At 67.8% G+C, this 57,671-nt stretch carries 43 protein-coding genes and 6 pseudogenes (1 of these 49 cut by a window edge); 19 read left to right on the top strand and 30 right to left on the bottom strand.

Going from position 1 to position 57,671, the window contains the following annotated elements; translation table 11 throughout:
* Positions 1–263 precede the first annotated feature (263 nt).
* Positions 264–668: pseudogene (locus DWB77_RS39185) on the bottom strand (hypothetical protein); the annotation flags it as partial.
* 64 nt (positions 669–732) lie between these two features.
* Positions 733–918: a hypothetical protein gene (locus DWB77_RS38215; protein WP_162952732.1), complete on the bottom strand. Its 186-nt coding sequence runs from the start codon at positions 916–918 to the stop codon at positions 733–735.
* Positions 919–1,681: 763 nt separating this feature from the next.
* On the opposite strand from DWB77_RS38215, the gene DWB77_RS37370 reads away from it, so the two are divergent.
* Complete coding sequence (locus DWB77_RS37370) at positions 1,682–1,879, top strand: hypothetical protein (protein WP_120719349.1); 198 nt, start codon at positions 1,682–1,684, stop codon at positions 1,877–1,879.
* A 157-nt stretch (positions 1,880–2,036) separates the two neighbouring features.
* Here the strand turns inward: DWB77_RS37370 and DWB77_RS38210 are convergent, their stop codons facing one another.
* Together DWB77_RS38210 and DWB77_RS37365 are read right to left on the bottom strand one after the other, a co-directional pair.
* Entirely contained in the window at positions 2,037–2,435 is a 399-nt protein-coding gene (locus DWB77_RS38210; RefSeq protein WP_162952290.1) for a DUF6415 family natural product biosynthesis protein, read from the bottom strand.
* 77 nt (positions 2,436–2,512) lie between these two features.
* Positions 2,513–2,725, bottom strand: a complete 213-nt coding sequence (locus tag DWB77_RS37365; protein ID WP_120727166.1) for a hypothetical protein — start codon at positions 2,723–2,725, stop codon at positions 2,513–2,515.
* Between the two features lie 171 nt (positions 2,726–2,896).
* Between DWB77_RS37365 and DWB77_RS37360 the strand changes: the two are divergent.
* Positions 2,897–3,666: pseudogene (locus tag DWB77_RS37360) on the top strand (GntR family transcriptional regulator).
* A gap of 147 nt (positions 3,667–3,813) precedes the next feature.
* Here DWB77_RS37360 and DWB77_RS37355 read toward each other — a convergent pair.
* From DWB77_RS37355 to DWB77_RS39175, 3 genes are all read right to left on the bottom strand, one after another.
* Positions 3,814–4,383 carry a Uma2 family endonuclease gene (locus tag DWB77_RS37355; RefSeq protein ID WP_120719351.1) on the bottom strand — a complete coding sequence of 190 codons (570 nt, stop codon included), beginning with the start codon at positions 4,381–4,383 and terminating at the stop codon, positions 3,814–3,816.
* Between the two features lie 98 nt (positions 4,384–4,481).
* A complete protein-coding gene (locus DWB77_RS39180; RefSeq protein ID WP_246033964.1) occupies positions 4,482–4,739 on the bottom strand; it encodes a DUF4357 domain-containing protein in 258 nt (85 codons plus the stop codon).
* A complete protein-coding gene (locus DWB77_RS39175) occupies positions 4,736–4,897 on the bottom strand; it encodes a hypothetical protein (RefSeq protein ID WP_246033793.1) in 162 nt (53 codons plus the stop codon). Before DWB77_RS39175 ends, DWB77_RS39180 begins: the two co-directional genes overlap by 4 nt.
* 296 nt (positions 4,898–5,193) lie before the next feature.
* On the opposite strand from DWB77_RS39175, the gene DWB77_RS37345 reads away from it, so the two are divergent.
* On the top strand, positions 5,194–6,999 hold the full coding sequence (locus tag DWB77_RS37345; protein ID WP_162952292.1) for a zeta toxin family protein: 1,806 nt from the start codon (positions 5,194–5,196) through the stop codon (positions 6,997–6,999).
* A 297-nt stretch (positions 7,000–7,296) separates the two neighbouring features.
* Here DWB77_RS37345 and DWB77_RS37340 read toward each other — a convergent pair whose 3' ends face one another.
* Entirely contained in the window at positions 7,297–7,503 is a 207-nt protein-coding gene (locus DWB77_RS37340) for a hypothetical protein (protein WP_120727164.1), read from the bottom strand.
* 1,138 nt (positions 7,504–8,641) lie between these two features.
* Here DWB77_RS37340 and DWB77_RS37335 point away from each other — a divergent pair.
* Positions 8,642–10,477: a hypothetical protein gene (locus DWB77_RS37335; protein ID WP_342777895.1), complete on the top strand. Its 1,836-nt coding sequence runs from the start codon at positions 8,642–8,644 to the stop codon at positions 10,475–10,477.
* Between the two features lie 283 nt (positions 10,478–10,760).
* Positions 10,761–11,498 (top strand): hypothetical protein, encoded by a 738-nt coding sequence (locus tag DWB77_RS37330; RefSeq protein ID WP_120727162.1) that lies wholly within the window; start codon positions 10,761–10,763, stop codon positions 11,496–11,498.
* A 601-nt stretch (positions 11,499–12,099) separates the two neighbouring features.
* On the opposite strand, the gene DWB77_RS37325 is transcribed toward DWB77_RS37330, so the two are convergent.
* The 4 genes from DWB77_RS37325 to DWB77_RS37310 form a co-directional block, all read right to left on the bottom strand.
* A complete protein-coding gene (locus DWB77_RS37325; RefSeq protein ID WP_120719356.1) occupies positions 12,100–13,242 on the bottom strand; it encodes a Fic family protein in 1,143 nt (380 codons plus the stop codon).
* 382 nt (positions 13,243–13,624) lie between these two features.
* Complete coding sequence (locus DWB77_RS37320; RefSeq protein ID WP_120719357.1) at positions 13,625–14,440, bottom strand: hypothetical protein; 816 nt, start codon at positions 14,438–14,440, stop codon at positions 13,625–13,627.
* A gap of 151 nt (positions 14,441–14,591) precedes the next feature.
* Positions 14,592–15,665, bottom strand: coding sequence for a hypothetical protein (locus tag DWB77_RS37315; RefSeq protein ID WP_120719358.1), 1,074 nt, complete (start codon positions 15,663–15,665; stop codon positions 14,592–14,594).
* A gap of 43 nt (positions 15,666–15,708) precedes the next feature.
* The gene (locus DWB77_RS37310) at positions 15,709–16,797 is read right to left on the bottom strand and encodes a hypothetical protein (protein ID WP_120719359.1); all 1,089 of its coding nucleotides are present in this window, start codon (positions 16,795–16,797) and stop codon (positions 15,709–15,711) included.
* Positions 16,798–17,807: 1,010 nt separating this feature from the next.
* Between DWB77_RS37310 and DWB77_RS37305 the strand changes: the two are divergent.
* Together DWB77_RS37305 and DWB77_RS38205 are read left to right on the top strand one after the other, a co-directional pair.
* Positions 17,808–19,282 (top strand): annotated as a pseudogene (locus tag DWB77_RS37305) (NF041680 family putative transposase).
* A 245-nt stretch (positions 19,283–19,527) separates the two neighbouring features.
* Positions 19,528–19,707, top strand: a complete 180-nt coding sequence (locus DWB77_RS38205) for a hypothetical protein (RefSeq protein WP_008742117.1) — start codon at positions 19,528–19,530, stop codon at positions 19,705–19,707.
* 356 nt (positions 19,708–20,063) lie between these two features.
* On the opposite strand, the gene DWB77_RS38200 is transcribed toward DWB77_RS38205, so the two are convergent.
* The 3 genes and pseudogenes from DWB77_RS38200 to DWB77_RS37295 form a co-directional block, all read right to left on the bottom strand.
* The gene (locus DWB77_RS38200; protein WP_162952731.1) at positions 20,064–20,588 is read right to left on the bottom strand and encodes an SMI1/KNR4 family protein; all 525 of its coding nucleotides are present in this window, start codon (positions 20,586–20,588) and stop codon (positions 20,064–20,066) included.
* On the bottom strand, positions 20,585–31,147 hold the full coding sequence (locus DWB77_RS37300; protein ID WP_246033792.1) for a LamG-like jellyroll fold domain-containing protein: 10,563 nt from the start codon (positions 31,145–31,147) through the stop codon (positions 20,585–20,587). Before DWB77_RS37300 ends, DWB77_RS38200 begins: the two co-directional genes overlap by 4 nt.
* Positions 31,148–32,239: 1,092 nt before the next feature.
* A pseudogene (locus DWB77_RS37295) lies at positions 32,240–32,891 on the bottom strand (CatB-related O-acetyltransferase).
* A 567-nt stretch (positions 32,892–33,458) separates the two neighbouring features.
* Between DWB77_RS37295 and DWB77_RS37290 the strand changes: the two are divergent.
* From DWB77_RS37290 to DWB77_RS37280, 3 genes are all read left to right on the top strand, one after another.
* Complete coding sequence (locus tag DWB77_RS37290) at positions 33,459–34,586, top strand: DUF6192 family protein (RefSeq protein WP_246033791.1); 1,128 nt, start codon at positions 33,459–33,461, stop codon at positions 34,584–34,586.
* Complete coding sequence (locus DWB77_RS37285) at positions 34,586–35,002, top strand: RacP protein (protein WP_120727156.1); 417 nt, start codon at positions 34,586–34,588, stop codon at positions 35,000–35,002. The genes DWB77_RS37290 and DWB77_RS37285 overlap by 1 nt, the downstream gene beginning before the upstream one ends.
* Before the next feature lie 94 nt (positions 35,003–35,096).
* On the top strand, positions 35,097–35,948 hold the full coding sequence (locus tag DWB77_RS37280) for an IS5 family transposase (RefSeq protein ID WP_120727154.1): 852 nt from the start codon (positions 35,097–35,099) through the stop codon (positions 35,946–35,948).
* 89 nt (positions 35,949–36,037) lie between these two features.
* On the opposite strand, the gene DWB77_RS37275 is transcribed toward DWB77_RS37280, so the two are convergent.
* Positions 36,038–37,555, bottom strand: coding sequence for an MFS transporter (locus DWB77_RS37275; protein ID WP_120727152.1), 1,518 nt, complete (start codon positions 37,553–37,555; stop codon positions 36,038–36,040).
* 164 nt (positions 37,556–37,719) lie between these two features.
* Here DWB77_RS37275 and DWB77_RS37270 point away from each other — a divergent pair, with 164 nt between their 5' ends.
* Positions 37,720–38,286 (top strand): TetR/AcrR family transcriptional regulator, encoded by a 567-nt coding sequence (locus DWB77_RS37270; RefSeq protein ID WP_120727150.1) that lies wholly within the window; start codon positions 37,720–37,722, stop codon positions 38,284–38,286.
* Between the two features lie 144 nt (positions 38,287–38,430).
* Here the strand turns inward: DWB77_RS37270 and DWB77_RS37265 are convergent, their stop codons facing one another.
* The gene (locus DWB77_RS37265; RefSeq protein WP_246033790.1) at positions 38,431–38,982 is read right to left on the bottom strand and encodes a hypothetical protein; all 552 of its coding nucleotides are present in this window, start codon (positions 38,980–38,982) and stop codon (positions 38,431–38,433) included.
* A 121-nt stretch (positions 38,983–39,103) separates the two neighbouring features.
* On the opposite strand from DWB77_RS37265, the gene DWB77_RS37260 reads away from it, so the two are divergent.
* Together DWB77_RS37260 and DWB77_RS37255 are read left to right on the top strand one after the other, a co-directional pair.
* Complete coding sequence (locus tag DWB77_RS37260) at positions 39,104–40,228, top strand: hypothetical protein (RefSeq protein ID WP_162952730.1); 1,125 nt, start codon at positions 39,104–39,106, stop codon at positions 40,226–40,228.
* A 507-nt stretch (positions 40,229–40,735) separates the two neighbouring features.
* Positions 40,736–41,539 carry a hypothetical protein gene (locus tag DWB77_RS37255; protein ID WP_246033789.1) on the top strand — a complete coding sequence of 268 codons (804 nt, stop codon included), beginning with the start codon at positions 40,736–40,738 and terminating at the stop codon, positions 41,537–41,539.
* A gap of 476 nt (positions 41,540–42,015) precedes the next feature.
* On the opposite strand, the gene DWB77_RS37250 is transcribed toward DWB77_RS37255, so the two are convergent.
* Positions 42,016–42,885 carry an alpha/beta fold hydrolase gene (locus DWB77_RS37250; RefSeq protein ID WP_120727146.1) on the bottom strand — a complete coding sequence of 290 codons (870 nt, stop codon included), beginning with the start codon at positions 42,883–42,885 and terminating at the stop codon, positions 42,016–42,018.
* A 105-nt stretch (positions 42,886–42,990) separates the two neighbouring features.
* Between DWB77_RS37250 and DWB77_RS37245 the strand changes: the two genes are divergently transcribed.
* On the top strand, positions 42,991–43,470 hold the full coding sequence (locus DWB77_RS37245) for a CGNR zinc finger domain-containing protein (protein WP_120727143.1): 480 nt from the start codon (positions 42,991–42,993) through the stop codon (positions 43,468–43,470).
* Positions 43,471–44,440: 970 nt separating this feature from the next.
* On the opposite strand, the pseudogene DWB77_RS37240 reads toward DWB77_RS37245, so the two are convergent.
* Positions 44,441–45,159, bottom strand: a pseudogene (locus DWB77_RS37240) (IS5 family transposase); the annotation flags it as partial.
* A gap of 50 nt (positions 45,160–45,209) precedes the next feature.
* The gene (locus tag DWB77_RS37235) at positions 45,210–46,061 is read right to left on the bottom strand and encodes a methyltransferase domain-containing protein (RefSeq protein ID WP_174248671.1); all 852 of its coding nucleotides are present in this window, start codon (positions 46,059–46,061) and stop codon (positions 45,210–45,212) included.
* Positions 46,062–46,338: 277 nt separating this feature from the next.
* On the opposite strand from DWB77_RS37235, the pseudogene DWB77_RS37230 reads away from it, so the two are divergent.
* The 4 genes and pseudogenes from DWB77_RS37230 to istB all read left to right on the top strand — a co-directional run.
* Positions 46,339–46,476: pseudogene (locus DWB77_RS37230) on the top strand (IS5/IS1182 family transposase); the annotation flags it as partial.
* A 91-nt stretch (positions 46,477–46,567) separates the two neighbouring features.
* The gene (locus tag DWB77_RS37225) at positions 46,568–47,038 is read left to right on the top strand and encodes a GNAT family N-acetyltransferase (RefSeq protein WP_120727142.1); all 471 of its coding nucleotides are present in this window, start codon (positions 46,568–46,570) and stop codon (positions 47,036–47,038) included.
* Between the two features lie 378 nt (positions 47,039–47,416).
* Positions 47,417–49,045: an IS21 family transposase gene (istA, locus tag DWB77_RS37220; RefSeq protein ID WP_162952735.1), complete on the top strand. Its 1,629-nt coding sequence runs from the start codon at positions 47,417–47,419 to the stop codon at positions 49,043–49,045.
* Positions 49,042–49,833: an IS21-like element helper ATPase IstB gene (gene istB, locus DWB77_RS37215; RefSeq protein ID WP_120719387.1), complete on the top strand. Its 792-nt coding sequence runs from the start codon at positions 49,042–49,044 to the stop codon at positions 49,831–49,833. Before istA ends, istB begins: the two co-directional genes overlap by 4 nt.
* On the opposite strand, the gene DWB77_RS37210 is transcribed toward istB, so the two are convergent.
* From DWB77_RS37210 to DWB77_RS37200, 3 genes are all read right to left on the bottom strand, one after another.
* On the bottom strand, positions 49,830–50,279 hold the full coding sequence (locus DWB77_RS37210) for a hypothetical protein (RefSeq protein ID WP_246033323.1): 450 nt from the start codon (positions 50,277–50,279) through the stop codon (positions 49,830–49,832). The genes istB and DWB77_RS37210 overlap by 4 nt on opposite strands.
* Positions 50,280–50,435: 156 nt before the next feature.
* Positions 50,436–51,482 carry a hypothetical protein gene (locus DWB77_RS37205; RefSeq protein WP_120727140.1) on the bottom strand — a complete coding sequence of 349 codons (1,047 nt, stop codon included), beginning with the start codon at positions 51,480–51,482 and terminating at the stop codon, positions 50,436–50,438.
* A gap of 233 nt (positions 51,483–51,715) precedes the next feature.
* A protein-coding gene (locus tag DWB77_RS37200) for an IS5 family transposase (protein ID WP_246033784.1) occupies positions 51,716–52,524 on the bottom strand; the annotation gives its coding sequence in 2 pieces (ribosomal slippage) (positions 51,716–52,176 and positions 52,176–52,524; 810 coding nt in all).
* Positions 52,525–52,550: 26 nt separating this feature from the next.
* Here DWB77_RS37200 and DWB77_RS37195 point away from each other — a divergent pair.
* Positions 52,551–52,880 (top strand): DUF3592 domain-containing protein, encoded by a 330-nt coding sequence (locus DWB77_RS37195; RefSeq protein WP_162952729.1) that lies wholly within the window; start codon positions 52,551–52,553, stop codon positions 52,878–52,880.
* Between the two features lie 134 nt (positions 52,881–53,014).
* Here the strand turns inward: DWB77_RS37195 and DWB77_RS37190 are convergent, their stop codons facing one another.
* The 7 genes from DWB77_RS37190 to DWB77_RS38190 form a co-directional block, all read right to left on the bottom strand.
* Positions 53,015–53,203, bottom strand: coding sequence for a hypothetical protein (locus DWB77_RS37190; RefSeq protein WP_120727134.1), 189 nt, complete (start codon positions 53,201–53,203; stop codon positions 53,015–53,017).
* A gap of 518 nt (positions 53,204–53,721) precedes the next feature.
* Positions 53,722–53,871, bottom strand: a complete 150-nt coding sequence (locus DWB77_RS38195; protein ID WP_162952728.1) for a hypothetical protein — start codon at positions 53,869–53,871, stop codon at positions 53,722–53,724.
* A 675-nt stretch (positions 53,872–54,546) separates the two neighbouring features.
* Positions 54,547–55,365 (bottom strand): serine hydrolase domain-containing protein, encoded by an 819-nt coding sequence (locus DWB77_RS37180; RefSeq protein ID WP_120728673.1) that lies wholly within the window; start codon positions 55,363–55,365, stop codon positions 54,547–54,549.
* A gap of 29 nt (positions 55,366–55,394) precedes the next feature.
* Entirely contained in the window at positions 55,395–55,763 is a 369-nt protein-coding gene (locus tag DWB77_RS37175; protein ID WP_246033963.1) for a thiol-disulfide oxidoreductase DCC family protein, read from the bottom strand.
* Positions 55,764–55,950: 187 nt separating this feature from the next.
* Positions 55,951–56,298, bottom strand: coding sequence for a hypothetical protein (locus DWB77_RS37170; RefSeq protein ID WP_246033788.1), 348 nt, complete (start codon positions 56,296–56,298; stop codon positions 55,951–55,953).
* A 656-nt stretch (positions 56,299–56,954) separates the two neighbouring features.
* Positions 56,955–57,374 (bottom strand): hypothetical protein, encoded by a 420-nt coding sequence (locus tag DWB77_RS37165; protein WP_246033787.1) that lies wholly within the window; start codon positions 57,372–57,374, stop codon positions 56,955–56,957.
* 239 nt (positions 57,375–57,613) lie between these two features.
* A protein-coding gene (locus DWB77_RS38190) for a hypothetical protein (RefSeq protein ID WP_162952727.1) crosses the window boundary here: on the bottom strand, positions 57,614–57,671 show its 3' portion. It continues 95 nt past the right edge of the window; only the last 58 of its 153 coding nucleotides appear in the window; its start codon lies beyond the right edge, outside the window — the gene reads right to left on this strand; it ends in the stop codon at positions 57,614–57,616.

Genomic DNA, 57,671 nt, shown 5'->3' with positions numbered 1-57,671 from the left:
GCAGCCCTGAGCGGTGCGTACGCCGTGAGCCCGTTCGTACGCTGCCGTGCTGGGCCGGGAGGGCCCGCACGTCTGCCATTGTCCCAGAGGTCCCCGGGCCAGCTTGCGGTGTCGTCAGTGGGCGATGCCGTCGATGATCTCGCGGGCGCCTTGCCGGAGCAGAGAGACTGCGACGGCTGTGCCGAGGGTCGCAGGATCGAGGCCGTCATCACGGGCTGGAGCGTGAGGGAGTCGGCGCCCTCGCCGATCCAGCGGGCGGCCTGCACCAGGACGTCACGGTCCGCACGGCCGGGTTCGAGCTGGAGACCGCGCCGGTGACCGGCCCGCGGATCGGTCGCCATAAGAGCTTTGAACGGGTCGTACAGGCTGGTGTGTACGGCCACGTTCGGGTTCACGGCGACGTCGCGGTGCCCGGCTTCGTCCAACGCGGTGCGGACCGCACGGATGGAGCCGTCGAGCATGGCGGTCGGCGAGACGGCGTCCGCCCCGGCGTCCGCGTGCTGCACCGCCATCGCGGCCATCAGCCCGTACGTCGCAGGCAGGTCGAAGTCCCCGTCGGCGGTGCGCAGCACGCATTCGCCGTGGTCGGTCCACGAGCAGCCACAAACCTTCGTGGTGACGGCGAGGCCGGGAGCGGTCGCCTTCACGAACCCGATCGCCCGGACCATGCGGTTCCCGGGCGCGAGGGCGCCCGTGGCGTGGCATCGCGGTCGTGGCCGTAGGCGAACACCTTCACGCCGACGATGCGAGGGCGGCCCAGCGCGCGACGGTCTCCGGGATCTCACCGGCAGGGGACGCGCCGGGAAGATCGGTGGTGACGGGGTGATCGTCGGGAAGTGCGAGGAGCGGCGCGCTGAGGTCGGCCGCCGTGAGGACGGGGCCGCGGTACAGACTGCGGATGGCGCTGCGCGCCCGCACCGGGTTGATCCGGCAGGGCAGCGGTGTCCCTGAGCGGTGAGCGTCATGGGGTCGAGTAGATACCGACAGGGCGTCGGAAAGCAGGGCGCACGGGCTCGCCACCGGCGCATAGAACCCGGCGAGTGCTCCGTACTGAGCGCCTCACCTGTTCGCAGCCGGGCTACGGTCCCGGTCGGGTCAGCGGAGAGCTTCCGGGTTGTCGACGCCTTTGATCGTGGTGCCGAGTTCCTACTCGATCTTGTTCAGCGCGGCCAGTTCGCCGTCGACCGAGTACGCGGCGCCGGACAGGAAGCCTCGGCGGTCCAAGTCATCCCTCCAGATCGGCATCAGGGCGTCCAGCGGGTCGTCGCCGATGGACAGTCCGATGCTGTCATTCTCCCAGTCGGCCGTCCGCGACGATGACCTGCCGTACGCGACCCGAACCGTCGCGGCGGTACCAAACCTGACCCAGGATTAGATGGCCAGACAGCCACAGTGGGTAAAGCCTCGGTGCCGGGTCAGTACGCGCCGCAGACGACCGTCAGGCTGATCCCCATCCGGCTTCTTCTGCCAGGGTGGGCCACCCCATATACACGGCATGGCCGGGGGTCAGCGGTGCCGTCGCCGATCGTTCGGGATTGGGCAAGCCGCAGAGTCGCATGCGTAGGTTGGTTCGGATTCTCTCTGCCTCCCATGTACCGATCCCCTCCGCGAAGGCCTTGAAGGTCTGGCCGCAGGCCAGGGACCACAGCAGAGCCATGCTCTCGTCCGGGAGGTGGCCGGGATGCTGGGGACGTGGGTGGTCTACCAGGCGATGGCGCAGCGCGAGGGCGACCAGGCCGGCGCGGGTGGTCCGATGGCCGACACGTTTGATCAGTTTCCGGACGCACCACGACACTTGGTCAGGACTGACGGCGAGTGCTTCTGCGATGGCCCTGTCCGTGCTGCCGATGACGAGGAGTTCCAGGATCTTTCGTTCTAGCGTGCCGAGGTCCTCGAGCCCCGCAGGGCAGATGCCGTCGAGGACTCCGGGGGGTTTTGCCCGGCAAAGGCGTGCGTGGACGTAATGATCAGAGGCGCCGACGGACCATCGTGGGTTCTCTCCGCGCGGAGCGGAACTGTGCGGTCTGTCTGGCTGCTCATGACAACCCTCGCGGGAGCGTTCGGTTCGCTGGTATCAGTCGCGCTCTTTCCGCGGGTTGCTCCTGCCGCTGGACTGTCGGGTCCTCGGTAGTCAGGCGCAGGAGTGCGCGGCAGTGGCGTGCGAGGTCGCGTACAGCGTCGTGAGCGAGTTCCGGGTCGCTGGGCAGGCTGGCCGTGGCCTTGTCCTGGATGAACAGAAGGGCGAGTGCGAGTAGTTCAGCGGATGGGTTGCCCTCGCGGAGTTCGACGGAGATACGTTCGGCCATGGTGGAGGCCAGGGGGCGCAGGTACTCGCGCAGACGTTTCTGCCGGCGAGCACTCGTTTCTGGCGAAGGCACGGTCGAGCAGCGGTCGAGGATGCTGTCGATCGTCTCGGTGATGTCGTCGGCGTCCAACGGCCTCGGTGTCCCGGGCGCGATGCCATCCGCAGGCCAGCCGAGCTGCGGGCTGTGTGCGGGAGAGCTCGAGAGGGTCACGGCTCCCTCCGATCGAGTTCTACCCAGAAGACCGACTTCTTGTTGCCTCCGGTCAGGTCGTGTCCGAAGCGGACATCTGCGCTGGTGAGGGCGGCGAGGAGTCTGGTGTGGGCTGTCTCGCTCAGGTCGTCGGGCACGTCGGCCTCTATACGGATCAGGCCGGGGGTCTCGTCGGTGCGGGGGGTCGTGCCGAGTTCGGCTTTCAGCATCGAAGCGACCGCTGTGGCCGCAGCTGCCCCCGACGACTCCACAGTCCCCCGGCACACCATCAATTACCTAACGTAGTGCTGATGCATTAGTTTGTTCCTAATGCATTAACTTGTCAATCGGAGGCCAGCAGCCGTCCCACCACTGTCGTCCGAGCACTACGGAGATCCCGGATGGTCCCCGACGAGCCGCCGCCCTATCTGAAGGTCGCCGACGATCTACGCCGCAGGCTCACAGGTGGGGAATGGACCGTCGGCGATAAGCTGCCCTCCCGCGCCCAGCTCGCCGCCCACTACCAGGTCGGCCCCAACGTCCTTCAGAAGGCGCAGGAGCGCCTGATCGTCGAAGGGCTGCTTGAAGGCCGGTCGGGTTCTGGCACTTACGTGCGGGCGCCCCGAGAGCGGCGGCGCCTGGTCCGCTCCCGTCACCGGGAGCAGCGTGGGACCAGCCCGTTCAAGGCCGCCATGGACGAGTTGGGCGTCAGCGGAAGTTGGGATGCCCACTCACAGGCCCGTACGCCAGCCCCGGACGGCATCGCGCAGCGGCTCGGCATCGCCCCAGGGGACCTCTGTGTGCGCACCGCGTACGAGTTCCTCGCTGACGGCCAGCCGTGCAGACCTCCGTCAGCTGGGAACCCATGGCGATCACCGGCGATACTCCGGTGCTGCTGCCGGAGATGGGGCCGATGGCCGGCAAGGGAGTGGTCGAGCGGATGCGGTCCATCGGGATCGACGTCGATGAAGCGGTTGAGGTCCCCCGGCCTGCCCGCGCCACTCAGGCGCAGGCCAACCTGCTCGGCATCAGCCTCGGCGACCTCGTCCTGGTCATTGAGCGCACCTTCTACGACTCTGATGGCCGCCCTGTGGAAACCGCCGACATCGTGGTTCCCGACGTCCGGTGGGAAGTCGCCTACGAGTACGGCGTCCTGCCTCGTACCGAGTAGTTCCGCTCGGCGGGTGGCCTGCGCGATGTGACCGTCACCCGTGTCAGCGGCTCCTGCCGAGAGGTGTCGCAACCAGGGCGTTCGACTGGCGGTCCGAGCCCACGGATCGGGGGAAGTGCCCGCCTGTGTGCCTTGCAGCCGTTCGTGCTATTGCCGGGCGAGCCCGGCGGGGTCGATCTCGAAGGGGAACGGGGTCTCGATCCGGGTGGCGGTCCCGGGGAGCGCGATAGCGGTTTCCGTGTACCGGCCGCTGTCCAGTTCGCTGATGATCAGGCGGGGGGCCGGGTCGAATTCCAGACGCCAGTAGTGGGGGATCGCGGCTTCGGCATACAGCAGGGGCTTGAGTTTGCGGTCCATGGTCTTGTTGCCGGGCGAGACCAGCTCGATGACCAGCTGGACCGCGTCGGCATCGATACTGGCCTGGTCCTCTGCGGTCGCGCCCGCGTCGGCGACGACGATGTCCGGCACGACCAGACCGGAGGGCAACGTGACGTTGATGGCTTCGAGTACCTCGACCGGGGTCCCAGCGGCCCGTGCTGCGGCGTCGAGGGCGACATGGAGGCGGAAGCTGGCGCGCTGATGGCGCAGCCCAGGGGCGGGAGACATCACGAGTGACTCCCCGAGCAGTTCGTAGCGAACGGTCCGGTCTTCGGGCAGAGACAGGACGTCGGGGACGGTCCAGGGCCCGTTGTGGTGCGTGAAGCTGGCAACGCTCATTCCTTCCACCTCCTCATCGCGTAGCACTGACCAGTGTGGCCTGCCAGGCGGCTGGTGTCGTGGGCGATTCCGCAGTCGGCCGGGTGACGGTGTCCGGTTCAGCCGCCGTGGCGGCCCTGGGCCAGGTCGCGCCGCAGGTCGTCCAAGGTACGGCCGTCCGGCAACTGCCACAGGGTCCAGCCGTTGATGACGTTGCCGGTGATGGCCTCGGCGGCCTTGGACGGGGAGGGGAAGACGGCGGCCTGGCCATCCACGATGAGTTGGCCATCACTGGTAACCACGGCTCGCCCCTGGCGGCCTGCCCGTCGCTGATGGAACGCGAGGATGGTGCCCTCTGCGAGCAGCCCCGCCTTCATGAGCTCGGCGAGCGGTCCGTGGGGAACCACGGGCGCCACAGGAGAGCTGTTTTGCTCCCTCCGCCCAGGGAGAGCGTGACGTGGACGGTGTCGTCTCCGCCGGCCTTGGCGAGGTGAGCGAACACGGCGGGATCGAAGTGGATGCTGAGTGTGGGCATGTGCGGACCTCCCGGGTTCGACGCGGAGCCGTCGGCCGGCCCCCTCCTCCTGCTGTTCGCTTCTGACACCAGGCAGCAAGAGCTTACATCTACTTCAGCATGCAGCGGTAGAGCAGTGCAGGCGGCGCCGGTTTACGGGTCCATTGCGGCGACCAGCCCCCATCTCCCCTATTTAGCACGGGCATTGCATGGCCCATGGGGCCGAGCGAGTCGACCGCGCGGGAATACCGCGGACGTGATGTAAGTTCTCCTCAGGTGCTTACGTTGGAAGATGTTTCGAGTGGTTGGGGGACTTGGTGAGAGACAGCGACGTCGCGCCGGTGCTGCTCGGCGAGGGCGAGCACCGAGCCATCCTGAACAACCTGATCCTGCCGGACTGGACGCGCGGCGCGGTCCGCCAGGAGCAGCCGGTCCTGATCGTTGTCGCCGGGCCTCCGGGCAGCAGCAAGACGGCCGTCGCGGACGTGATCCACGCCGGACTGGGCCAGCGTGGCGGCGCGGTACGGATCGGCTCCGACCTCTACAAGCACCGTCACCCCCACTACAGCGCGCTGGTCGCGGAGAACGACCGGACCGCGGGGGTCCGGGTGCGGCCCGACACCCGCCGGTGGCAGGCTGAAGTCGAGGAGTACGTACGGCGCCATGGGTTCGACGCCGTGGTGGAGAGCGCCGCGGCCGATCCCGGTCAGTTCCGTGCCGACGCGCTCGCCTACCGGGCATCCGGATACCGGATCGAGCTCGTGGTCGTCATAGCGGCCGAGGCCCTGACCCAACTGCGAGCAGTCAGCCGCTATCTGAGGGAACACCGCCATGTGTCGTGGGAGAACCACGACCTATGCGCCCGTGGCCTGCTGGAGACGCTCGCGGTTATCGAGGCCGAGCAGCTCGCCGACCAGGTCACCGTGGTGGGGCCCGGCATCGACTTCGTGTACCGCAGCGAGGTGGTCAGCGGAGCGTGGACGGGAGGCAACGGCGCCGCCGTGCGGGCCGTGCGGACCGAACGCGGGCGCCCGTGGTCGGCACGGCAGACAGCCGCGTTCAGCACGGAGCTGTACGAGGCCCAGGAGCAGGTCCACCAGCCGCAGGTGACACGGGATCAGCGCCTGGTGGTGGCCGGGCCGATCGAGCGGGCCCGCGCGCTGGCCGAACCGGTCCGCAGGATCGCCCAGGTCCGCGCTGACGCCCCAGGGGTCCACTACCACCAGTTGTCGCGGTCCGAACACCAGTGGCTCTACGACGAGCTGATCGCACCGTCATACCTGGACAGCGTCACCTCCCAGGAAGCACCGGTAGCGGTAATCGTGGTCGGCGAGCCCGGCGCAGAGGTGAGCCGGACCGCCAACCTCGTGCAGCGTGCGATGCCCGGCCGGGCCCCAGTCCGGCTGGCGTACCAGGATTTCGAGGCGTTCCACCCGGACTCCGAGCAACTGTGTTCCGAGCACCCGTTCACCGACGGAGCAGAGATCCGCTCCGATGTCGAGGCGTGGATGGCGAGGATCACCACGGCTCTCCGCAACCTGCGCGCTCACGTGATCGTGGAGAGCCACCCGGGCAGCGTTCAGGAAATGCTCGGTGAGGCCGCGCTGTACGTCTCGGCCGGCTTCCGGGTCGATATGGTCCTGCTCAGCACGCGTGCAGCCGACAGCCGCCAGGCCACCGCCCGCCTCCACGCCCTGCTGCAACGGCAAGGGGTCCCGAGCCGCTACATCTCGCGGACTCGCCACGACCGGGTCCGCCACACGGTCGCCCAGCTCGCGCGGACCGCCGAGACTCACCCCGCCCTTACCTCCGTGCTCGTCCTCGGGCCGGACGGCAACGCGGTCCACCGCAACGAGCGGACCACCAGCGGAGCACTGACCAGGCCGGTCCGCGCGGCAGCGGCGCTGACCCGGGCGCGGGTGCAGCCCTACACCCTTAAGGAGGCGCACTGCTTCCTCACTACCCACCGCGCCCTGCGTGCCGCGCTCCCGCAGCATCGCGACGACCTCCACCACACCCTCGCACTCGCGCACCCGCTGATGCCCGCCGTATTTCGCCCACCCTGCCTTCCCCGCCCAGGTCAGGCGCTTTACCTGCCCGTGCCGCTGCCGGAGCGGTTGTGAGGAGACACGCCGAGCCGTGGCATACCCGGCTAGCACGAGCATTCCCCGCATGGCGACGCATGTGAGAGGGCCAGCACGTGACCTGCCGGGCGCCCCTGCGCCTTCGCGCTTCCGGCAGGAGCGCGGTGGCCGGCACCTAGAAGCCTGCGGGCATCGTGCAGTCCAAGTCCTCGGCTGGCCCGGCGCTTTCGGCGGCCCGCCCCATCGCGTCATCACGCCGGCCGCGCGGCCTGACGGCGGCGCAAGCTGATCGATGAGGGCCGGACGAAGCAGGACGGTCTCCAGCCCCGGCTCCACCTACTCGGCCTCCAGTTCGCTGAACCGCACCGCGTAGAGGGCGGTGATCCGGGACGCCTGGCCCGGATCAGCGAGCAGCGCCTTCTCGTCCGCCTTGGCTGTCTTCACTGCGGCCGTCAGCTCCTCGGTCCGTGCCGCATCAGGCCGCGCGGCACGCCGCTCCTCAAGGATCTGCTGCATGCACCTGCGGATGAAGCGGCGCAGCACCGCCCGGGCCTCCTCGAACGCGTCCCCCTCGTATCGGGAGTCGTCCGGCTCAAACGCTCCCGAGGCTCCTTCCCGGGAGGAATCCGACCGGGCGTGGACTCGGGTTCGTGCACGGCTGCCACCTTGCTGTTTCGGGAAGGGAAGGACCATTGTCCGCCAGTTGTTGGCCAAAGCACGGCGGTGGCGGTCACACGGTTCCGCGATGGCGCGGCGCACAGCTCCAACGCTGCCTACAGTGGAGGCAGTTGATCTTCTATGGGGGTGTCGTGGTCGAGCGGGGCATGGATCTGCGCACGCTGTTCAGCACGAACGACCGCGCTCTGCGCGCGGAGGAAGCGTTCACCAACCGGCAGGCCCAGTGGCAGATCATCGCCGAGGCGCTCGCTGAGCATCTGCACACGATTTCGTTGCCCGGCTTCGACGTGGAGGACCTGGAGGCGGCCCGCCGCAATGTGGTGGCGCTCCACGGTGTCGGAGGCGTCGGCAAGACGGCGTTGTCCCGGACCGTCGAGGCAGCACTCGCCGACACCTCGCGCCGGCCCGCCCAGTGGGGCGCGCCTCCCTGGCCGGAGCAGGTGCGGATTCTGCCCGTCCGGATCGACCTGGCCCGCTCCGAGGGGATCGACTTCGAGCGGGTCGTGTTGCTGCTCCGCCTCGCCCTCGCCGCGACCGGCCGCCCGATGCCCGCCTTCGACTTGACGCTGCGCCGCTATTGGGAGAACGCCCACCCCGGTGAGCCGCTGGAGGAGTACCTGCGCCGCAGCGGCCTCCTCGCACAATTCGGGAAGGTGCTGCCCCAGCAGATGGAGGGTGTGCTCGGCGAAGTCGCCCAGGCGCTGCTGCTGCCCGGCATTGTCGGCTCCGCCGTCGGGAAGGTCACCGGAGCGCTGGTCACCGCGCTGCGCGAGCGGCGCCAGGCCGTCCGCGCGCTCGCCGGATGTACGCGCTTGGCCGACCTCTTGGAGGCCGAGCCCACCCTCGACGCGCTTTCCTTCTACCCGCACCTGCTGTCCTGGGACATCTCCCAGCTTCCCGCCAAGCAGCGGGTCGTCCCGGTCGTGTTGTTCGACACATGGGAGGAGATCGGCGACCGTACCCACGCGACCTGGAGCGCCTTTTGCAGAGGGTCGTCTGGCTCATGCCGCAGACCTTCTTCGTCATCACTGGACGCGCCCGCCTCCAGTGGGGTGATGTCGGTCTGGAGGGCCAGCTCGACTGGACGGGGCCGGCCGCCTGGCCCGGACTCGCCGCCGGCCCCGTGCCGTCCCCGCGTACCGCGGCCGCCGGATCTGCGGCACCGGCGCCGCGCGGGCAGGTCCTGATCGGTGACTTCAGCCGTGAGGACGCCGACGACTACCTCGCCCGGCGCCTGACCCGCGACGGCCGGCCGCTGATCGAGCCGGCGATCCGCGCCGTGATCGCGGAGCGCTCGCACGGCCTGCCCCTGCACCTGGACCTGTCCGCGATGCGCTTCCTGGAGATCCGCCGCTCCGGCCGGACCCCGCAGCCGGACGACTTCGCCGCCGACTTCCCAGCGTTGGTCGCCCGCACCCTGCAAGACCTCACTCCCGACGAACGGCATGTCCTGCGGTCGGTGAGCCTGTTCGACTCTTTCGATCTCACGCTCGCGGCCCAGGCCGCGGGCCTGACGCACGAGGCACCCGCGTTGCGCCTGACGGAGCGGCCGTTCGTCCGGGAAAACGCCTTGTCCCGGTGGCCCTTCAGCCTCCACGCACTGATCCGCTCCACCATCCGGTCCGCCGACGACCAGGCCGATGACCGATGGTCGCCGCGCGACTGGGACCACGCCGCCCGCCGCGCCTTCGCCGCCCTGGGCGGGCAGTGGGCCGCCCACAGTGGACGCGATCGCCTTCTGCTGACCGGTGCCCTGCGCCAAGGCCTCGCAATCGCCCGCGACTTCCGTCTCGACCTGGACTGGCTCGCGGACGCTACCTGGGCGTATGTGGCCGACGAGATCTGGGAGCCGATCGCCCTCCCCGCCGCCCCCGACCCGGCCGGTGGTCCGGTGCCGCTGGCTACGGCCGCCGAGGCCCTGGTGGAGACACTCAGCGCCCTCGCCCGCCGCCAGCACGAGCACCGCGAGCGCACCGTCACCCGCCTGACCGCAGTCGTCGCTGCCGATCTGCTGCCCGCCGACCTGACCGAACTGGCCGTGTACTACCTGGCCAAAGCCCATCGCGACCTCGGCCACGCCACCGAATCGCGTCTCGGGATGCAGCGCGTCGCCGACGGCGGAGGGCGGCTCGCGCCCGCCGCACGACGTGGCCTCGCCCACCTCGCCCGCCTCGACGGGGACTTCCCCGCCGCCCTCCAGACCGCGCAGAGCCTGGGCTGGGAGGGCCGTCAGCACCGCGTCGAAGGCGACGTCCGCTGGGTTCAGGGCGACATGACGGGCGCGATTGCCGCGTACGAGCAAGACCGCGCTCAGGCCGAACAGCACGCAGTGGCCGGCGAACGGGCCACCGCACAAGCACAGCTCGCCTTCGCCACCGCCTTCACCGACCCCGACCGTGCCGCCGTCGAACTGGAGCTCGCTGAGCAGCTCTTGGCCGGCGTCGACCTGCGCGCCACCACCATCACCACCCGCATCGCCGCCCTCATCCAGGACGCCGGAATCAGCGGTGATATTGAGGACCGTGCACAACGGCTGCGCACCGAGATCAGCGTCGCCGGCCTCAACTCCGCGCAGCTCCCCGCCCTCGAACTGGCCCTCGCCTTCCACCACGCCGTACACGACGATCGCGATGGCGTGACCGCCGCCCTCTCCCGGCTCCACGACCTGACCCAGGGCGGCGACCGCGCGTACTACTCCGACATCGCCCGCTTCATGGCTGACCTGCCGCTTGCCGAGCCCGGCTCGGGCGCACGCTGGCTCGACGGCCAGCAGGTCACGCGCGACCGCTGGCGTGCCCTGGTCACTGCGCGTGCCGATCGTCTGCGGGCCGCCCGATAGACCACCACCGAGGGTCGATTCAGCGTCAGCTTGGCATGACCTGGCGAACGGTCCCAGCGCTTCGCCGACGCTACGTCGCCGGAGGAGCTGTTCACTGGCCAGTGGCAGAACGGGACCTGCGTCCTCGACGAGTAACAAGACCTACCGCGACGACCGCTGGAACGAGGGATGCAGCGACGCCTGGAAGATCTGGGAGGAGGAGGCGAGTCCTGCTCGCCTCCTGACGAGCACGGGTCCCAGACCAGCTTGACCATGATTAGTGCCACGGCGATTGAATACCCATGTGATCGACTGGACACAAGTGCTCGACCCCCTAGGAACCGCCGGCCGCGTGCCCGCACTCCTGGACCAGGTGGAGACCGAAAGCAGTGCTGAAGCATGGGACGACCTTGGGGATGCGCTATGTCTCGAAGGTGAGACCGTGGTTCCGGCGAGCTTCGCCGCACTTCCACGCCTGGTGGCGATCGGTGCAAAAAGCCCTGAGGCGCTCAGCCTGGCCGGATCAATCATGCGGGGAGCCCTCCAAAACCATGGCGCTGACGACCTGCTGAGGTGCTGCACCGGCGTGGTGCCCCGACTTCAGGCACTTCTGGACCAACGCCTGACATTGCGGCCGGTCGGCTATCTGCATGCCTTCCGTGACCTGCTGGCAGCCAATGGGCAGTACCACTGGAGTGCCGTACTTGGAGACCTCTCGGACGACTTCTACGACCTGCGCTGCCCTCACTGCGACGTGGAAGTGACGGTCGCCATCGGCGACCATGGGCGGTACTCAGCAATCCGGGACTGGCATGCCGGAGACATTGAGCGACGCGATCTGCAGCCCGTGCCGCCGGAAGACTTCGTAGGCACCGGACGCTGGATGTACGACACGGCAGTCCGTGATGACCAGAGCTGGCTCGCGAACGGTCTCACCTACCTTTTCGGAATGGCTGAATGCCCGCGGTGTGCCAGCAGATTCGGCGTCGCGGATGAGTACACAGCCGCGAACCTCCCCTCTTCGGGGAGTGAGCGCAGGTAGAGCTCGTGCAGTGGGGCTCCAGCAGCACGCAACGTGAACAAAGCCACGAGGCGAAGCTGCAAGCCCAGGAATGAAGCTAAGGATCTCGTGGCTGCCGCTCAAGCCGGAGTGATCACAGTTAGTCGGCTCCGTGTGCGCGCGGTCTTGAGGGAGTATCAGCCCTACGCCTGTTGCACAGCCTCTGCTGTGGCGCGCGGGGCTGCGACGCGACCCGGCCGCCGCCCGACCGGCAGGGTCTTGGTGCCCGCCCTGCGCAGCCGGTCTCGCGCGATGGTGATCTGCCGCATCCTGGCCGCCGTATTGCTGTCTTTGCCCTCCGGCAGGGCCCTGCGGCAGGCGTTCTCCTCGACGCGACCTGGGGCATCTGGCGGTCCCAGGAGGTACCCCACTGGTGGGCGCACATCCGCGTCAACAGGCGGGCGCACGCCGCCGAGGCGGAGGTCCACCTGGGCAAGGCCGAGTCGATCACGCTCGAGGCGTGCGGCGAGGGTCCCACGTCACCACGAGCATGGCCCCCGCTACTTTCACGCTCACTCCCGACGGGAAGCTCACCGGGCGCGATCTCCCCGGCGAAGACTGACAACAGGCGCAGTGACCCCGGCTACGTGGCGTACGGATCGATGATGGTGTGGGGTCGTCGGGCGGTGGTCAGGACGTCCTGGGGGAAGCGGGGGCCGGCGGTGTAGTGGCGGCCCTTGGTCTGGCCGACCGCCGTGAGCACCTGGGCCTTTGTCAGGGCCTGGAGATCACGGGTGGCCTGCTGGGTGTTGATGGCTTCGGCCTTCTCGTAGCGCGAGCGCCGCACCCGGCCCGTCATCGCGACCTCGTGCAGGGCGGTCAGCTGCCGCTCGCTCAGCCCGAGTTCGCCCTGGGCGTCCATGAGCTGCATCCAGCAGCCGTTGGAGCGGTCCACGCGGAACTGCACGCGCTGGGCCTGCTGGTGGTAGGCGAGGAGGCTGAACTTGATCCACGGCAGGGTGTCGCGTTCGGGGGACCAGACGGGGCCGCCGACCTCGCGGAGCACCTTGTAGTACTCCCAGGTGTTGCCGGGCATGCCCAGCCACTCCTCGATCGAGGAGAACTCGGGGGCCAGGACGCCACCGCGGGCGATGAGGAGGGTTTGCAGGGAGCGGGACATCCGTCCGTTGCCGTCCGACCAGGGGTGGATCTTCACCAGGTTCAGGTGGGCCATGGCCGCCCGGATCAGCACGTGGTGGTCCAGGTCGCCGGCGTTGAGCCAGTCCACGAACTCGCCCATCAGGTGGGGCACCAGGTCCTGGTCGGGGCCTTCGTAGTCGGTGGCTAGCTCGTCGCCGGGGGCGGTGATGCGGATGGAGGTCTTGCGCCACTGGCCCGCGGTCTTCAGCGGGTGGTGGTGGCCCTGGAGCATCCAGTGCAGTGCGTTGAGGAGTTCCTTGTTGTAGTGGAAGTCTTCGACGTCGTGGAGGGACTGGATGTAGGTCATGGCCTGCTGGTAGGCGAGCGTCTCGGCCTTGTTCTCCTCGCTCGCGTCGACCCCCTCGCGCTCGCCGTCCATCAGGTCGGCCACGTCGGTGGCGTCGACCCGGTAGCCCTCGATTGTGTTGGAGGCGGCGATCGCGCTCGCGGTCAGCGCCTTGCGCAGGTCGAGGGTCCACTTCATGGGGGCCTGCTGCACCGCGTGGCGCAGCTGGTCCCGCATCGCGTCGACCTGCTCCAGGACCTGGACGTCGGCGGGAGTGAGGCGGGGCATCGAGTACAGCATGACGCAATGATACTTAGCTTCTATCATTTGTGCCACGCGTTCCCATCGTGGTCCGGATTGCGGTGCGCCCGAGAGCAGCGCGATCCGTCTGCCGGTTACGGCACGTCGCCGCTGATCATGCCGGTCTGCTGCAGGACCGATTGACGGCGTAGGAGCCGCCCTCTCGGCCAAGCGACGACCGCTTCGCCGACGCCGTAGACGCCGCGTCGGCGAAGAACTTGCGCTCGCCGACGTCGCGGTCATGCCAGTAGCCGTAGACCTGCGCCCCCCGGGCCGGAGCTGAAGTGTCACGCGGAAGCGGAAGGCCGTGGAGACAGCCTGTCACTCCCACGGTACGGAGCCGTGCTCGCCCGGTGGCGCCGGGCGGACAGCGCCTGCCGGCTCATCGGGGAAAGGCCTCCCGCCCTGCCTCCTGGGCCTCGCGCAACGCTTGGCCGAAGGCGTCCGTGACCGTCTCAGCCCACGCAGCCTTACCCTCGACCTCCTCGACGGCGTGCTCGTCCCCGGCGGTCCGGGCCACCAGGTCAGGCACTTGATCGCTCCGGTCGTTGAGGTAGCGGATCTGTTCGAGCTCCGCGTACCGCGCGTCCGCCTCCGCGGTCTGCTGCGCGTAGTCCTCCAGCGCCCGCACTCGGCTCGTGATCCCGCGCAGACCGGCCCCCAGCGCGCGCCGCCGGTCCCGCAATACGCTGATCAGGGCGGTGCCCTGTGGATGGTCAGGTTCCTGGCGGCACAGTTTGCTGTACAGGGCCAGCGACAACGCGATCTCCCACAGCTGCGCGGGGAACATGTACTCATTCGCAGCGCGGTCGATCAGATCCTCGCCGTGCACCCGGGACTTCAGCATGACGTGCTGGGCACGATGGGCACGGCGCAGCAAGTCCCAGGCGGGGTCGCTGAGTTCGTCGACCAGGACGTAGTGGCCGTGCGCGTCAGCGAGTGCCTTGAGCCACCGGTTGTCACTGGCACACTCCAGAGCAGCGAATAGGGCGAACACCCCGACGAGCGCCGCGAGAACCATCACCCCGGCGTGCACGTACGGCACGGCCTTCTGCGACAAGGCCTGTGCCAGGGCCTCAAGAGCGAACCGGTGACGGCCGCCCGATGGGGCGGCGGCTCGGTCCAGTCCGTACAGAAGGAACGCACCGACCGAGACCGGGACGCTGCCCTTGAGCAGCACCGCCAGGGCGGGCCGCAACGGCGAGCGCAGCCGGGGACGGGGGACGGCCTCCGCGCCAGCGGGGTCAGCAGAGCGTGGGGCGCCAGTAGCACCACGGTGCGCCGGCGTTGGGGCAGGCCGGGGTCGACGATCCTGTCGGGCGGAAGCACACTGGTCGATCGCTGCCCGGTCACTGGTCGCTCCCTCCTTCGCGCGAGTGGAGAGATGATGCGGTGAGGCAGCCGAACTCCGAGTCGGAAGTACCCGTGGGGCGCGGGCTCCAGCCCGAATGCGAATGGTCCAACTGGTGAAGATGCTCCGTGGCCGCCCGGTACGCGGTCGCGGCCTGGTGCAGTGCGTGGATCGCCTCCTCGATCAACGCATCGGGCAGGAGCTGCCGTTCCAGTGCGCTCTCGACCGGCCGCCCCACGGTCATGGCTGTGTCCCTGTCCCATCCGGTGCGGGTGATGCGACGGTCCCGCTCCTGCTTCGCGGTTTGAGTCTCAACAGCCTGGGAGGCGAGTTGAGTGAACCGGTACTCGCGGGCAAGGAGCAGTTCGTGGACCGGGGCTGCGGCGGGCCGGGTCAGCACCCCGGCGATATCCCACAGCAGGTGATGGCCGAGCTCGACGGCACGGGCCAGTTCGGGTGTCTCGCGGTCGTCGGCTGCCTGGATGATCTGATGGCAGCCCAGGAAGCGCTGCATCTCCCGCAGACCGGTTTCATCCTGGACGATCCGTGCGTGCACCCGGGCCCGCGCGTCCAGGCGCCCGGGCACATGCTCGGCGAGTGCTGGGATGAGCAGCATCAGGGGCACCCCGACGTCGGCCGGTAGTCCCTTGGCCATCGCCGCGCCCACAAAGGTCAGCGCGAGGAAGGCGGCGAGCACGGTGGTGCTGGTGACCCAGAACCGGCAGCGCGCGTCGAAGTAGATCCGCAGAGGCGGACGCCGGGTGAGCCAGCGGCTGGCCAGCCGCGCGGCACGGGACGGCATCGGCGACAGCACGGCGATCTGTAGCGGCACTACCGGCGCGTCCTCGGACAGCGGGGCCGGCCAGCGCAGCCATCCCCACGCGGTTCGCTCGTCGATCCGGGTGTGCTCCTCCACGCGGTGGCTCTCCCGGCGGTAGCCGGGGCCTTGGTCGAGGGCCCCGGCTGCGAGCCGGGCCTGGGTCCGCTGGAGTTCACGGTGCCAGCGCCCGGGCTCAGTGGCGAAGGGGCGCAGCTCCGGCTCCGGCAGGGGGTGGTGGGGTTCGGTGGTCATGATCTCCTCGGTTCGCTCGGAAGCGCGTGCGTGTGATGGAGGGTCAGGTGCCGCTCGGCTCTGCCGGATCCCACGGGGAAGCGGCGGCAAGGGTGCAGGGGGTGCAGCGGCCGTCGCTGCCCGGGCGGGCGCGACGCGGGGTGGGTCCTGTGCAGGTGGTGCAGAGCGGCCAGTTGAGGCAGGCCGGGCAGAGGTCTTCTGCCGGTGCCGGGCCGGGGTTGCCGCAGGCGGCGCATTCGACGAGCACCCGGCGGGCGACGGCCTCAGCCGGGGATCGGTCGGCGCCACCCGCCCCGGTCCGCTCGTAGACGGTGAGCCCGGCGGAGTGGGGCGTCGGGGTGCTCTGGGCGGCGCGGAGCCGGGCGGCGATGATCGCAGCAACCGACGTACGGACCGGGTGGGGCAGCGGACGGTCGGCGATGAGGTGCTCGAGCTGCTCGGCGCTCCAGCCGTTGTCCAGAAGGGCGGTGGCGATCTGCCCCTGGTCTCGGAGCGCCGATCCGGTCAGCAGCAGGTTCGGGTGCCGCATCCCGATGGCGAGCAGCAGCCGGACGCCCGCGGTGGACTCGATCCGGTCCGGCGCCTCGGGCGCCTCGGTGGGGGCCGGGGTGTCGTCGTTTTCGCGCGCGGGCGCGGAACGGACGGACGGATGGACGGGGTTGGTGTTCTGCTTGTTGGTCTTCTTTCTCTTGGTGTTCTTTGGTGCCGGATCAGCCAGAACAGGGTTATCCAATGCCGAATTTTCCGTCATTGGCTGCGACCTGCGCGTTCGCGGCAGCAGGACGGTGGAGGCCGCATCCCCCAGCAGGTCGTACAGGTGCGCGGGCATATCGGTGATGGCATAGACGGCTTCACCGAGCGTCCCGTCCTCGTTCCGCTCACGGTCCCGGGTCAAGTAGCCGTGCTGCTCCAGCTCCTTGAGGCCGCTACTGACCGCGTCCCGCCCATTAGTGGCGCACCTGGCGAGCTCGGCCACCGTGACCCGCCAGCCGTCCCGGTGAGTGGAGATCAGCCCGAACAACCCCTTGGCCTTGAAGCTGATCCGCGGGTCGCGGAAGAGGGCGTTGGAGATCTGCGTGAAGCGGTCCCCGGCCATCACACCGCGCCGGATCCCCGCCCCGTAGCCGCTCATCGCGAGCCTCCCGCCGACGTCACGGCAGGTCGGCGGGTGCCGGAACCCGTAGTCGGTGAGGCGGTGATGTCCGGAGCGAGCGGTGAGGCGTCGTGCGCATGTTCCATGCCTTGAGTCCACCCGCGGCCTCCGACCGGAACGCCGACCGGATGCCCCCACCAGGCGTCACGATCCGATGACGTTCGACGCCGGGCGCCATGGAGGGACCGGTGGAGGGGCCCCTCCACCGGGAGTGCGCACTGGAGGGGCCCGCTGCACGGGTGACTTCCGCGCCCGTCAGCCGGGCGAGAAACATGCGCGGGTGTCGCATCCCACGGCCACGGGCCACAGCCCGAAACGATTCCCTGTCCCCTGCCTCGCAGAATCCCTCAAAGAACGGGCACCGAGATGACGAGGCCCGTCGCCCCCGTCCACGGGCGGACCAAGTTGGCGTGAGCATCGACTACTGCGCTACGCCTGCGTCGCGGCGCTCACCTCCCTCCTCGATCGCCACACAGGCACGGTGGTCCTGGCCGACGGCGGCTGGGTGAGGCCGACGAAATCACTGGGGACTGTGAAGCGGGACATACGGCGGGCGCACCGTATGCCGGGATCATCGCGGCCGGCAGCGTGTACCGGATCCCTCCCGTGTGGTTGAGCCAACTGTCCGTGGGGGCGGGGTTCTGGTGGTGCCGGTCGCCACGCCGTTCGAGACTGCTCTGCTGCGTCTGGTGGCCGACGGAACGGCGGCGCCACGGGCGGTTCGTCGGCGCGGCGGCGTTCATGCTGCTGCGCGCAGAACGCGAAGCCGAGCCGTGGTCGACCTGCGGTCTGGGGCCGGCGCCCCGACTACGGAGTGACGTTCTTTACGGACAGCGCCGACCAAAATCTGGTTCGCCCTGAGCTTGCCGTTTAAGGTCCGCCGTCGAACGGGACTCGAACTTGTTCGGTGTTTCCCCAGTTCACGAGATGTGTGAGGGGCCGCGGGCCGATCCTGTGCTGAGCGACAACGCAGCACGGAGGCCGGGATCGTGGGACTGGTCGAGCATGAGGTTCAACGAGACGCGTTCACGGTGGTGGCGGAGTTCCGGTCGGAGTTGTACGCGTGCCTGACTGCGCGGAGCGACGCCCCTGTTCGAGCTGTGCGACGCGCTGTTGTGCACCGCCGGTCCGGCCCGCACCCTCGTGGACCTGGCGCTCGCTCCCGAGCATCGCCGCGGGCACGGGGCCTTGTACTCCGGGATCAACCACGGTCGGATCGACGTCGCCCGGCTGCGGCGGGCACTGGCCAATGTCCCGCTTCCCCGAGCCGGTGACGGTCGGCTGGTGCTGGCGGTAGACGTCTCCCCTTGGTTGCGTTGGTTGCGTCCGGACGCCGACACCTCTTCGGACCGCTCCTTCTGCCATACCTTCGGCCGGGGCCTGGGCAAGCACCGGATGGTGCCCGGCTGGCCGTACTCGATCGTCGCCGCGCTGGAGACCGGCCGAACCTCGTGGACCGCGCTGCTGGACGCGATCCGGCTGGAGCCCGGCGCCGACTTGGCCGCGGTCACCGCCGACCAAGTCAGAGAAGTTGTCCAACGTCTCGTGGACGCCGGCCAGTGGCGCGACGGGGACCCGAAGGTCCTGGTCGTGCTGGACGCGGGTTACGACGGGCCCCGCATCGCCCACCTCCTGGCCGACCTGCCCGTGGAGGTCCTGGGCAGGCTCCGCTCGGACCGGGTGATGCGCAAGCCCGTTCCGGTGCCGTGGATCTGCCCGCCGCAGGGCGGCCGCCCGCCCAAGCATGGCGGTGAGTTCGTCTTCGGCCGGCCCGGGACCTGGGGTGATCCAGACGTCCTCACCCTCACGGACACCGACAGGTATGGGACGGCGACGGCGCAAGCGTGGGACCGGTTGCATCCCAGGCTCACCCGCCGGGCGGCATGGGGCGATCACGAAGGGCCGCTGCCGATCATCGAGGGCACCGTGATCCGCCTTTCGGTTGAGAAGCTGCCCAGCGGCGGTGTGAACAAGCCCGTCTGGCTGTGGTGGTCGGGCACCGGCGCCGATCCCCACGACATCGACCGCTGTTGGCAGGCGTTCCTTCGCCGGTTCGACGTGGAGCACACCTTCCGACTGCTCAAGCAGACTCTCTCGGCTGGACCCGGCCCAAACTGCGGGACTCGCAGGCCGCCGACCGCTGGACATGGCTCGTCCTGGCCGCGCACGCTCAGCTCCGCCTCGCCCGCTTACACGGGATCTGCGTCGGCCTTGGGAGCGGCCGGCGGAACCGAACAGACTCACCCCTGCCCGAGTCCGCCGCGGGTTCAGGAACCTGCGGGCGAAGACGGGCACGCCAGCCAGTGCACCAAAACCCACCAGGCCCGGCCCCGGCCGTCCACTCGGATCGAAGAACCGGCGGACCGCCACCCGCTACGACGTCGGACGAGTCCTCGCCACCGGCGAGGCATACAGCCGCCCCGCACACCACCAGAAGGGGACGAAGCCGCGACGAACGGACTGAGCTGCAAGTCAGGTGCCTCGGTGCAGCCGTCTCTGGCAGGATCACCCCATGACGTTATGCAGAAAGGCCCATGCCGCGTAGACGGCCCGGGCGTGTCCGCGCCGAGCAGTGGCCGCGGCACCGGCTTACCCCCTATTGCTGGCCTGTCCCCGCCTGCTCTTGCCGAAGTTGCCAGGGTCGAGCGGAACCGGAACTACCTGTGGCCTGGCGTCACGGCCGAGTCCGTGAGGATTCGGCGAGGGTTCGTGCGAGACCCGTACCGCAACCTCTGGAGTGAGTACGAGGACGGCGGTTGCGGTGTGTGGGAATGCTGCGGCAGCCCCTTCGAAGCACGGGAGTTCCTGGATGCCGTGATCCACGGCATGTCCCGGCGCCGAGCTCGCGAACTTCGATTCCTCGTAGACCAACTCGACAACTCGTACTGAGCGAGTTCAGGCACGACGTCAAACGGCAAGCTCAGCCCTTCTCTACCTTTCCATGCCGGCAGTGCTGGCCCCGCATAGCGCGGTTGTGCGCGCGGACGCGGGTCGCCGGGTTGGTCTGTCCGTCAGATCCTCGGATACGGGTCACTCGTGATGCTTGTGGAGTCGGTGGGGATCCTGATGGTTTTGACGGTGCTCGAGTGAACCCACAATTTGTCGTACCGCGGCTGAGCAGCCCGCACCAGGGGATTAACGAGCAGGCCTAGCCCCATAACGTCAGCCCGTGAATCCCCTTTCTCCGGCGCGGGAATCGCCGCAGGCCTTCACTCATTGAATGACGGAACGATAGAGGTTCAGGTTCAGAGAGCCTCAACGTTGGGCGTAGGTCCGGGAAATCCGTCAGGTAGCCCATCTGGGGAAATGACGCCTGAAACCAGGCCTGTCAGATATTCCGTCATGGTGCCGGAATAAGCCACCCAGTCGTCGTTATGACCAGCGATTACGACACTCCAATCTCCACACGTCTGGTCCGTGTGCCAGTAGAACGTGTCACCTTCAAAGGAGGAACCCCAGGGGATGAGGCCTCCAGCTTTCGGGTACGGAAGGTATCCGTGATTCATCTCGGAGTCCACCAGACTGCCCAGATCATCTAGCTGCTCTCTGATGCCTGCAACAAATCCTCGCTCCTCCCCCGGCTGCGGAATGGAGACGAATAGAAAATCCGAGATCGAAAACCTGGGGTAGCTTTCAGAAAGCTGACGGTAATCCGATGGAAGAGACACGCCGAGTTCACGGGAGATTGCGCCCCAATCGACCTGCCGGGGTGACGTGCTCCGCAAGGCCCTCAATCCCGGAAGGGCCTCTTCAAAAGAATGGATACTCAACAGGATTTCACCTTTCCAGGCATATTAGAAATATTGATGTCGAAAAGCGGGCCACTGGGGGTGCTAGCCGTCATTCTGATTGCGGTCGGGATATTATTTCGCCCGTTTCCGTACTCAAGCTGTCCAGAGTACAGCACACGCTTCCCTTCCTTCAGCTGCTGCGCCATCCTACTTTCACATTGCTTCATAACTGGATCATTCATCTGCTTGAAGCCGGTAAAGATATTTTCCTTCACCCAGTCACCATTGAAACGGTCTGCCACTATGTGGGAGCGATTAAAGACGGGAACGTTATTTTTGTCTACACCGGACACATACCCCGGGGGCTCCCAGGTTCCCTTTCGGGAACCACGGGAGTTGGGCGGCTTCAGATCACTCGGGCACATCAGAGCGACAGCCCCTGTGGGAGCGCCGTCCACCAACGGCTGATAGTTATAGCGCGCGGTACGGGGTTGGGAACATGGATCACTTCCGCCCGACCCGCCTCCGAGGCTTCCTCCAGCAGCAGTTCCCGGCTGAGGAGCAGGGGATCCCTGCGTGTTCGGCGTGTACTGGCTACTCCCGAATTGCGAAAGGATGTTGGCTGCGGTGTAAAGAAGTTTCCAGCCGTCCTTCGGATCCCACCCGTTGCCCCTGGGGTCCCAGTTCGGTCTCGGAGTCGGGCGAGTGAGGGCGGGCCTAGGGTGTGCGCCGTTGTTGGGGTTCTGGTCGATCTGCGGCTTCTTGGGCCGGGTGCGGATCGGCTTACGGACCTTGGTCGTACCTCTCGCTTTTCGAGGCGCGCGTGCCCTCGGTGTGGTGTCATCGGTTTCGCCGTCACCGGCATCGGGCTCCGCGTCATCGGCGGCGGCACGGAGGCGGGCTGCTTGAGCCGAAAGAGACGAGGCGATACTGCCTGAGTAGTTCCAGGTGAGCGCCCCCGGGTAGCTACCTGCAGAGGACCCAGCCGACGAGGACCAGGGCCAGTTCCAGTGCCAGTCAAACGACCAGTTCCAACTGCTGTGCTGTTGGCTTTGGTAGGACTTGGCCCAGCCCAGCGCCGCGGCGCCTAGGACGGTGGCGACGTAAGCCTCTCCGATGCACAGGTCTTCGAGGCAGTGTCCGTTCGGGTCAGTCCCGTTGAGCGGGGCACCGTTGCCATAGCCGTAGCGGTTGTCCTGGGCAGAGGGAGTTGCGGAGAGCTGCCAAGTGTCGCGCGACTCGAATCCGCCGGTGCCGGGCGTGTACCAGCGCGAGGCCATGTTGACGTCTTCGGATGCCGGGTCTGTCCAGCCTGACTGGTAGCCAAGTGTTGAGTTGCTGCCGGTGGAGGCGGTCTTCTGGCCGAAGGGGGTGTAGGCGGTGGAGCCGGTGAGGGCCTTGCCATCGGGGGTGAGGCCGGCAACCAGATCGCTGTGCTGGTCGGTGACTGCCCACTGACTGGTGGTGCCGTTGGCTATGCCTTGCAGGGCTCCACTCGGGGTGCGGGTGTACTGGCTGGTGCCGTCGTCGGTGATGTTGTTGGAGCCGCCGTCGTAGCTGAAGGTGTTCTGGCCGCTCTGACGGACGCGGTCCAGGGCGTCATAGGCGAACGTTGCCGCCCCGTCAGTGATCTTCCGCTCGAAGGCGTCGAAGGTCAGGTTTCGTGGGCCACCGGCAAGGCCGGTGACTGTGGAGAGGGTGCCTCGGGCCGTGTAGGAGTAGGTGGCGGTGCCGTCGGTGAGCAGGCGGTTGCGTTCGTCGTAGGTCGAGGTCGCGGTGCCCGCGGTGGTGCGGTTGCCCGCGTCGTCCCAGCCGTATGCGGTGGTCGAAGTGCCGTTGTTCCAGGAGGTCATGCGACCTGCCTGGTCATAGCCGTAGGTGTTGTCGGCTGCCCCGGCGGTTCCCTTGGTGTTCTTCTTCGTGAGGCGGTCGTCGAGGTCGTAGGCGTATGTGGTCGACGCTAGTTCGCCGGTTCCGTTCGGGTCGGTGATCTTGTCACTGGTGAGACGGCCGAGGCTGTCGTAGTCGTAGGCGCGGCGGGCCGAAATGACGGCGTCGGCCCAGCTCTTTCCACCCCGCGGTATGACAGCGTACTGGTTCTGGGTGGGCCTGCCGACGGCGTCGTAGGAGGACCAGATCTGGTTCTGGGTGATCGCGTCCTGGGTCCAGGTCATGCGGTCTGCTGCATCGTATCCGTAGAGCGTGGTCCCGGCCTTGGTGGTGCGCTGAGTCATGTTGCCGTCGGCGTCGTAGGCGTAGCCGGTCTTGCCGGACGGGCCGTCGCTGGTGAGGAGTTGGCCACGGTCGTTATAGGTGTAGGTGTTGCGGCCCAGCAGTCCGTCCGTTCCGGCGGACGTCATGTGGCCGGCCAGGTCGTAGTCCAGGGATCTGGCGGTGGTGGCGGCTTCGGATCCGGTTCCGGTCTCGGCGGTCAGGCGACCGAGCGCATCATAGGTGCGGTCGCGCTTGACTCCGCCGGGCAAGGATTGCGAGACGCTCTGGCCCGCCGCGTCGTAGACCGTGGTCCAGGTGCGGTCCGCTGCGGCTGGGTGGGCGACGGTCGCCGGTTCGATGGTGGATTCCGGCAGGTTCCACGGGGTGAAGGTGTAGGCGGTGGAGTTGCCGCGTCCGTCCGTGAGGCGGGTGCGGTTGCCGGCCGCGTCGTAGCCGAAGCGTGTAGTGATGGCGCGGCCGTCGGAGACCGGTTCGACCTGCTGGGTCATACGGCCCATGGCATCGAAGCTGTATGTCATGCGGGTACCGGTCGCCGAGATGGAGGCCGTGCGGTTGCCGTCCGCGTCGTACTCCGCGGAGGCGGTGCGCAAGGCGGTGGTTCCCGTGCCGTAGTCGGTTTGCGAAGTCTGGTTGCCGAGGATGTCATAGGCCGTGGTGGTCTTGCGGCCGGTGGCATCCATGGTCTGGGTCTGACGGCCGAGGCCGTCGTAGCCGGACTTGGTGATGCCGCCCATCGCATCAGTGGCGGTCATCGGCTCACCGGCCGCGTCATAGGTGACGGCGGTGGTGTGGTTGCCGGGTGTGGTGGAAGAGGTCTGGTTACTCGCGTCGTCCCACGTGTAGCGGGTCGTCAAGTTCTGCTGGGCGGGGTAGCGCTCGACGGTGGTTGCTGTGATCCGGCGGCCGAGTTCGTCGTAGGTCGATTCGGTCCGCGCTCCGGTGGGGCCAGTGGCGGAGAGCTGGAGGCCGGTGGGCGTCCAGGCGTACCGGCTCACACCGGCACCGCTGACGTCCGTCATCGCGCTGCTGGTGAGGTTCTGGTTGAGGCTCTTGCCCAGGGACGGGTCAGTCTTCTGGATGACCTGGCCAAGCTGGTCGTAGGTGAAGGTGGTGGTGCGGCCCAGCGGATCGATGGTGCTGGCGACGTGTCCCAGGACGTCGTAGCGGGTGCGCGAGGTAGCGGTGATCTTCGCGCCTCCCGGCGGGGTGTAGTCGGGCAGCGTGATGGCGGTGGTTCGGCCGAGGCTGTCGACCTCGCTGCGTGTCACAGTGCCGCGGGCGTCCTGGGATTCGGTGGGCTCACCGAAGGTGTTGTAGCCGGTGCGGGTCGTGACCTGCGTGGTGCGGGCCGTTGCACCGTTCTCCTCCACTGCGACCGGCGGCGCGGTCTGCTGTACCGGGCGGCCGAGTACGTCGTAGCGGTTCGTGGTCGTGTACGCCGCAGGATCGGCGCCGGAGGTGTTGCCGCGGGGGCTGACCTGCGAGGTCAACAGGCCGCGGTCGTCGTATGTCTGTGTCGTGACACGGCTGGTGGTGCCGTCGGTCAGGGTCGACTTGGTGGGATTGCCGGCCGTGTCGTAGACAGTGGAGACGGTCTGCTTGTTGCCGGATGAGTCGACCGTGTGGGCTTCGTTGGTGACGCGGTCGTCGTTGTCGTACGTGTAGGTGGTGGTGCGGTTCAGGCCGGCAGGATCGATGGTGCTGGTGGTGGTGCGGCCCGTGGCGTCCACGGTGTTGACGACAGTGGTGCGTCCGCCCCCCGTGACCTTCTGGGTCAGGTCGCCCGCACCGTCATAGGAGTTGGACTCCAGGACGATGTCGTGCTTGCTGCCGTCTCCCTGGGTGATCTGCTTGGCGGTGGTTGTGGCCGGCAGATTGTCGTCGAAGTAGGTGTAGGCGGTGGTAGCGCCCATGGCGTCGGTGGTGGTGGCGAGGCGGCCCGCCGGGTCATAGGCGTTGGAGGCGACGACCAGGTCGTGAGCCTGCCCGGAGATATCCCCGGTCCAGTCCTGGAGTGTCGTTTCGGCGTGCTGTCCGCGCGGAGTATAGGTGTACGTGTACGTGTTACCTGCCGCATCGGTCTGCCGGTTCACTCGGCCCAGACCATCGTGCCCGAACGCGGTCTGGTTGCCTGCCGCGTCGGTGGCGCTGTCGTTGAGGCCGTGGTCGTCGTAGTGGTTGCTGGCAACGCGCTTGGGGTCGCTGCCCGCGGTGTCCTCCGTGGTCTGGGTGAGGAGGTTGCCGTCGTCGTCGAAGGTCCGGCTGATCTTTGCGGCGTGGTTGGTGCCCGATATCTCGTTCTTGACCGTGGCGCCCGTCTCGGTGGTGACCCGGGACATGGAGTCGTAGGCGTAGGTGGTCGTGACACCGTCAGGTGAGCTCTTGGAGATCTGGGTCTCCGTGGTCTTCCGCCCGAGGCCGTCGTAGGTGTATGCGGTGATCAGGCCGGATGGAGCGGTGGCCCGCGCGACGTCTCCGCTGGCGAAGTAGGTGTAGGCGGTAATCGCTCCCGCAGGTGTGGTGGTGGAAGCCACCAGACCGCTCGGGGTGGTGCCGCCGCCCACAGCCGGCTCCGTGCCGGTGGTGTAGGCCGTGGACGAGCTCCGGCCGTCGGCCAGGGTGACCGACGCGGGCAGCCCCAGCGTTGTGTAGCTGGTCGTGGTCTTGTACCGGTTGTCCGCAGGGTTGGCCGAGCGGGCATCGCGGATGGCGACCGGCTTGTCGTTCCTCAGGTCATTGGAGTCAGAGGCGTTGTAGTAGTACTCCGTGAAAGACGTCCAACAGGTGTTTGCGTCACGGCATTTCGTGGTGGAGACCGTGTTGCCGCGCGTGTCGTGGCCGGTGATCGTGGAGTGGCCGTTGGGATCCGTAATGGTGTTGAGGAAGCCGCCGGTGTCGTAGGCGAAGACGGTCCGGCCGCCGCCGGCGTCTACGGCGCTGATGGTGCGCTGGCCTCGCAGCACGTCGTAGGTCGTGCTCTGGGTGCCGCCTGCCGGGTCGGTGAGGGTGATGGTGGAGGCCAGAGCCGAGGCACCCGAGGTGCGCATCGCCTGGTAGTGCGAGGCGATCTGGTCGTCTGTAAGGGCGCGGCCATACATGGCTGCTTCGGCGAGTTGGCCGGTGAAGTAGCGCGTGCCGGAGGCACCGCCGTCCCAGGTGGCGCTGGAGTAGCCGGCGCCCAGGTAGGCGTGGCTGAGTGCCTCGGTCTTGACTGCGCCCGGGACAGTGCCGAGCTTGACGCCGTCCAGGAAGAGGGCTTGTCCGGTTGCCGATCCCGCGAGTGCGACGTGGTGCCAGTCGTTATCGGTCACCTTGTCCGCGGATTTGATGGCGCCGGTGGAGCCGCCGCTGTTCCACAGGTGACCGCGCAGCAGGCCATCGGAGTCCACCAGGAGGATCGGCTGCCAGTTGGTCGGAGTCGAGCCGAGTTCGGTGTTCTGCAACCCCAGCAGGACACCTGCCTTTGTTGTGCGGAACCACAGTTCCGCCGTGACCTCGTTCGGTGAACCGAGGATGTCCATGGGCAGGGAGATGTTGCTGTGGTCATTGCCGTTCAGCGTGACTGCGGCGCCGTCACCGGTGCCGAACGGGCCGGTGGCTCCAAGGGTGGTGTTGTAGTAGGTGCCGTAGCCGCCATAGGCGCCGATCTTGTTGCGGGCCTGCGTGCCGGTCGTTTCGTCCAGCCTCCAGTACTGCGCAGGCGCACCGGACAGGACGGCTCCCTGATAGTGGTCGCCGCCGCCGGAGACGAGCCGGGTACGGGCCCGGAAGTGGTTGGCGACCGTCTGCTCGTCCAATTCCTTACCGTAGAAGGCGGCTTCGGCGAGCTGGCCGCTGAAGTAGCGGGTTCCGGCAGTTCCGATGTCCCAGGGCGTGCTGGAGTAGCCGGCACCTAGGTATGCGTGGTCGACAGCCTCGGGCTTGGCAGCTCCCGCGACGCTGCCGAGTTTGACGCCATCCAGGTAGAGGGATTGGCCCGTGCTGGATCCCGTCAGGACGACATGGTGCCAGTCGTTGTCGGTCACCTTGTCGCGGGACTTGATGGCGCCGGTGGAGCCGCCTGCGTTCCAAAGGTGACCGCGCAGCAGGCCGTCGGAGTCCACCAGCAGACTCGGGTTCCAGTTGGTGGGGGTCGAGCCGAGGTCGGCGTTCTGGAGTCCCAGGAGGACACCGGCCTTGCTGGTGCGGAACCACAGCTCCACCGACATGGCCGGAGACTGGGTCAGCGGCTCGATGGGTACGGAGACCGCTCCCTTGCTGCCGTCCAAGGTGATGGCTGTGCTGTCGCCGTCTGCGAAAACGCCCGTGTCGCCGAGCGTCACTCCGTCGCGGTAGGACCCGCTGGTGCCTGTGGACATCTCGTCGGCTGCGACGGCGCCGCTGCGCTCGCCGAGGCGCCAGTAGTTCAGGGGTCCGGTGGCGGTGATCGCGTCGCTGTAGGCGGCCGATCCGGCCGAGTAGGCAGGGGCCGACAGCTTCCAGGTACCACCGTTCTGGTCGGTGGTCTGCGTGACCCGTCCACTGCTGGGGTCGTAGGCCACGGTGGCGTGGACCCGGCCGGACGGATTGGTGACCTTGGTCATGCGTCCGGTTGCCGTGCGGGCCGCGAAATGTTCGGCCACGGTTGCGGCATCCAGGGTGTGCTGGTAGACCGCGACGTCCTGCATCCGACCAGTGAAGCGCTGGACCGCGGAGGCCGTGGCGGGCACGTCCCAGCCGTTGCTGGTGTATCCGGCACCGAGATAGGTGTACGACTGGTCCTGGTGGTCGATCGGGCCCGCGAGGGTACCGACCAGGGCACCGTCCAGATAGAGAGACTGGGTGGTGCCGGCTCCGGTGAGCACAGCATGGTGCCAGGCTCCGTCCGCTACCTGGCTGCTGCTGATCAGCGGCTGGACCTTGCCGTTCCAGTACTGACCATGCAGCTTGCCGTCGGCGCTGACTGCCAAGGTGGGGGTCCAGTTACCGGGCGTGTCTTCGAGGCGGCTGTTCTGGAAGCCCATCAGGACACCCGGCTTGGTCGTCTGGAACCACAGTTCCACCGAGAGGAACGTGCTGGTGCGCAGCGTGTTCTCAGGGAGCTCCACCGAGGAGCTCGTGCCGTCGAAGCCGGCTGCCGTGCTGCTGGTGGCTGCGAGCGCACCAGGCTGCTGGAGCTGCACATTGCGGTAGCGGGCGTTGTTGAGACCAGTGGCTGAGGGTGCCTCGCTCGCTGCGGTGCCAGTGTCGTCGCTCTCGCCCAGTCGCCAATAGGAGATCGGGTTTTCGTCCAGGACTCTTGCCCGGTAGAGCGAACCGTCCTCATATGCGTACTGCGTGCACGCAGTGGAGGAAGTAGGTGGACACACCTTGGTGAGTCGGTCCCCGCTGTAGGTGTACGTCCAGGTCAGGCCGGGCGCGCTGGGGCCAACGGCGTTGGTTGCCACCGAGCTGACATGTCCGCCGGCCCAGGTGAAGGTGAGGGACCGGCCCGATTGCGCGTCTGTGACGGACTGAAGGGTGCCGCTTCCGTCCGCGCTGTACGACAGCCGCTGGCTGCGCCCTGCGCTGTCAGTGATGCTCTGAAGCGCACCGGAGTCAAGGTAGGTGTAAATAACACCCGATCTCAGGCGGAGCGTCCATGTACCGGCTTGACCACGGGTGATCGTCGACGTGCCGCCGGAGGCTCCTGCATAGGAGCCGTCGGGGTTGCGGGCGAACCGCACCCGCGAGCCGTCCTCCATGGTGATCACTACAGAGCGGCCCGCGTCTTCCTGGCGCAGTCTCGTGTCGAAACGGGTGACCCAGCCCGCACCGAACGCGCTCTGGCTGCTCGGGCCCAAGGAATTGTAGGTACGCGTAACGGACAGTTCCGGTCCCACCGTGGGCAGTGCGGCGTCCGTTGAAGCCGTGGCATAGTTGCCCGCTCGGTACCCCACTTCTCGGCCGTCATCTCCACCGAGGTGTGAGGTCACGGGCGGCTGCGGAACGTCCGTCGTGAAGAACGCGGGGTTGGGCTGCGCCGACCAGTCCTTGCTGTCAGAGGCATACGCGTACCAGGCATACCTCTTCCCCCAGGAAAGCCAGCCGTCAGGAACAGCCCACTGCTGTGCGGGGGCCCTGGCGGAACGGCGGCAATTGACCCGGGTGTCCTTGCCGTTCACCTCGCACACTTCGAATGAGTACTGAAGCTGTCCCGCCGGGAAGCGGTCGGCGTCCTTGCCCTGAGCCCACAGCGTCGGGGTCAGGGAGTTCACCTGCGCACCACTGGACGGCGCTTCCTCGGTGAGCTGCGGAGGAATGTTGACCGCGTCGAACTTGATTGTGTAGCCGGGTACTCCGACGCTGGTGAAACGATTGCCCTTCAGGTCGTTCATCGTCCACTCGAGGACGTACGTCCCCGGCGCCATCGGCGCGATGTTCGCAGTCAGGGTGACGGTGTCTCCCGGCGGCACGTCACGGGGCATGAGCGTCTTGCGTACGTTGCCGGAGTTGGTCAGCTCCTTGCCGCTGGGGTCGTACAGGTTGTACTGCAGGTCGTAGTTGCCGCCCTTGGTCCAAATTTCCTGGCCCTGGTTGGTGACCGTGACGTTCATCGACCCTTCGGAGGTGGCCGTGACCGGCGTGACGAAACCACTCGTCTTATACGTAGCCCCGTACTTGACCCAGGTGACGTTCAGACTCGGTTTGCCACCCGGGTAGTTCACCGACCCGAACTGCTTCCAGCTGGTGCTGTCAGAGGTGGACGTTTTCAGGGCCAGGCCGTAGTTCGGCTTGCGCTGGTGAGTCCAGTCATCGACTAGCTGACGACCGTCGCTGCCGAGCGGGATGCCCTCCCAAGCGGCCCCACAGGACCACGTATTGGTACCGGAGGGACGCCAACCGTGGGCGAAGCTCTTGGAAGCTAGTGCGTCCCCGGTCGCCGGGCCCGGGTAGGCCGTGGTGGTCTTCTCGGACCAGTTGGACGTGATGGGGTGCACGGCCACCGGCCGGGGGGTGCACGAGTAGGACCAGGAGTTGTAGAGCATGAGGTCGGCGCTGAGCACCCATGCGTTCTTGAGGGAGTTCTCCAGGCCGGCGAAACGCATCAGGCCGACAGCCTTGCTGGAGCCACCGTTGGGCGTTCCGACCTTCATCACCGTGTCGCTGGTGAAGTTCTGGTTGTACGGAGCCTGCACATACGTAGCCACCGTCGCGTCGAACCCGGTGACGGAGGGGTCCACCTTGACGGGGAAGACACGCGCCGGATCGGCAAGCCACTGCTGGTCCAGCGAGACGACGAGAACCTGGCGTCCGGACTCCTCGGCGAGGCTGTAGCGTACCCCGGTGGAAATCTCTCCCTGGTTGCTGTTCTCGGCGACATTGGCGTCTTCCATCCAGCCCGGCGGCATCCACGCCCGCACGGATCCGGCCCCATCCACGAAGTCCACTCCGCCCTTGTCCGCCAGTCGCGCGGTCAGCCCGTTCAGCGCGAGCGGGAACCGCCACTCGACAGGCGCGTCCTTACCCTTGAGGACGAGCGTCTCCTTCACCGAGTCACTGCCCGCCAGCAGTTCGAGGTCTGCGGCGGTACGGATGCCCGGGTAACGGATGACGCTGCCGTTCACGGTGCCCTTGGAGACGGCAGCGCCTTCCACCGCGTAGCCGACGGACGTGTTCTGACCGTACGAGATCTGCACGACAGGGTCGCTGTTCGCATAGTCTCCGAAGGAAATCGGCGACTCCGTCGCGGCCGGCGCCCATCCCTGGTCCGACGCTGACATCACACGTGGGCCGTCCGAACGCACCAACCGCGTGTCCACCTCTTTCCATTGACCGCCGTCCTGAAAGTTGACCGGCTCGTCGTAGAAGCGAGTGGTGCGGGTGCCGTCCGCGTTGAGGTAAGTCCGAGCCTGCTTGGCGCGCTCTGCAACCAGTTCCCTGCTGGTTTTCTCGTCGAAACCGGGCGCAGGTGAGGTCGTGGGTGCCTTAACGGGCTCCGCCGCCCCCGCGACAGGTTGCGCGGGCTTGACATCAAGGGGTGCGTTTCCCGACCCGGCGAGGTCGCGCGGCAGCTCGCCAGGGGCCTTCAGAGGTCCGCTGTTACCGCCAGATGTTTGGGCAGTGGTGGCGTCCGTGGACGCCTCATGTTCCCGTCCGGCAGCGGAGCCCCAGCCCTGGCGCGGGAGTTCACCCGTCGCGCGCGCCGCGTTGGACTGCAGAGCAAGTGCTGCTTGCTCCGTACCGGCCAATACGGCCAGCAAGAAGGCAATGCAAAGCACCAATGGACGCGCAGGGCGCACAGGGATCCCCCACCAGGAAACACTCAAAAGATCAATAGCAAGGAGCTTTGTACATGCCAACACAGAGATCACACAAGTTGGGCACAGAACCTTGCCGTCCAAGGCACAGGCGTAGACGGGCAAACAGCAACCACCCTCCACCGACAGGCGGTGACCAACACTCTCCAACTTGCAGGCAGCAACGGCAATTTGGAGACGATCTGGTCCGGGGGCTGCTCCCAGCCCAAGGCACCTCACGCACGCAGGCGGGTCCCTCTCGTCGGGGCACCGCAACAAGCAGCCGGTCCTGTGCCAGATCACCACGAGCACCGCACCGTCGATCGTCGTCATCGAACGCCGCAACCGCGCCTGGGATCGGCCAGGGACTATCGCCACGGGGTCTGCCGCTGCCACCGGTGGCTGGCCGACAACTGGCCTGGGCGGCGCCGCTCCGAGGGCGCCAGGTGCCGGCGCGGCACCGTCACGGACTACCGTCCCTTCGCCGCGACGTGCCGCCCATGCCGACCTGTGCCTCCACGCATCCACCAACGCCCCCGAAACCATGACGGCGACCTCACGGCCGCACTCCGCGCGGGATTCCAGTGGCTGACCGCCTACCGAGAGCCGCCGACCGGCGTGGCCAGGGCACTGGAGCACGCGGCCCGGGTCTCTGAGGCGATCGCGGCCAGCACTCTGCAACAGGCCAATGACCAAATGCAGGGCCTGGCCGCGCTCAGCATCACGGAGACACTCGACGCCGGAGCACGGGGCATGAACGGGCCTCGTCGGCATCGCCTCCAGGGGCGATGCCGAGTGCGGCACGGCAACCAACTCGCCGTCCGTCTTCACCGGCGTCGCCAGGTACCGTACCTGGATCGAAAGCCAGTAGCCCGCCCAAGCCACCTCGAACCCGCAGCGACCGTGGACCGGCACAGTCGCTGCGGGTCTCATGCGTCAGGCGCGGCAGCGTTCCACCGGCTCCGCGCCGGCGGACTCGATCCGGTCGGCCATCGGCGGCTCGTTCGCGCAGGTGACCCGGCGCCCACGTGCCATCAGCTCACGGATGAACGCGAGGCTGGGCAGGCGGGGATGACGAAGGGTACGCGGACCATCGAGATGACACGGGGTCGGCGACGGGACAAGGGCCACTCGATGCCGGCGTAGGAGACCGGGGCACGGCCCGGGCGGTCCGGCGGCGACGCGACGTCAGGCTTGTTACCGGTCGGGCTGCGTGGCGGCCTCCTCCAGATCGGCGACGGTCCCCGACATGATCGTGCGCAGGTGCCGGGTGATGTGCTGCACGGGTCAATCCCACCACGCCACGGCGAGGAGCCGGGCGATGTCGGCGGCGTCGAAACGGGTGCGGATGAGCCGGGCCGGGTTGCCGCCGACGATGCCGTAGTCAGGGACGTCGCCGCTGACCACGGCGCCGGAGGCGATGATCGCGCCGTGGCCGATAGACACCCCGGGCATGACAGTGGCGCCGTGGCCGAACCAGATGTCGTTGCCGACGACCGTGTCGCCGCGGCCGGGCAGGTTCGCGATCAGGTCGAAGTGCTCGGCCCAGGAGCCGCCCATGGTGGGGAACGGGAAGGTGGACGGGCCGTCCATGCGGTGGTTGGTTCCGTTCATGATGAACCGGGTGCCCGTCCCCAGCGCGCAGTTACTTGCCGATGACGAGCCGTTCGGGACCGTAGTGGTGGAGGACGTTGCGGGTCTCGAACGCGGGCGGGTCGTCCGGGTCGTCGTAGTAGGAGAAGTCGCCGACCTCTATCAGCGGTGATGTCACCAGCGGCTTGAGCAGGACCACGCGAGGGTGCTCCGGCATCGGGTGGAGCACGGTGGGGCCGGCGGGAAGGGGCGGCATCGCGGCGGTGGTGCCTCTCTCGGGTGGGATTGGGGCCTGGGTACGGCAGAAACGGGCCGTCAGGTGATCTGGTCAGCGCGGGCTGTTCGCGACTGCCTCGTTCAGTGCCCGTTTTCGAAGTTGCTGAAGTGATCTTCTGGTCAGCCCTAGCCTGGGGTCGTGGCCGATGGTGATGGCCGGGCGGTGGTCCGGTACTGCCCGGTCTGTGGTGAACGGCTTCGGCTGGACGCCGGCCCGCGGGCCCGGTTCTGTTCAGCGGTGTGTCGCTCCAGGCACTGGCATCAGGCCCGCCGCGTGCGGGCGAGGGTGGTGGCGTTGACCAAGGCCCGGGACGCCGCGGAGTGTCCGTCGTGCGGGACGCGGTGGACGCCGGGGGTGGAGCATCCGGCGGGCACGGTCTACTGCTCGCCGAGGTGCCGGACAAGGGCCTGGCGGCAGCGACATGAAGCGTCCGGAACAGCGTCACAGTGACGCTGTTATGAACGCCCTATTTGTTTAACTCGCGCCGAGTTTGACCGAGTTGGCGTCACGTCTTGTTGACGATCTCGCGGCGGGAGGACCCTCCGAATGGAGCAAGGGGCCGCGGGTTCCTTGCGGCGCTTCGTGCCGCGCCCGGCCTCGGACAAAGGGGTGGTGTTCCCCATGTCGGAAGAGAAAGTCGGACAGGTTTCCCGGCGCCGTTACGACGAAATCGTCTCCGGTGACCGGCAGTTGGTCGCTCAGATCGGCCGCGCGATGTTCACCATCGGCGACCACGCGCTGGAGATCGAGCCGATGCGACCGGTCGGGGGTTCGGCGCCGACCTCGGACACGCTGTTCGGGGTGAAGGCGTCGTTGCAGATCTATGCCGACGACATCGGCTTGACGCTCAAGACCGTGTTGCACTACCGGTTCACCTCACACCGGTGGCCCGTCGGCCAACGCCGCGACGGCGTCTCCCACAAGGTCCACGCCGTGCTGGCCAACATCCCCGACGACGAGGAACGGTTCGCCGCGATCGACAAGGTGCCCGTCGACGAGGTCACCGGGGTGCGGCGGTGGACGGCGGACCTGGCCAAGAAACGGGCCGGCCACCGGCCTGAGCGTCCCGGGACTGTCCAGGAGAAGGTGGAGCGCATCCACGATCTGGCTCTCGACGAGGACGTCGCGGTCACTGCGGCGCGGGACGTGCTGCGGCGGCCGGCGGTGGCGGCGCGGCTGCTCCAGGACATCGACGTGCGCCGCACCCTGAACGATGCCCAGACGCCCGAGCATCGCGTGGAGGCCGTGCACCATGTGGTCACCGACGACGTCGCTGCGGCCAAGCTGGCCTCTGACGTGCTGCGTCGGCCGGAGGTTGCTGCCCGGGTGGCAGCTGATGACCGGGCCCGGCTGGCGGTCAACCGGGCCCAGGTCGAACGCTCGCGCCAGCAGGCTGAGGCCTTCCGGCGGGAGTCGCCGGTCGCGCCGGCGATCCGGCGGATCGAGCGGACCGAGGACTTCGTCGATCTGCTCGGCTCGATCCACCGGTTCGTGCGCGAAGCCTCGCAGTCGGTCCCCAAGCTGCGGGGCCGTGAGTGGAGCGGGGACGAGCGCGAGGTCGTTTTGAACAACATCGGCCGTGCTCGGGCGGTGCTGGACTGGCTGGAGACCGCGGTGTCCACCGGGCGGGTCGACATGGACGAAGAACTCGCCCGCATGTTGCGGGGTGAGTAGTGGCGCGCAAGCGCTCCCCGGCCGCAGAGCGTCACGCCGAGCTGATTCAGATCGCTCTGCTGGAGGCAGCCCCGTCGGGGCTGCCGTTCAAACGCCTGATGGGGGCCTGTGAGCTGAGCCAGTACCAGACCCGCAGCGGGCTGACCGCCCTGCGTGACCTGGCCGCTCAGAAGGGCTGGCCCCCACTGCTCTGGACCCGTGAACGGGGTTACCACTTCTGCGCGAGCGAGATCGAGCTGGAGGAGTGGGAGAGGGCCTGGGTCAGTGAGAAGCTCACCCAGTTCAAGCGGATGATCACGGGCACGCTCGCTCCGCACCTGGCTCTGTTCCCCAGGAGCCGGTGGGCGAACTACCTGAACACGCAGATCGAGGCGGTCAAGGCCACCTTGGAGATGGCAGCCTCACAGAGCGGATGAACCTCCTGTCCCGGGACGCCGAAGTGACCGGAAGGACCGGGGTCCTGGCCGGCTCCCTCCCGCACCAGCCCGGCCAGGGCCCCTCCGGTTCACGATGCGCCGATGCAGCTACCCGTCCGACATGACGGACGCCGAATGGGCCCTGCTGGAGCCGCTGTTGCCGCCTCCGGCCTGCGAGACCGGCCGGGGCCGGCCGGAGAAATGGCACCGCCGCGACATCGTCGACGGCATCCGCTATGTCGTCGACAACGGGATCAAGTGGCGGGCGATGCCCGCCGACTACCCACCCTGGCGCACGATCTACGGGTTCGCCCGGCGCTGGGCCGCCACCGGCGTCATCAGCCTCATCCGTGACCACCTCCGGCGGGCCGTCCGGCTCTCCTCCGGCAAGCCCCCGCAGGCCGTCGCCGTGGTCGTCGACTCCCAGAGCGTCAAGGCGTCCGAGACCGTCGGCAAGGACAGCCGCGGCTATGACGGAGCGAAGAAAATCAACGGCCGCAAGAGGCACTTGGTCGTCGACACCCGTGGCCTGGTCCTGCTCGTCATGGTCACCCCGGCCGACATCCAGGACCGCGACGCGGCCAAGGAGATCCTGTTCCGGCTGCACCTGATGCACCCCGAGATTGCCACTGTCTGGGCCGACTCGGCCTATGCCGGACAGCTCGTGACCTGGGCAAAAGACCGTGTGAACATCACCCTCAAAACGGTTCGCAGGCCGCCGAACACCACGGGTTTCATTGTCCTACCCCGCCGCTGGGTCGTCGAACGCTCGCTGTCGTGGATCATGCGGGCCCGCCGACACTGCCGGGACCACGAACGGCTCCCGCAGGTCAGCGAGTCACTGATCACGTGGGCGTCCATCACGCTGATGACCCGCCGCCTCACCCGGAAACCGGCGCGACGGTCCTCACGGGCAACCCCGGCGGCGATGGCTACCGCCGCCTGACGGCCAACATCAAATTCGTGACGGTCGCGACCGTCACGACCCTGACCCACCCCACAGCCCTCACGTCCATCGACGGGCTGCCACCGGCGTCATGTCCACATTCTCAACCCACTCCAACTCCCAGACCAGACCCGCTTCAGTCCCCGAAATCGAAAACAGGCACTCAAAGTGGTGACCGTTTGTGGACCTGTGGAACGGTGCGGCGCCGCGGAGCCTTCCGCGGGCTCGGACCGAGTCAGCCACAGGCCGGTGAACACGGCGCTCGCCAAAGTGACGGCGCCGGCCGCGACAAAGGCGCTGTTGAGGCCGGTCTCGAAGGAGGCGCCGCTGGACTGTCGGGCGCGGACGACGGCTCCAAGTACCGCTACTCCCAGCACCGCGCCGATCTGCCGCGTGGTGCTGCTGATGCCCGATGCGAGGCCGCCTTCCTGCGGACTGACGGCTTGGATGGCGGCGCCGGTCAGGGGGGACATGGCGAGGGCGAAGCCGGTGCCGGCGAGTGCCAGTCGCCACCACACGTCCCCATAGGCCGTGTGGGCGTGCACCATGCCGAGCGCCAGCAGTCCCAGGCCTGCGAGGGCGAGGCCGGCGGTGACCACGATGCGGAAGCCGTACCGGGCGGCGAGCCGGCCCGCGTACGGGCTGACGATCACCATGGCCAGGGACATCGGCAGGGTCTGTAGGCCGGCCCGCAGAATCGAACTGCCCTGGACGTAGACGAAGAACTGGGAAAAGAAGAACGACGAGCCCATGAGCGCGAAGCCCACCACGACCACGGCGGCGTTGGACACGGTGAACAGTCGCTGCCGGAACAGCCGCAACGGCAGCATCGGAGCAGAACGACGCGCTTGGACGGCGACGAAGGCGGCGAGGAGGACCTGCGCGGCGGCGAAGCTTCCCAGGATGACCGGCGAGGTCCACCCTCGGGAACCACCCTCGATCAGCCCGTATGTCAGCGCCCCAACCCCCAGTACGGACAACACCGTGCCCGGGATGTCGATCGCGGGGGCGCTCGGATTGCGGGACTCGCCGAGGCGGCGCACACCGACAAGGAGCAGGATCACGCCGATGGGCAGATTGACCAGGAAGATAGCGGGCCAGCCGTAGGCGTCCGTCAACACGCCGCCGGCCACGGGGCCTGCGGCCAGGCCGATGCCGCTGAGGCCGGCCCACAGCCCGATCGCCTTGATGCGTTCCTGCGGCACGGGGTATGCGGCGGTGAGCAGGGAGAGTGAGGCGGGGGCCAGCGCCGCGGCGCCGATGCCCTGCAATACCCGGCCGGCGATCAGCCAACCAACCGTTGGGGCGAGGGCGCATATGAGGGACGCGGTGGTGAAAACGGCCACGCCGGTCAGGTACACCCGCTTGCGACCGAACCGGTCGGCGAAGACACCGCCGGCCAGAAGCAGCATGGCGACCAACAGGACGTACGCGTCGACGATCCATTGCAGACCGGTCAGTTGAGTGTGCAGCCTGTGCTGCATATCGGGCAGCGCCGCTCCGACGATCGTGTTGTCCAGCAGGACCATGAACTGGCCCAGGCAGGCCACCGTGAACAGCACGGCCCTGCTTGATCGACCGCCTGCGGTCGCATGCGACGCAGCCATGGATGCAGCCAAGAGCTTTCCCTTCGATCGGTCAGGTTCACCTGGTCGGGTCGACGCGGGTGGTGATACGACACAGCGCCCTTAAAGCCGTCGGCGCCTGCGTTAAGGAAATGTACGGCAGCGTGCCGCATAAACGCAAGAGCCGACTGCGTTAAGGTGAGGGTGTGAACGAACAACAGCGAGCCCGGCGGCCCGGCGGGCGCAGCGCACGCGTCGCCGCCCAGGTGCACCAAGCCGTCACCGACCTGATCGGCGAGCGCGGCTACGGAAATTTCGCCGTCGGCGACGTCGCAGCCCGCGCAGGCGTGGCCGACAGCAGCATTTACCGCCGATGGGGGGGTCTGGAAACCCTGCTCACCGAGGTGGTGCTCACCCGCCTCAATGCCCAGTCGCCGATGCCCGACACCGGGAGCCTGGACGGCGACCTGCGCACGTACGCGGCCCAAGTGGCCCGAGAAATCACCGGACCCGACGGTCCAGCGGTGCTGCACCTGGCCGTCGCCCTGTCGAGCAGTGGCCAGCAAGGCCGACAGGCCGGTGCCGACCTCCGCGCCGAGCGCACCAGGCAGCTACAGTCCATGCTCGATCGCGCCCGCGAGCGCGGCGAGCCGGCACCCGACGCACTCGACGTGCTGGACCACGTCCTGGCCCCGATGTACATCCGTGTCCTGTTCGGCATGGTGCCGCTCACCCCGGACTACATCGACGGACTGGTCGACCGGCTGCTGTGACCTCAACCTGGCTCCATACCGGACCGTGGAGGCCCCTGACCGGGTATGCCTTTCACCCGCTGGTCAGCTGCACTCCGCGGCGAAGCCTTCACCTGCACCGCACGTAGACAGAGACTCAGCGGCTGCGGCCTGGATGCGGCTGAGTCAGCAACGTCCGGACCGCGGCAGCGGGCTGCGACAGTGCGTGGACACCTGCCCGGTCGTCATCGACGCCGACACCCGCCTGGTCGTCGGGTCGACGAAGTCAAGGAGGGGCTGCGGGTCACCGAGCCGGGCGAGCGCCGTGGCGGTCGAACGAGCCTCCGGCCAGTATCGTAACCAGCCCCGCCGCCCCAGCACGTCACGCCGGCGGTGCAGTGTGTGCACGGTCCACGCCGCCGCGTCCGGCCCGTCGTCGTACGAGGCCGGGTAAAGCGCCTGGCGGTGCAGCAGCGCCCACGGTCCGCCTCGGGTCGTGGCGTGCTCGGTAGTGCCCCGCTGGTGGTCGAAGAACACCGTCCGCTCGGCCGGCGCCAATTGTGGTGCCGGAGGAGCGACCAGTCCCCGCCGGGATCTCGTTAACCGCTCGGCGAGCGCGGGCGGCATGGTGCCGGTCAGCGCCCAGGCCAGCATGTGCGGGGTGTCCCGGGTGTGCACCCACACGGCCAGCGGATGCGGCCCCTCGGTATCGCGAAGGCAGGCAGTAGCACTGACCATCGGCGCGTCCAACTACACTGCCCCGAAAGGAGTTTGGGGCGTTACGTGATTGAGATGACGTTCGAGCCGAAGGGCTGGAAACGATCCACGGAACGACGATGCTCTTGCCGATACTCACTTCATGGAAGCATCCGAAGTGACGACCTGGGTCATGGCGCTGCTGACCCAGGCATCGAATGGGGCGGCGGGTGCCATCGGCGGAGCGGCTGGGGCTGAGGCGGCACGGCTGATGAGGGAGCGACTGGGGTCGTCCCCCGAAGGCCGCCAGGCCCTCGATCCGGCGAGCGCGAGCACCGACGAGACGGAGCGCCAGGTGGCCGCCACCCTCGCCGCGGATCCCGAACTCGCGCGCCACATAACGCGGTTGTACGAGTCGACGCGGCCCAGCTCCCCGGCGATGCACGCCGGACGGGACATCCACCACGCCCACATCGGCGACCACTCCAAGCACAACACCATCTCGTTCGGCCCCCTGACCCTGCGCAAGGAGAACCTCACACCGATGACGGTAGCGGCGCTGCTGCTCGTCGTGGCGCTCGTCATGGGGCTGGGAGCCTACGGAGTCACCAAGGTGGTGGGTGGTGACGACGGTGCCGCGGGGGCGCCTTCGGTGGGCTCGGGTGAGGGCCGCGACGGATCGGGGACGTTGGCGGCGGGCAGCGGCGAGGGAAGCGGCGCCGGGAAGGGGCGAAAGACAGCCGCCATCAAGGATCTTGAGCTCCTCAAAAGCGTCCTGCCCGACGTACAGAGCATGCCGTCCGGCTGGTCATTGGTCGAGCCGGCGGACGTGCAGGCTGCGACCACGGACAACAGCTGCCGGCAGGGTGGCTGCGACGGGCTGGGGAGCAACGCCGGGGTCGCCTTCGCGGATCCGGGCTCGGTCAACAAGGCGTACTTCGCGATCGAGGCGTTCGACAGTGCCGAGACGGCGGCGGCCGGGTACAAGAGGTGGAGCGACGGGATCGCGAGGGAGGGCAAGGACTCGCTCGTGTCGCCTGGATCCGCCGGCGCCATCGGCGATCAGAGCGTGTTCTATTCCGGACAGGAACCCACGGAGTCGGGGACCACCTATCACCTACAGACGGTCGCCCGAGCGGGAACGATCATGCTCACCGTCGTCTACGGCGGGGGCAGTCACCCACTGGATCCGACGGTGCTGCCGCGACTCGCCCGCATGGTGGTCGAGCGCGCCCGCCAGGCTCAGAACGAGGAACGGCCGTCGGCCACCTTCGCCGACGTACGCTGACGCGCCCCCTACGCCCTCGTGCGGTCGCCCCCTCCCGCCACAAGGAGTGGGGCTCTCTGCGCTGGCTCGGTGACTGATGAGCAGGAGCAGCGCACGCGGGGAAAGCGTCGTGCGCAGGCATCCGACCCACGGCGGTCTTCGCCGCGCCCATGGGGTGCCTGGCATGACCAACTCCGGGCCGAGCCATGACGGGTGCAGTGACTCAGCCACCCAAGGGATGGCCGGCCCACGCCACAGACCGCTGTCGGCGGCTCCGCTCCCGCGGTGAGGTGCCGCGCCGGCCGAGAGCACCTCATGACCCACCATGCCCCCCCAGGTCCCCCTGCCCCCTCTGCCCCCTGCCCCCTGCCCCCTGCCCCCTGCCAGGCGCTGCCACTGCGCTCGCTCTGGCGCACCGCCGTGGCCGAGCCGGCATGACCACCACCTGCGCCTGTGGACCCCGGAGTTCGCCCATGAGGGGCGGACCCGCTCAGCGTCGTTGCCGGAGGGGCTGGCTACTCTCCCGCCATGGATCAGCCCCACACAACCAGGCCCTGCGCGGAGGACATCCTCGCCGCTGTGCCCGGACTCGCACCGTACGCCTTGCCGGCCGTGGTGCTGGCCCCCACACCGGGGGAACCGACCGTCCACCAGAGTTCCGTGGGTGGGCCGTTGCTCTGGCCGGCCGACGAGGCGTGGCCGTGCTGCGACCTCCCGGACGAGAAGTCTGATTCCGGTACGCCGGCGACCGCCATGGTGGCGGTGGCGCAGGTGTACCGGAGGGATGCACCGGGCGACTGGTGGCCCGAGGGCAAGGATGTGTTTCAGCTCCTGTGGTGCCCCAACGTGCACTGGGATCCGCCGGCTCCGCATGCCGACGTCAGCCCGGTCGCGGAGATCCGCTGGCGCGACAGCGCAGACGTGAAACGCACACGCACCTCACCCCCGCTGCCCGTTCGGCAGGAGGACCCGGACTACGGATACACCCCGGTGCCGTGCACGCTCACCCCCGTGCCCCTCATCGACTTTCCCCACCCACAGACCCTGCTGGACGGAGAACTCAGCAAGTCCGTACAGCAGTACGCGAAGGCGACCGGAGACGGAAGCGATGTCATCACCCGGGTGGCCGGGATCAAGTTCGGCGGGTGGCCCACCTGGCACCTGACCGACCCGTACGACATCCTGTGCCTGACCTGCGGCGCCCCGTGCCACCTGCTGTTCACCGTAGCCAGCGACCACACCACCGGGATCACGGTGGGCAGGTGGGGCGACTTCCGGATCTTTGCCTGTCCAGCCGGAGAAGGACACGGCTACGTCTTCGACCAGCACTGATCCGCGCCTCGCGGGGGCCGCTCCACCCTCACGGGGGCCGCTCCCCCTCGCGGGGGCCGCTCCACCCTCACGGAGCCCGAGGGCCGAGCCTCATCCGAACTCCCCGCGTTTCCGCCGCGACTCAGGGCGGCACCGGCGGGGCCGGCGCATTCAGCGCGCAGGGGGGCGGCTAAAGTCACGGCCATGGAGGGGACGAACGACAGTCGGCCGTGCCGGTGGTGCCAGCGGCCGGTCACTCGACGCGGCCGGTGGGGCGTGAAGCGCTACTGCACCGGCTGGCACCGGCTCAAGCAGTACTTGATGTGGCCGTTGGCGGTTGTGCTGCAACTCTTCTCCTGACTGCTCATGCAGAGAGCTGTTCCTCGGGGAAGGCGCAGAGCACGCACATGCCGAGCGGGCGCGGAACGCAGTAGCCGTATACCACGCGGCACTTCGGGCCCCCGTGCGGCGGGCAACCCCGCGAGCGCAAGGCGAACCTACTTGTCCAGCACCCGTCCGAGGAAGCCGCGCAGGTAACCCGCGACGACGTCCAGGTGGCTCTCCAGCAGGAAGTGCCCACCGTTGACCAGGTGCACCTCCGCGTCCTTGGCATCGCGGGCGAAGGCCCGAGCGCCGGCCGGGCCGAAGATTTCGTCGTTGCGGCCCCACACAGCGAGCACCGGGACCTCGCTGGTGCGCAGGAATTCGTGCAGCAGCGGGTAGAGCGGGCGGTTGTTCCGGTAGTCGCGGAACAGCGCCAGCTGGACCTTGTCGTTGCCCTCGCGGGAGACGAGGGCGAAGTCGTGCTCCCAGGTGTCCGGGCTGACCGTACTCGGGTCGGGCACGCCGTGCACATACTGCCAGCGGATGGCATCGACGCTCAGCGCGGTGCGGACAGCGGGTTCGGTCCCGGGGCCGGGGTGTGCCCCGTAGGCCCAGACGTCGGTCCAGAACGACTCGACGAAACCGTCCTCGTAGCCGTTGCCGTTCTGGGTGACGAGGGCGGAGATCCGTTCGGGGTGCTTGAGCGCGACGCGCCATCCGATGGGGGCGCCGTAGTCCTGGACGTAGAGGGCATAGCGCTCCAGGCCCAGCTGGTCGAGGAGCCCGGAGGTGAGTTCGGCGAGGGCGTCGAAGGTGTACGTGAACTCGTCCACGAGCGGGGCGTCGGAGTGGCCGAAGCCCAGATGGTCCGGTGCGATGACGTGGTAGTCGTCGGCCAGCAGCGGGATGAGCTCGCGGAACATGTACGAGCTGGTGGGGTAGCCGTGCAGCAGAACGATTGCGGGGGCGTCGGCGGGGCCGGCTTCCCGGTAGAAGATCCTGTGGCCGTCGACGGTGGCAGTCCGGTGGTGCACCGAGCGCATATCTAACCCCTTTGGTGATTTGATCAGGTTAGGCGCTCGCCATGCAAGCACTGGGCCGCTAACCTGTCAAGTGACTCAATCAGGTTAGATGGGAGCGGTTAACCGATGGACACGCTGCTGGACCTGCTCAACAGCAGGCCCCTGGTCAACGGCGAGGAACAGGACGCGCTGGCAGACCCGGCCGGAGGCAGGCGCTGGGCGCGGGAACACGGCGGCGAAGGCAGCCTCGCGGAACTGGCGTTGCTGCGCCAGACGCGGGACATCCTCCGGGACACAGTGCGCGGAGAGAGCTCGCCCACCGCGCTGAACCCGCTGCTCGAAGGGGTCCACCAGACCCCGGAGGTCACCTCCGGCGGCCTTCAGTGGACACTCACCACTCCCCCGCACGCCAGGCTGGCCGTAGAGGTGGTCCTCGCCTGGGCCGCCACCGAAAAGCAACTGCCCGGCCGGCTACGCCCCTGCGCCAACGATGCGTGCCAGTTGTTCCTGCTCGACCGCAGCCGCGCCAACCGCGCCCGCTGGTGCTCGATGGCCGCCTGCGGCAACCGCGAAAAAGCACGTCGCCACTACGAGCGCACCCGCTGACCGACCCCCATCACGCCGCACGCCGCACACCGTACGCGACACGCGCTCCCACCAGCGGACCCGTCGCCCGAACAGGACCAAAAGCCGATGCGGAAGCCACCCCCCAGGGCAGCGTGGACCACTGACGGCCCACAGCACCGCCCCGACCCCGCGGAGAGGACCCGGTAGACCTGCACACACCCCGCGCCGTCCTGGTTGCCGACCGCGCCCACGCAGGCGCCGGCTGACAGACCCCGGATCAAAGGACAGCCGGCGTGACCGGCCCTCAGGGACATCCCCGGCCGGCACCGAGGTCGAGGCGCAGTACGTAACGCAGACAACAAGCGCGCCCTCGTACGCGTCGCGCCCGCGGGAGTACGCCTCATCCCCGGCGGGCGTTCCCGCGGGCCGCGAGATCGCGTGCGTCACGAAGCCGGCGCAAGGCGTCCTCAGACGCGGCAACAACGCGCGCGGCTGCCAGGATCGGCATGTGATACCGCAAGCCCTAGCAGACGGCGAAGCTGTCACGTGCCGCCCGACCCCGTTCAGTCAAACCGAGGTCACGGTTTCAGGCCAGGCCGCGAAAGGCGTTCCGGGCCTGGGCGAGGCACGTGAGGCAGCCACCGAACACAGCAACGGCAGCGGCGCTTGCGTGGAGGTTGCCGCCCTTGCGGGCGGAGGGATGACTGTTCGCAACGCGAGGGATGACTGTTCGCAACGCGCGGTTCCCTGAACGGCCGGCTGGCCCCGGTCTTCCCCCCGCAAGAGACGAAGGCGTTCTTCTCCGGCGCATGTGAAGAGGAGCCCGAATACATTCCAGAGGCCGCATCGTGACGGTGAGCGGGGAGCGCAGTGACCAGCCCAGTTCCCGGCCCAGGACCCAGGGCGGGCACTCCGCGGACAGGCGGGAAATACGCAGGTACCGGAACGAGTCCTGGCAGGAGTCACGTTCAGCGCGGGCGCCGGCCCGGTCGGTCTTCGGTTTGTCGGGCAGCAGCGCTGCGGAGCGGTAGACGACCGCGAGTTTGTCGTAACAGGTGGCCAGGCCTCGCCACTGCTTGAGCAGGCTGAATGATCGTTCCACGACGTTCCTGCGCTTGTAGGTCTCGGTGTCCAGAGTCCGGGGCCGTCCGCCGCCGCGGCCTTTCCTCTTGCGGTTGGCCTGTTGATCGGCACGCTCGGGAATCACCGTGCGGATGCCACGGACCGCGAGGTCGTCGTGGACCCGTTTGGAGGAATACTCCTTGTCTGCGAGCAGTGCGTCCGGTGTGGTGCGCGGCCTGTCACGGCCAAGTCGTGGGACTCGGATGTCGCCCAGCAAGAGAGGGAGGACCTGTACGTCGTGGACCTGGCCAGCGGTAGGCGGAGTTTGGTTCTTGCTTTGGCAGGTGACAGCGCTGATGTCCTTCTCCGGCCGGGTCGTATTCGTGGCGTGCTGGTGGGCTCGGTTGATGGTCGAGTCGACCGAGACTGTCCAGTCGATCCCTTTGATCGAGTCCGTCTGGGCGGTCACTTGGGCCGGAACTGTGTCCCAGGTGCCGTCGGCCGCGCACCCTCGGTGGCGCTTCCATACCGTCTGCCGGGGACCGAATGCTTCGCGGGGCAGATCTCTCCAGGGGATTCCGGTGCGGTACCGATAAATGATCCCTTCGACGATGCGGCGGTGGTCGGACGCCCTGCCTTCCCCGCGCTGCGGGGAAGGCAGGGCACTAGGCGCGCCTATTGCTCGTCAGTCAGCAGAGGCATGCGCCCGCTCGTGGTCACCGAGGCCGGTAGGCGGTGACCAGCACAGAGACAGTGACCTGATCGGGCAGGACGCCGCCGTTGTTAAGGTCTGCGCGGCTCACGTGGCGTGCACTCGGCGTCATCTCAACCAGGTCCAGGGCACCCAGCTTGGTCAAGGGAACGGAGTACTCCACCTGCTCGGTGACGACGGCGTCGAAGAAGGGGTCGAGCGCTCGGTGCAGACGGTGTTCCTTGGCCGGATCGATCATGATCATTGCAGGCATCCGGCCACGCAGCTCGGCCAGGTGCCCCCCGGTGGGTCGGACGACGATCAGCCGGCCGGTGGGGCGCAGTACGCGGTGGAACTCGGCCGGGTTGCGTGGGGCGAACACGTTCAGCACGACATCGGCCGCCCCGCCGGCCAGTGGAAAGGGACGGAAGACGTCCCAGGCCACCGCAGCGGCTCGGTCGTGGGCACGGGCCGCCAAGCGCAGCGCGCGCGCCGATGTGTCCATCCCCAGACCACGGGCGCCAGGCATCTGGTTGAGTACGCCAGCCAAGTAGTAGCCCGTGCCGCACCCGACATCCACCACCGTGCCCAGCTCGGACACGGCATCAACCGCCAGGCGGGCCCCGACTTCGCGGATGGGCGCGTAGGCGCCGGTGGACAGAAAACGGTCTCGGGCTTGAACCATGGCCGCATCGTCGCCGCTGGTGGCGCGGGTGCCCGTCAGCAGGCTGGCATAGCCGTGCCGGGCGATGTCGAAGGTATGGCCCACAGGGCAACGCAGTGCACCGTGGCCAGGGTGCAGGCGGCGCGTACGGCACGCCGGGCAACGCAGCAGGTCGAGGAACAGGTCGAGGACAGGGGGAAGCGACACGGGCACGAGGCACTCCTGGCAAGGGGTGAAGGGAAGGGATCGTGCCTGCGCGGTCAGAGCGCCACTGCGTCAGAAAGGAACGGGCAGCATCGGGACGTGGTTCGCGCAGCAGGCACACCAAGGAGGGCGACGCCGTCCGGCGTCGCCCTCAGCGCCTTCCGATCACAGGAAGCAGCAGTGCGGGGTGCTCATGAATGCCACGTCATAAGTCTACGAGCGCGGCGGAGACCGTCATGCCTCAGTTCCCAAGAGGGTTGGGAGTGGCTTTGTTGGCGAGTTCCAGGAACGTAGAAACGAAGTCGAGCGGCTGATCGGGAAGTTGAAGATCAACCGGGCAGTGGCCATGCGCTTCGACAAGCGGGCCTACGTCTTCCAGGGATCCGTCACCACCGCAGCCATACGTCTCTGGCTCCGGGCCTGAGCACGGGGCATACGAGCTATCGAGCCGGGTTCCCGTGTCTGACGATGCACCCGCGCAAAGTCCGCTTGATCGACCGGCTTAGGGTTCCTGCATGACGACCACACTCTGTCTTCGGGAGATCACCCCAGCCAACTTCGACGCAGCGATCGGTCTGCGGGTTCGTCCGGATCAGGAGCACTTGGTCGCGCCGGTCGTAAAATCTCTGGCAGAGGAGTACGTCTATCCCGGCATAGCTTGGCCCCGCCTCATCTTTGACGGTAACCGTCCCGTCGGTTTCCTCATGGCCTTCTTCGACATCGACGGGAGGGGCGACGACACAGGCACCGATATCCGTTCCGGTCTCTGGCGGCTCAACATCGCAGATGGCGAGCAGAGTCGAGGGTACGGTCGCTTCGCGGTCGAGTCCGTTGCTGCTGAAATCCGCAGTCGCGGCGGCACCCGCCTGACCACCACTTGGCATCCGGGCCCGGGCGGCCCCGAAGGTTTCTACCTCGGGCTCGGATTTCGTCTGACGGGTGAGACCAGCGGAGGCCAAACACTCGGCGAGCTGGACTTGCGCTAGGACTCGACCTATCGGACAGGCCCTAGTCCGCCGTCGGCCCCGTCCGAGCCAAGCATCTGTGGCAGGGCGGCCCCCGAGACGGCGGACCGCGAGCGGATGCTGCGCGAGGTCGAGCGCGACAACAGGCCGGGCGCGGCAGCTGGCACTGACGGGTAGCCGGGTCAGTCAGGGAGATGCCCGAGCACCAGCAGGCTGTACGGCACCTCGTCCCCGGTCCGCCGCAGTGGCTTTGTTCACGGGTTGTGAAGCGCATTGTTCATGGGTTTGGGAGGCGCCCGGATCCACGGTCGGGTGATGTTCACGAGTTTTGAAGTCGCCGGGGTGCTTGCCACGGGAGCATCGGGATGCTCCCGGTGAAAGGTCCTGGTCATGCCGCAGATGTCGAAGGTAGAGCTGTACGCGGCGATCCGTCGGGACCACCGCGGCGGCATGAAGATCCGGGAGATCGAGCGCAAGTACAACGTGTCGTGGCGGACGGTCCGCAAGGCCGTGGACTCGGTCTGGCCGGAGCCGAGGAAGCAGCTGCCGCCGCGACCGACCGCGTTGGACCCGTACAAGTCGCTGATCGACGGGATGCTGCTGGCAGATCTGGATGCGCCGCGCAAGCAGCGGCACACGATCACGCGGATCTTCCACCGCCTGGTCGAGGAGCACGCCGCGGACGTCTCTTACCAGATGGTCCGGCGCTACGTGAGTGACCGGAAACCGCAGATCCTTGTGGAGTCGGGGAAGGCGCCGGTCGAGGCGTTCGTGCCGCAGACCCACCAGCCCGGCATGGAGGCCGAGGTCGACTTCGGCGACGTGACCATCCGGCTCGCTGGCGAGCTTGTGACCTGCTACTTGTTCTCCTTCCGTCTTTCCTACTCGGGCAAGGCCGTCCACCGCGTCTTCGCATCTTGCGGGCAGGAAGCCTTCTTCGAAGGGCACGTCCACGCGCTACGGACGCTGGGCGGGGTCCCGCGGAGCAAGGTCCGTTACGACAACCTCAAAGCCGCTGTTGCCCGGGTGCTGGGCCTGAGCCGGGCCCGGGTGGAGGCCGACCGGTGGATTGCGTTCAGGTCGCACTTCGGGATCGAGAGCTTCTACTGCCGACCGGGCATCGAGGGCGCACACGAGAAGGGCGGAGTGGAGGGACAGATCGGCTACTTCCGTCGCAACCACTTCACCCCGGTGCCCGAGGTCAACTCGCTGGCCGAGCTGAACGAACTCGTTGACCAGTGGGATCTTCACGATGGGCGGCGTCGGATCGGTTCGCGGCCGCGGACGATCGACGAGTACTTCCAGGTCGAGCGGCCGCTGCTGATGCCGCTGCCGGAAGAGCCCTTCGAGACGGGCCGGCTCTTCACTCCGCGAGTCGACCGCTACAGCCAGATCGCGGTCCGCACGAACCGTTACTCGGTCCCGGTCCGGCTGATCGGCAAACGGGTCCGGGTCGTACTGCATGCCTCTCACCTGGTGGTTTTCGATCGGAATGTGGAAGTGGCCCGGCATGAGCGGCTGATCGCGAAGGGTGGCTGCCGCCTGGATCTGGACCACTACCTCGAAGCTCTGATCCGCAAGCCGGGTGCCTTCCCCGGCGCGACCGCACTCGAACAAGCCCGCTCTGCGGGCAAGTTCACCCCGGTCCATGACGCCTGGTGGGCCGCGGCGGTCAAGGCCCACGGAGACACCGCCGGCACCAGGGCCTTGATCGAGGTTCTGCTGCTGGCCCGCCACGTCTCGCACGAGCACCTGGTCGCCGGCCTCGCGATGGCTCTACGGGCCGGGGCACTGACCGCGGACGCGGTCGCCCTCGAAGCCCGCAAGATCGCCCAGGCCGAAGCCGAACCCACCGGGAAACCCTCGTCGGCCGGTGCCGCGAGGGCGACCGTGACGTTTCTGCACGAATGGCGGCTCGCCCATCTTCCCCCGGACACCAGGCCGCTGCCCTCGGTGACCCACTACGACCAACTGCTCCGACGCCGTCGCGCCAGCGGCGGTGAACACCGCGAGGGAGAAGCACAGTGACCCTGCCCCGCCAGCGAGGACTGACCGAGCAGGCCGCCAACACGGCCATCGACACCGCATGCCGCCTGTTGCGGCTGCCGTCGATCAGGAACGAGTTCGCCGACATCGCCGACCGGGCTATGAAGGACCAGATGACCTACCGCGGCTTCCTCGCCGAGCTGCTGATGGCCGAGTGCGACGACCGGGCCCGACGCCGTTCCGAGCGCCGAATCAAAGCAGCCGGATTCCCCCGGGACAAGTCCCTACGGACCTTCGACTTCGACGCGAACCCCAACATCGACGCGGCCACCATCCACACCCTCGCCAGCTGCGAATGGATCAAGAAGAGCCAGCCGCTCTGCCTGATCGGCGACTCCGGAACAGGCAAGTCCCACATGCTCATCGCGCTGGGAACCGAGGCGGCGATGGCCGGCTACCGGGTCAAGTACGTCCTGGCGACGAAGCTGGTCAACGAACTCGTCGAGGCCGCCGACGAGAAGCAGCTCTCCAAGACGATCGCCCGCTACGGCCGCGTCGACCTTCTCTGCATCGACGAACTCGGCTACATGGAACTCGACCGCCGCGGCGCCGAGCTCCTGTTCCAGGTTCTGACCGAGCGGGAGGAAAGGAACAGCGTGGCCATCGCCTCAAACGAGTCCTTCGGCGGCTGGACCAAGACGTTCACCGACCCTCGCCTCTGCGCGGCCATCGTCGACCGCCTCACCTTCAACGGCACCATCATCGAGACCGGCACCGACTCCTACCGCCTCGCCAGCACCCGAGCCCGCGCCGAAGCCGCGGCCAGCTAGGTTCCGCTGGGAGCGTCGGCCACTTCTCCGGTCTCAGGGGAGCTGGCCGACGACCCATCGGAGCGAAGCAGGGCCCGCAACTCTTCGGGAGTGACAGGCCCCGAGTCATGAACGGGCTGGCCGACGTCGGCAGGCCAACTGGGACGGAAGCGTTCGACGAAGTCTGTGAAGTCGGTCCGCAGATATCGAGAGTCGTACGGCTTCAGCCGGATCTGCTGGCGGCTGTCTGCCCACCAGATCTCGAAATCGGCAACAGTGCCCTCCGCTGGCCAGTCTTCGCCCTCGCTCGGCAGCAGCAGAACGTCGACAAAGCCTCCGACACTCAGGCCGATGTCTACGAAGATCCCGATCGCACCGGGTCTGGGAACCTTCACCACAGTGCCCTCGAAGACCTGCCCGAAGCGCAGGCCCTTCCGAATCCGAGCCCACTCGACATCTGTCACCACGAACAGATCATCGCATCTTCGTCCAGGATGCGAGCGGTTGAGACTCCACGTGAACTGCAGCAGTGCTCCCTCACGATGATCGCCTCATCGACACCGCACTGCCGCTACTTCTCGTGAACATCCGCGACCCAGATGCTGACCAACCGCTGCTGGAACTCATCGACAAACGCTGCTGCTGAACGTGAACAAAGCCAGCCGCAGGAAGGCACGTGCTTCCTCGACGGCCATGCCACGCCACACGTACTGCCCAGCGAGGTCCATCGCCCAGGGCGCCAGGCGGGCCGGGTGGGGGTCACGGCTCAGGGCGTCGAAGACCTCGCTTGCCAGCCATGCGGCGATCCGGGTGGTCCAGAGTGGCGCAAACTCCCCCTCACCACCGCCGAGCCCGAGCAGCACACACTCCCGCTCCGCCTCGGCCATCCGCTCCCGGCTGACCTTCTGCGCCGTGGGCATCAACTCACGTACGAGCAAACGGACTTCGAGCCATTCCGGACGGTACTCATCATGCTCGTCGAGCCCGTCCCAGCCGGCCGTCCACTCCGGCGGCGGCTCCGGCAAGGAGAGCGGGGCAGGCGGCAGCAACGCGTCGAGCGCCGCCCGGGCGCTGACGGGATCGACCGGAAGGGCCAGGGTTCCCCCGATACCGGTGGGAAGTTCGCGGACGGCGGCCGGAAGCAGCGGCTCCTCGCCATCCACTGCCAGTCGGCCTCGGGCACGGTATCCGTCCCGGCGCGACACGAACAGCCGCTCGCGGACCCAGAGCCTGTCCCCCTCAGGGATCCCCGTGTCCCGGGCGAGGGCGAGTAGCGCCCTCTCGCCGTGCGGGGCTCCCAGAGCGGCCAGCAGGTTGACCGCCTCATGTGCGGCCAGTTGGGCATGTACGAGGTGCACGGCGAGCTCGGCCACCGTGGCAGGCGACAGGAGCCGCGCCTGCTCCGCCCGCTCCCGGAGCCTGCGCACCAGTCCATGTGCCTGGTCGGAAAGTTGTTGGCGATGCCGCTGAGAAGCGAATCGGGCAGACTGTTCGGCCGTGAGTTGCGGCGGCTGCCCCTGCCCCAACCGACCTGCCTCGTACGCCCCATAGACGTCCCAGAGCTCATCGGTCCAGCCCGTTCCGGCCGACGGTACCGCGGCGAGCACCGCCCCGAGCGCCTCCAGCACCGCCTGCTCGCCATCATCAACCTTCCCGGCTTCTTCGGTCATCGCGCCTTCCCTGTTCCGCCAGGAGACACCCGGACACACCTGGCCTCCGACGCACCCCTACCTACGGGCCGCACACCACATCGGAGACTGCCGAGCGAGCTCCTCTGACCTGGGTGGATAGTCTGTCAGGATGCTTCTCCTGGGGATCCTTCTCCTAGCTGCCTGCGGCACGGGATGCGCCTATCTTTCGTGGCAGCTGATGAACCGTCTGCGCTCGGTGTTTAGAAGTCATCTCATTTGGCGAGTCGGCGGTAGCAGATGAGGGTGCAGGCGATGCTGGTGAAGGCGAGGAAGTGGTCGGCCTTGCGTTCGTAGCGGCGGTGGAGTCGTCGGCAGCCGGCGAGCCAGGCCATGGTGCGTTCCACGGTCCAGCGGTGGCGGCCCAGCCGTTGCGAGGACTCGACTCCCTTGCGGGCGATGCGGTGGGTGATGCCGCGTTCGCGTAACCATTGCCGCAGGTGGGCGTAGTCGTAGCCCTTGTCGGCGTGGAGTTTGCTGGGCTTGCGGCGGCGCGGGCCGCGGCGCGAGCGGATCGGCGGGATGCCCTTCACGAGCGGGATCAGGGCCTGACTGTCGTGCAGGTTGGCCCCGGAGATTCCGACGGATATGGGCAGACCGGACCGTTCGGTGATCAGGTGGATCTTCGAGCCGTACTTGCCCCGGTCGACAGGATTCGGACCCGTCAGGTCCCCCTTTTCAGGGCCCGCATGTTCACCGAGTCGATCGCGCACCTAGACCAGTCCAGTTCGCCGCGGGCGCCGAGTTCGTCGAGGACCAGGCGGTGGAGCTTGGCCCACACTCTGGCCTTCGACCACTCCGAGAACCGCCGGTGGGCGGTCGCTCCGGACGGCCCGAACGACGCCGAAGGCAGCTGCTGCCAGGTACAACCCGACGTGGCCACGAAGACAATCGCGGCCAGCACCTCCCGGTCCCCGTGCCGACGCCGACCACCGCCCTGCGGCCTCGACGGCGCCTCCGGCACCACCCGCTGGAACAACTCCCACAACTCGTCCGGCACCAGACGCTCAACGATCCCCACCATGACTCACAGAATACCGAGTCGCCCAAATGAGATGGCTTCTTAGCGGCATAGCCGTGAAGGGCCGCTGTGTGCGCCGCTATTCCACGGACAGCACGGACAACGGCACGCAATGGCACCATGTGCATGGCTTCACCACCCTTGAGGGCCAGTACGTGGAATTCGAGGGAGACGTCATGCTGCTCGCCGAGGGTGACTCGCTGACGGTCCGGTATCGCTCGGAAAGCCCCGTACTGTCCGCGACGGTCATTGGCCCCGGCGGAGCTTGGTCCCCCTTGTTCGGCCAGCTGTTCGCCGTTGCGATCACCGGCATGTTCGCGCTGATCGGCCTGCTGATGGTCTGGCTCTACTTCAGATAGCGAGCACGGCCTCCCGTCACGACGATGGTGTGTGACGGGGAGCAAGGCAGTAACTACCCGAGGGATGCTGTCCCGCTTCCTCGAATGGTTCGTCGCTCGATGTGATCGCCTGACGGCCTTGCGCACGCGGACACCTACAGGACGACACGGACGCGGGCTTCACGGCGTCCGAGCAGACGGCGCGTCGGGCGGGCCCACTCCCCCGTTCCCACCTCCTCACCGACGCGAGCGACAGTCTCGCGCAGCCAGATGCGGGCCGCGTCCTGGGCGTGCACGGGATGCCACCCCAGCACTTCCTGGACGGGGACGATCCGCGGGGCCACCTACAACCACACACTCACGACGGACATCGGCTCGGGGGCGGGCGTGGAGGTCCCGGTCGTAGTCCAGATGACAGCCGTGGCACATTGCTCGGAGACTCCCGGACTCGCAGTGTTCCGGAGCGTGATCAGGTGAGCGGTCGTCAGGATGACGCGGGAGCCCGTGCCGTGCGCGGATTGCCCGTGCCGGTTGGGGCACCGGCCGGTGTGGCTGCCACCTCCGCACTCCCCTTCGACCTCACACCGTCACCCGGCACGGTTCTTGATCGCCTCACTGCTCTCCGGCCATTTGAGGGGTAGCGGTAGCGGTCTCGGGGCGGATCGGCATACGGACCGTTCCACGGCGTCGAGTTCGGGCGCCAGGGCTGACCTCGCTGAGGAGTACGCGATTGTCGGCAGTCCCCGCATAGGGGTGCACGTCCTTCCTCTGCCAGTCAACGGGCCGGTATCGCGCAGGTCGCTGCGGCCGTGGTGCGTCCCTGGGGGCAGGCGCCTGTACTGCCGGGGACTGGTGCCACCGGTCATCGGCTGGAGAACGTGCCGTAGAACTCGAGGTCGACGTCGCTGGAGCAGGAGTACGGAGCGTGCGGGGTGCCGCCGGCGATACCGCCGACTCCGGTGACCCCGGTACCGGACAGGTTGGGCTTGCACGCGTCCACTGTGCTGCCCACGGCGTCGAGTGGCGCTCCTCCGACGGTCGCAGAGACGGTTGGGGGCGCCGGCGGTGGCGCCGCTTGAACCAGCGGTGTGGCAGTCACGAGCAGAGCGAGGCCGCAATGGCTGCGGCAGCCGCAGATCTAGAGCCCGTCCTTGAACCTCTGTTGATCTCGTACATCTGCCAGAGCCCTGTACTCGTGAAGCTCCGAGGGCGGGGAGTGCCGGCCTGGGCCGAGACTGAAGGGGCCTTCCGCACTCGCGAGCGGCAACGCCGAATTCTGACCCGAAGAGAACGTCGGCGTGCCGATCTGGCGAACAGCGAATATGCGTTCGCAGCGGCTGGAGGCGTCCAACCGCTGCGGACGGAGACCCTGTGCGTACAGAGGCCTCCCGTGGCGCGGGTGCGAGGTCAACAGAGGTGCAAAAACGTGCTTTTGACTGCGCGGCATACTCCTTCGATGGAGTCCCCGCAGCAGCAGGTACCGGCACCGCGGGCAGAGGAAGGTTCGAGCGTAAGGGTGGAAGCCCCCTACAGCAGACGTGTTCAGGACACGACCAGCTGCGCGCCGGGGGCCGCTCTGAACGCACACCTCGAGTGAGCACGGCGAGAATAGGGCGACGGCAGCTAGCCGATCGTCGCTGGCACGGCCTCTCCTCCACGGCGGGGAGCGGTGACCGAATGACACCCCTCAATGGGGCGATGTGGTGCTGGCCTGCTTCAGGAGGTTGATGGCGAGTTTGTCGGTGGCCTCGGCCTGGCCGGAGAGGCGGTGGACGAAAATCCAGGTGCCGTCCGGCATTGCCCCGGTGAAGACTGAAGCATCGCGGGTGGCGCCGTTGTGCCAAAGAAGGGGGCCGGCTGTCTGCCAGGAGGGGGCGGGTTCGCCCAGTTTCCGATCGACGAGGAGCGCCGTCATCACCTGGGCGGCGGCGCGAGGGGTAGCCCATAGCCCTCCGGCGGGAAGGATGGCGCCGTCCATCGTCCACGGCCGACGTGGTCGTCCCAACATTCCACGTCGGCAGAGGCGCAGGTCCGGCGGGGGGTCGGACATCACCTCGGCGACGCCCAGGGGCGCGAGAACGTGCTCCTGGAGGAGGTCCTCGTAAGACGCTCCGGATGCGGCGCAGAGCGCGGCACCGAGGACGGCGTAACCGAGGTTGGAGTACTCCTCGGTTTGTCCCGGGGCGCTGGTGGTGAGGGAGTCCAGTCGCTGTATGAGAGCGTCGAGGGCCGCGATGTCGAAGGATGCATAGGGGTCACGTCGGTGCAGGCCTGGCGGAACTCGCGGGAGGCCGGAGGTGTGCTCCGCCAGGTGCCGCAGCGTGATGCCGGTGTGGGCCGGGGCGGGGATGAACTGCTCCACCGGGTCGTCCAGTTGCAGCATCCCTGCTGACGCGAGACTGGTAAGCACGGTCCCGGTAAGCGCTTTGGTCAATGAGCCGATCTGGACGAACTTGTCCAGGTCATGTCCGTGTTCGACCCTTGGTTCGTCGAAGCTGCTGAGAATGCACGTGGGTCCGGTCGCATGCCAGCCCTTCAGTTGGGGGTGCGGGGGATCGCGCAGGCCGCGGTGCCGGCAGGCATCCGGTGCCGATTCCTTGCCACCCACCGATAGGCCAAGTGAGCAGCCAGGCTGAGGGGAGGAAGGCGCAGGAGCCGTGCCGTTGCTCGATAGCGGCGGGCTGACGAGGAGCCGAGGAAGTATGCGAGTGCAGCAGCGCCGCCGTACAGAACCCGGCTTCCGTCGAGGAGAAGGACTTCACGGTCCAGCCGGCGAAGGTGAGGCTGCGTCAGTTGTGGGGGGAGGAATTGCCAGGGCGCAGTCTCGATCTGCGGCTGCGCTCGATGCTGGATCTGCTGGATGGCTGCATGGCAGAAGCCGCAGTCACCGTCGAAGGCCAGCACAGTGCGCTGTGGGGACGCGACGTTGTTAGTGACCGCTGTGTTTTCCACGGGCTGAGGCTCTTCTCGTTCACAGGAGATAGGGCGTGGACAGGGCTCCCGGGCCGCGGTGCGGTGCCGGCGGCCCGGCTTGCCGGGTGGGTGGGGTGCTGTCGAGAAAGCGTCGGGCGCGGTCTTGTCTGCTGCGGGGTTATGCGAGAAGCGGGGCTGTCCAGCCTTCGAGGATGGCTTCGCGCTGACGCGACCGCAGGACTCCCACCGGTCGGGTTTCCTTCCACCAGTCGGTCAGGATGGCGGGTGATGAGGTGCCTCTCACGAAGTGTGCGAGCAAGGCGTGCGACAGGTCGACTTCGCGCTGGGTGTACGCGGTGGCCGCAGCGGAGAAGACTGGCACTTCGGTCCGGTGCTTTCCCGTGCTGATCGCGACGGTCATCTCCGCGGGGCTCCCGGGAATCCAGGCGTCCAGGGCGGCGGCGGCGAAGGTCGTTGCGCGGGTCGCCCACCGGACCACGGCCGAGCGGACCGGCACCTGGTCCACCTGTAGGTCCGTCACTTCCGGCCAGGCCCAGACGCGTTCATCAGGGCGACGCGCCGCAGCTCGCTGGGGGACATGGATACACCTGTCATCTGCGCGGCGGGCGGCAGGCCCAGGTAGACGTCTGCCTCTGTCACCCAGAACAGGCCGATCATGCTTCCGTCGTTCCGAGGGCCATTCGCAGTTGATGAGACGTCCAACGTCAGGTCCAGCTTTCTGGTCAGCCCTCATGAGGTGCACGGTCTGATTTTCCAAGGCTAGGCACGTCGTGGCGCGGGGCCGCCGTATTTGAGCCATGCGGCTCACGGAATGGCGGAGCTCTCGCAGGATGGCGCTGCCGCCTCCCTGGTCGAATTCCACAAGACGCCACGTTGCCGGAAATGAACGAATGATCGTTTTGGGGTCAAGTCATCCTGCTTTTTCCAGGTCGGGGAGTGCGACAGCACCGCCTTCTGATGTCCGGACTCCGCCTTCAGAGGGGCTGGACCGGGCTCGTTGGATCAGGCCGGAACCCAGAGAGACCGCTTGGTCCAGTCCCTTGCTCAGGAAGATCAGATCGCACGGGCGTCTGCCCGCAGACGACGACCGTGCTTCACTGCATGGCATCGTCCAGGCGCTGTCCGCGCGATCAAGTCGTTTGCCGTCCCAGCCGAGCAGCGTCAGGCGACCGCGATCCTGGCAAGGGCAACCTGGAGCTGGCAGACCGACTCTTCGGCGTCCATGTACTGCTGGAAGGACGGCGCGACGGCACCGAACGTGGAACTGTCGTCGGCGGGCAAGGCGCGCCAGTGCAAGATCGGCGTGAGTGCTGTGGCGGCTGCGCCGAGGAACCATGCCAGGCGTCCGTGGACGTGAGCGAGGGCGATGGCCACGGCGGCGATGGCCTCGATGGCCTCTCGCAGGCGCTCCAGCCGACGGACCGCAGGGAGGCGCTGTTGATTCTGCGGATCGGCGATGGCTGCCAGCAGATCGGCTGCCGCCTTGTCGGCGATGTGACGCTCTGCTGGGGACACGACCCATGTGCGGTCTCTGATCAGCCGGTCGGCTTCCTCGGCCAGGTCCTCGATGGTCGTCCGCATATTCACAACCCGGCACCTTAGTTGACTGACCAGAGCAGCAAAAAGGCAGCACCGGACTCCCGCCCAGCGTGATTCATCGGCCGGACAGGCCCTGGCCGAATCCAGCAACTGCCTGTATCCCACAGCTGCGGCGACGAACCCATGGACCGCACCTGAGTGCGGCGGATCCCGCCGCATGCCCCTTGATGCTGACCTACCGTGCGATGCCATGGACCCTTGAGCTGACTGGCGATGAGCACCTATGGGTACTGGCCGCGCTGGAGGCTGCGGCCGCGGAGGAGGGCCACCGTCTCGAGG

This window comes from Streptomyces hundungensis, assembly GCF_003627815.1.
Lineage (GTDB): Bacteria > Actinomycetota > Actinomycetes > Streptomycetales > Streptomycetaceae > Streptomyces > Streptomyces hundungensis_A.
This window is presented reverse-complemented; position numbering and strand designations above follow the sequence as displayed.

Bases quoted from the DNA above. Each gene is read 5' to 3' on its own strand.
- DWB77_RS37370 (WP_120719349.1), top strand. From the start codon at position 1,682: ATGCTGGGGACGTGGGTGGTCTACCAGGCGATGGCGCAGCGCGAGGGC.
- DWB77_RS37365 (WP_120727166.1), bottom strand. From the start codon at position 2,725: ATGCTGAAAGCCGAACTCGGCACGACCCCCCGCACCGACGAGACCCCC.
- DWB77_RS37355 (WP_120719351.1), bottom strand. From the start codon at position 4,383: ATGAGCGTTGCCAGCTTCACGCACCACAACGGGCCCTGGACCGTCCCC.
- DWB77_RS39180 (WP_246033964.1), bottom strand. From the start codon at position 4,739: ATGAAGGCGGGGCTGCTCGCAGAGGGCACCATCCTCGCGTTCCATCAG.
- DWB77_RS39175 (WP_246033793.1), bottom strand. From the start codon at position 4,897: ATGCCCACACTCAGCATCCACTTCGATCCCGCCGTGTTCGCTCACCTC.
- DWB77_RS37335 (WP_342777895.1), top strand. From the start codon at position 8,642: ATGCCGCAGACCTTCTTCGTCATCACTGGACGCGCCCGCCTCCAGTGG.
- DWB77_RS37325 (WP_120719356.1), bottom strand. From the start codon at position 13,242: ATGCTGTACTCGATGCCCCGCCTCACTCCCGCCGACGTCCAGGTCCTG.
- DWB77_RS37315 (WP_120719358.1), bottom strand. From the start codon at position 15,665: ATGACCACCGAACCCCACCACCCCCTGCCGGAGCCGGAGCTGCGCCCC.
- DWB77_RS37310 (WP_120719359.1), bottom strand. From the start codon at position 16,797: ATGAGCGGCTACGGGGCGGGGATCCGGCGCGGTGTGATGGCCGGGGAC.
- DWB77_RS37290 (WP_246033791.1), top strand. From the start codon at position 33,459: ATGGAGCAAGGGGCCGCGGGTTCCTTGCGGCGCTTCGTGCCGCGCCCG.
- DWB77_RS37280 (WP_120727154.1), top strand. From the start codon at position 35,097: ATGCGCCGATGCAGCTACCCGTCCGACATGACGGACGCCGAATGGGCC.
- DWB77_RS37275 (WP_120727152.1), bottom strand. From the start codon at position 37,555: ATGGCTGCGTCGCATGCGACCGCAGGCGGTCGATCAAGCAGGGCCGTG.
- DWB77_RS37265 (WP_246033790.1), bottom strand. From the start codon at position 38,982: ATGGTCAGTGCTACTGCCTGCCTTCGCGATACCGAGGGGCCGCATCCG.
- DWB77_RS37260 (WP_162952730.1), top strand. From the start codon at position 39,104: ATGGAAGCATCCGAAGTGACGACCTGGGTCATGGCGCTGCTGACCCAG.
- DWB77_RS37255 (WP_246033789.1), top strand. From the start codon at position 40,736: ATGGATCAGCCCCACACAACCAGGCCCTGCGCGGAGGACATCCTCGCC.
- DWB77_RS37250 (WP_120727146.1), bottom strand. From the start codon at position 42,885: ATGCGCTCGGTGCACCACCGGACTGCCACCGTCGACGGCCACAGGATC.
- DWB77_RS37245 (WP_120727143.1), top strand. From the start codon at position 42,991: ATGGACACGCTGCTGGACCTGCTCAACAGCAGGCCCCTGGTCAACGGC.
- DWB77_RS37225 (WP_120727142.1), top strand. From the start codon at position 46,568: ATGACGACCACACTCTGTCTTCGGGAGATCACCCCAGCCAACTTCGAC.
- istA (WP_162952735.1), top strand. From the start codon at position 47,417: ATGTCGAAGGTAGAGCTGTACGCGGCGATCCGTCGGGACCACCGCGGC.
- DWB77_RS37205 (WP_120727140.1), bottom strand. From the start codon at position 51,482: ATGACCGAAGAAGCCGGGAAGGTTGATGATGGCGAGCAGGCGGTGCTG.
- DWB77_RS37195 (WP_162952729.1), top strand. From the start codon at position 52,551: ATGAGATGGCTTCTTAGCGGCATAGCCGTGAAGGGCCGCTGTGTGCGC.
- DWB77_RS37165 (WP_246033787.1), bottom strand. From the start codon at position 57,374: ATGCGGACGACCATCGAGGACCTGGCCGAGGAAGCCGACCGGCTGATC.